The sequence below is a fragment of the Rhabdobacter roseus genome (assembly GCF_014202275.1).
Lineage (GTDB): Bacteria > Bacteroidota > Bacteroidia > Cytophagales > Spirosomataceae > Rhabdobacter > Rhabdobacter roseus.
The window spans coordinates 402,367-460,037 of the sequence record NZ_JACHGF010000002.1; the positions used below are offsets into that span (position 1 = coordinate 402,367).

General features: G+C 47.3%; 47 protein-coding genes and 1 pseudogene (2 of these 48 only partly in view). 13 read left to right on the forward strand and 35 right to left on the reverse strand.

Going from position 1 to position 57,671, the window contains the following annotated elements:
• From HNQ92_RS06730 to HNQ92_RS06750, 5 genes are all read left to right on the forward strand, one after another.
• Positions 1–918, forward strand: partial view of an aspartate aminotransferase family protein gene (locus HNQ92_RS06730; RefSeq protein ID WP_184173741.1) — the 3' portion only. Its footprint begins 294 nt before the window's first position; only the last 918 of its 1,212 coding nucleotides appear in the window; its start codon lies beyond the left edge, outside the window; it ends in the stop codon at positions 916–918.
• Between the two features lie 255 nt (positions 919–1,173).
• Positions 1,174–1,905, forward strand: coding sequence for a hypothetical protein (locus HNQ92_RS06735; protein ID WP_184172465.1), 732 nt, complete (start codon positions 1,174–1,176; stop codon positions 1,903–1,905).
• Positions 1,838–2,593 carry a TlpA family protein disulfide reductase gene (locus HNQ92_RS06740; RefSeq protein WP_184172467.1) on the forward strand — a complete coding sequence of 252 codons (756 nt, stop codon included), beginning with the start codon at positions 1,838–1,840 and terminating at the stop codon, positions 2,591–2,593. Before HNQ92_RS06735 ends, HNQ92_RS06740 begins: the two co-directional genes overlap by 68 nt.
• Before the next feature lie 1,045 nt (positions 2,594–3,638).
• On the forward strand, positions 3,639–4,424 hold the full coding sequence (locus HNQ92_RS29260; protein ID WP_484573248.1) for a hypothetical protein: 786 nt from the start codon (positions 3,639–3,641) through the stop codon (positions 4,422–4,424).
• Positions 4,425–4,483: 59 nt separating this feature from the next.
• Positions 4,484–5,017 (forward strand): hypothetical protein, encoded by a 534-nt coding sequence (locus tag HNQ92_RS06750; RefSeq protein ID WP_184172471.1) that lies wholly within the window; start codon positions 4,484–4,486, stop codon positions 5,015–5,017.
• 8 nt (positions 5,018–5,025) lie between these two features.
• On the opposite strand, the gene wecB is transcribed toward HNQ92_RS06750, so the two are convergent.
• The 31 genes and pseudogenes from wecB to HNQ92_RS06905 form a co-directional block, all read right to left on the reverse strand.
• Positions 5,026–6,186 (reverse strand): non-hydrolyzing UDP-N-acetylglucosamine 2-epimerase, encoded by a 1,161-nt coding sequence (gene wecB, locus HNQ92_RS06755; RefSeq protein ID WP_184172473.1) that lies wholly within the window; start codon positions 6,184–6,186, stop codon positions 5,026–5,028.
• 7 nt (positions 6,187–6,193) lie between these two features.
• Complete coding sequence (locus HNQ92_RS06760) at positions 6,194–6,580, reverse strand: VanZ family protein (RefSeq protein ID WP_184172475.1); 387 nt, start codon at positions 6,578–6,580, stop codon at positions 6,194–6,196.
• A gap of 65 nt (positions 6,581–6,645) precedes the next feature.
• Positions 6,646–7,401 carry a polysaccharide deacetylase family protein gene (locus HNQ92_RS06765; protein ID WP_184172477.1) on the reverse strand — a complete coding sequence of 252 codons (756 nt, stop codon included), beginning with the start codon at positions 7,399–7,401 and terminating at the stop codon, positions 6,646–6,648.
• Between the two features lies 1 nt (position 7,402).
• Positions 7,403–8,455, reverse strand: a complete 1,053-nt coding sequence (locus HNQ92_RS06770; protein ID WP_184172479.1) for a DUF354 domain-containing protein — start codon at positions 8,453–8,455, stop codon at positions 7,403–7,405.
• 10 nt (positions 8,456–8,465) lie between these two features.
• Positions 8,466–8,927 (reverse strand): annotated as a pseudogene (locus tag HNQ92_RS28905) (acyltransferase); the annotation flags it as partial.
• A gap of 37 nt (positions 8,928–8,964) precedes the next feature.
• Positions 8,965–10,281 carry a phenylacetate--CoA ligase family protein gene (locus HNQ92_RS06780; protein WP_184172483.1) on the reverse strand — a complete coding sequence of 439 codons (1,317 nt, stop codon included), beginning with the start codon at positions 10,279–10,281 and terminating at the stop codon, positions 8,965–8,967.
• A gap of 52 nt (positions 10,282–10,333) precedes the next feature.
• Entirely contained in the window at positions 10,334–11,266 is a 933-nt protein-coding gene (locus HNQ92_RS06785) for a glycosyltransferase (RefSeq protein WP_184172485.1), read from the reverse strand.
• 14 nt (positions 11,267–11,280) lie between these two features.
• Complete coding sequence (locus tag HNQ92_RS06790; RefSeq protein WP_184172487.1) at positions 11,281–12,693, reverse strand: glycosyltransferase family protein; 1,413 nt, start codon at positions 12,691–12,693, stop codon at positions 11,281–11,283.
• Entirely contained in the window at positions 12,690–13,832 is a 1,143-nt protein-coding gene (locus tag HNQ92_RS06795) for a glycosyltransferase (protein WP_184172489.1), read from the reverse strand. The genes HNQ92_RS06790 and HNQ92_RS06795 overlap by 4 nt, the downstream gene beginning before the upstream one ends.
• Complete coding sequence (locus HNQ92_RS06800) at positions 13,811–14,767, reverse strand: glycosyltransferase family 2 protein (protein WP_184172491.1); 957 nt, start codon at positions 14,765–14,767, stop codon at positions 13,811–13,813. The genes HNQ92_RS06795 and HNQ92_RS06800 overlap by 22 nt, the downstream gene beginning before the upstream one ends.
• Before the next feature lie 240 nt (positions 14,768–15,007).
• Entirely contained in the window at positions 15,008–15,961 is a 954-nt protein-coding gene (locus HNQ92_RS06805; protein WP_184172493.1) for an FkbM family methyltransferase, read from the reverse strand.
• Positions 15,962–16,052: 91 nt separating this feature from the next.
• Positions 16,053–16,853, reverse strand: coding sequence for a glycosyltransferase family 2 protein (locus HNQ92_RS06810; protein ID WP_184172495.1), 801 nt, complete (start codon positions 16,851–16,853; stop codon positions 16,053–16,055).
• Positions 16,854–16,969: 116 nt separating this feature from the next.
• Positions 16,970–17,830: a hypothetical protein gene (locus tag HNQ92_RS06815; protein WP_184172497.1), complete on the reverse strand. Its 861-nt coding sequence runs from the start codon at positions 17,828–17,830 to the stop codon at positions 16,970–16,972.
• Positions 17,831–17,833: 3 nt separating this feature from the next.
• The gene (locus HNQ92_RS06820) at positions 17,834–19,141 is read right to left on the reverse strand and encodes an MBOAT family O-acyltransferase (protein WP_343062971.1); all 1,308 of its coding nucleotides are present in this window, start codon (positions 19,139–19,141) and stop codon (positions 17,834–17,836) included.
• A 165-nt stretch (positions 19,142–19,306) separates the two neighbouring features.
• Positions 19,307–20,263, reverse strand: coding sequence for an NAD-dependent epimerase/dehydratase family protein (locus tag HNQ92_RS06825; protein ID WP_184172501.1), 957 nt, complete (start codon positions 20,261–20,263; stop codon positions 19,307–19,309).
• A gap of 52 nt (positions 20,264–20,315) precedes the next feature.
• On the reverse strand, positions 20,316–21,566 hold the full coding sequence (locus HNQ92_RS06830) for a glycosyltransferase (RefSeq protein WP_184172503.1): 1,251 nt from the start codon (positions 21,564–21,566) through the stop codon (positions 20,316–20,318).
• A 4-nt stretch (positions 21,567–21,570) separates the two neighbouring features.
• Positions 21,571–22,500 (reverse strand): hypothetical protein, encoded by a 930-nt coding sequence (locus HNQ92_RS06835; protein ID WP_184172505.1) that lies wholly within the window; start codon positions 22,498–22,500, stop codon positions 21,571–21,573.
• Between the two features lie 9 nt (positions 22,501–22,509).
• The gene (locus HNQ92_RS06840; RefSeq protein WP_184172507.1) at positions 22,510–23,319 is read right to left on the reverse strand and encodes a glycosyltransferase family 2 protein; all 810 of its coding nucleotides are present in this window, start codon (positions 23,317–23,319) and stop codon (positions 22,510–22,512) included.
• A gap of 150 nt (positions 23,320–23,469) precedes the next feature.
• Positions 23,470–24,462, reverse strand: a complete 993-nt coding sequence (locus HNQ92_RS06845) for an O-fucosyltransferase family protein (RefSeq protein WP_184172509.1) — start codon at positions 24,460–24,462, stop codon at positions 23,470–23,472.
• 42 nt (positions 24,463–24,504) lie between these two features.
• The gene (locus tag HNQ92_RS28620) at positions 24,505–25,755 is read right to left on the reverse strand and encodes an ABC transporter ATP-binding protein (protein ID WP_246439731.1); all 1,251 of its coding nucleotides are present in this window, start codon (positions 25,753–25,755) and stop codon (positions 24,505–24,507) included.
• Between the two features lie 18 nt (positions 25,756–25,773).
• Entirely contained in the window at positions 25,774–26,625 is an 852-nt protein-coding gene (locus HNQ92_RS06855; RefSeq protein ID WP_184172511.1) for an ABC transporter permease, read from the reverse strand.
• Between the two features lie 34 nt (positions 26,626–26,659).
• The gene (locus tag HNQ92_RS06860; RefSeq protein WP_281380726.1) at positions 26,660–27,667 is read right to left on the reverse strand and encodes an SDR family oxidoreductase; all 1,008 of its coding nucleotides are present in this window, start codon (positions 27,665–27,667) and stop codon (positions 26,660–26,662) included.
• Positions 27,668–28,002: 335 nt separating this feature from the next.
• The gene (locus HNQ92_RS06865) at positions 28,003–29,007 is read right to left on the reverse strand and encodes a Gfo/Idh/MocA family oxidoreductase (RefSeq protein ID WP_184172515.1); all 1,005 of its coding nucleotides are present in this window, start codon (positions 29,005–29,007) and stop codon (positions 28,003–28,005) included.
• Between the two features lie 199 nt (positions 29,008–29,206).
• Entirely contained in the window at positions 29,207–30,091 is an 885-nt protein-coding gene (locus HNQ92_RS06870) for a tetratricopeptide repeat protein (protein ID WP_184172517.1), read from the reverse strand.
• 299 nt (positions 30,092–30,390) lie between these two features.
• Complete coding sequence (locus HNQ92_RS06875) at positions 30,391–30,972, reverse strand: acyltransferase (RefSeq protein ID WP_184172519.1); 582 nt, start codon at positions 30,970–30,972, stop codon at positions 30,391–30,393.
• Complete coding sequence (locus HNQ92_RS06880) at positions 30,972–32,108, reverse strand: DegT/DnrJ/EryC1/StrS family aminotransferase (protein WP_184172521.1); 1,137 nt, start codon at positions 32,106–32,108, stop codon at positions 30,972–30,974. Before HNQ92_RS06880 ends, HNQ92_RS06875 begins: the two co-directional genes overlap by 1 nt.
• A gap of 118 nt (positions 32,109–32,226) precedes the next feature.
• Complete coding sequence (locus HNQ92_RS06885; protein WP_184172523.1) at positions 32,227–33,396, reverse strand: sugar transferase; 1,170 nt, start codon at positions 33,394–33,396, stop codon at positions 32,227–32,229.
• Entirely contained in the window at positions 33,329–34,597 is a 1,269-nt protein-coding gene (locus HNQ92_RS06890; RefSeq protein WP_184173743.1) for a nucleotide sugar dehydrogenase, read from the reverse strand. Before HNQ92_RS06890 ends, HNQ92_RS06885 begins: the two co-directional genes overlap by 68 nt.
• An 82-nt stretch (positions 34,598–34,679) precedes the next feature.
• Entirely contained in the window at positions 34,680–37,052 is a 2,373-nt protein-coding gene (locus tag HNQ92_RS06895) for a GumC family protein (protein WP_184172525.1), read from the reverse strand.
• 123 nt (positions 37,053–37,175) lie between these two features.
• Positions 37,176–38,003, reverse strand: a complete 828-nt coding sequence (locus HNQ92_RS06900; RefSeq protein ID WP_184172527.1) for a polysaccharide biosynthesis/export family protein — start codon at positions 38,001–38,003, stop codon at positions 37,176–37,178.
• Between the two features lie 697 nt (positions 38,004–38,700).
• Entirely contained in the window at positions 38,701–39,189 is a 489-nt protein-coding gene (locus HNQ92_RS06905) for a UpxY family transcription antiterminator (protein ID WP_184172529.1), read from the reverse strand.
• A gap of 457 nt (positions 39,190–39,646) precedes the next feature.
• On the opposite strand from HNQ92_RS06905, the gene HNQ92_RS06910 reads away from it, so the two are divergent.
• Entirely contained in the window at positions 39,647–41,116 is a 1,470-nt protein-coding gene (locus tag HNQ92_RS06910) for a TlpA family protein disulfide reductase (RefSeq protein ID WP_184172531.1), read from the forward strand.
• Positions 41,117–41,211: 95 nt separating this feature from the next.
• Here HNQ92_RS06910 and trxA read toward each other — a convergent pair whose 3' ends face one another.
• The 3 genes from trxA to HNQ92_RS06925 form a co-directional block, all read right to left on the reverse strand.
• On the reverse strand, positions 41,212–41,535 hold the full coding sequence (trxA, locus tag HNQ92_RS06915; RefSeq protein WP_184172533.1) for a thioredoxin: 324 nt from the start codon (positions 41,533–41,535) through the stop codon (positions 41,212–41,214).
• Between the two features lie 123 nt (positions 41,536–41,658).
• Entirely contained in the window at positions 41,659–45,321 is a 3,663-nt protein-coding gene (gene dnaE / locus HNQ92_RS06920; RefSeq protein ID WP_184172535.1) for a DNA polymerase III subunit alpha, read from the reverse strand.
• 92 nt (positions 45,322–45,413) lie between these two features.
• On the reverse strand, positions 45,414–46,094 hold the full coding sequence (locus tag HNQ92_RS06925) for a DUF2461 domain-containing protein (protein WP_184172537.1): 681 nt from the start codon (positions 46,092–46,094) through the stop codon (positions 45,414–45,416).
• Positions 46,095–46,208: 114 nt separating this feature from the next.
• Here HNQ92_RS06925 and trpS point away from each other — a divergent pair, with 114 nt between their 5' ends.
• The 7 genes from trpS to HNQ92_RS06960 all read left to right on the forward strand — a co-directional run bounded on the left by trpS (position 46,209) and on the right by HNQ92_RS06960 (position 55,286).
• On the forward strand, positions 46,209–47,186 hold the full coding sequence (gene trpS / locus HNQ92_RS06930; protein ID WP_184172539.1) for a tryptophan--tRNA ligase: 978 nt from the start codon (positions 46,209–46,211) through the stop codon (positions 47,184–47,186).
• A complete protein-coding gene (locus HNQ92_RS06935; protein ID WP_184172541.1) occupies positions 47,183–47,764 on the forward strand; it encodes a phosphatase PAP2 family protein in 582 nt (193 codons plus the stop codon). The genes trpS and HNQ92_RS06935 overlap by 4 nt, the downstream gene beginning before the upstream one ends.
• A gap of 32 nt (positions 47,765–47,796) precedes the next feature.
• Positions 47,797–48,741 (forward strand): ribose-phosphate pyrophosphokinase, encoded by a 945-nt coding sequence (locus tag HNQ92_RS06940; protein WP_184172543.1) that lies wholly within the window; start codon positions 47,797–47,799, stop codon positions 48,739–48,741.
• 34 nt (positions 48,742–48,775) lie between these two features.
• A complete protein-coding gene (locus HNQ92_RS06945; RefSeq protein ID WP_184172545.1) occupies positions 48,776–49,342 on the forward strand; it encodes a 50S ribosomal protein L25/general stress protein Ctc in 567 nt (188 codons plus the stop codon).
• A gap of 144 nt (positions 49,343–49,486) precedes the next feature.
• The gene (locus HNQ92_RS06950; RefSeq protein ID WP_184172547.1) at positions 49,487–50,251 is read left to right on the forward strand and encodes an SDR family NAD(P)-dependent oxidoreductase; all 765 of its coding nucleotides are present in this window, start codon (positions 49,487–49,489) and stop codon (positions 50,249–50,251) included.
• A gap of 328 nt (positions 50,252–50,579) precedes the next feature.
• Positions 50,580–53,750, forward strand: a complete 3,171-nt coding sequence (locus tag HNQ92_RS06955) for a SusC/RagA family TonB-linked outer membrane protein (RefSeq protein ID WP_184172549.1) — start codon at positions 50,580–50,582, stop codon at positions 53,748–53,750.
• A gap of 12 nt (positions 53,751–53,762) precedes the next feature.
• Positions 53,763–55,286 (forward strand): SusD/RagB family nutrient-binding outer membrane lipoprotein, encoded by a 1,524-nt coding sequence (locus tag HNQ92_RS06960; protein WP_184172552.1) that lies wholly within the window; start codon positions 53,763–53,765, stop codon positions 55,284–55,286.
• A 101-nt stretch (positions 55,287–55,387) separates the two neighbouring features.
• On the opposite strand, the gene HNQ92_RS06965 is transcribed toward HNQ92_RS06960, so the two are convergent.
• Positions 55,388–57,671, reverse strand: partial view of a sodium-translocating pyrophosphatase gene (locus HNQ92_RS06965; RefSeq protein WP_184172554.1) — the 3' portion only. It continues 344 nt past the right edge of the window; only the last 2,284 of its 2,628 coding nucleotides appear in the window; its start codon lies off the right edge, out of view — the gene reads right to left on this strand; its stop codon occupies positions 55,388–55,390.

The following is a 57,671-nucleotide window of genomic DNA, read 5'->3' on the forward strand; positions in this document are numbered from 1 at the left end:
GACGCCAGGTACCCCTCGCCCTACGGCACCATCAGCAACGTGTACTTTACCAACTCAGGCACCGAGGCCATCGAAGGGGCCATGAAGCTGGCCAAGCGTTTTACGGGTCGGCACGAGTTTGTGTCGTGCTACAACGCCTACCACGGGGCCACGCAGGGCGCGCTGAGCCTGGCCGGGGCCGAGTTTTTCAAGCAAAATTTTCGTCCGCTGCTGCCGGGCATTCGCCACATTCGCCACGGAGCCATCGCTGATCTGGAAAACATAACCCAACGTACCGCCGCCGTCATCATCGAGGTCATTAGCGGCGAAGCGGGCGTGCGGGTACCTGAGGCGGGGTACTTCGCGGCCCTGCGCCAGCGTTGCACCGAGGTAGGAGCGTTGCTCATCCTGGACGAAATCCAGACGGGCTTTGGCCGCACGGGTACGTTCTGGGCCTTTGAGTCCACGGGCATCTACCCCGACCTACTCGTGAGCGCCAAGGGCATGGGCGGCGGCATGCCCATTGGGGCCTTCATGGCCTCACCCGAGATCATGCAGGTATTCAAAGAAAAACCCATTCTGGGCCATATCACTACCTTCGGCGGACACCCGGTCAGCTGCGCGGCTTCGCTGGCTACCTTGCGGGTGATCCGGGAAAATCAACTACCCTCCCGCGCCCACGCGCTCGGCCAGCGGATCAAAGCCCGGCTCCAGCACCCGTCGATCAAAGAAATTCGCGGACAAGGGCTGATGCTGGCCGCCGAAATGGAAAGCTTTGGGGTACTTAAGTCCGTCATCGACCGTTGCATCGAGCGCGGCGTCATCACCGATTGGTTCCTCTTCTGCGACAACGCCATGCGCCTGGCCCCGCCGCTCATCATCTCCGAAGCCGAACTGGACGAAGCCTGCGGGATTATCCTGGGGGTACTTGGTGAGTAGGGCGCGCCGCAGAGGGCATGGGGGTAAGGGCGGAGGGCGGCCCGCGTAGGGCGGCCCGGAGGAGCGCCTACCGCGCAGGGTACTTTTTCACAAAAAAGTACCCTGCAAAACTCCCTTTCTCCGCGGGAGAAAGGGCCGGGGATAGAGGCAATTGCAGCAATGGAATTGCGAAAAACAATCCCCACGCCGCCACGAAGTACCCCTCCGCCGCGTATCTTTCCATAAATCCTTTACTACAACCTATTCCAACCCTTCATGAGAACGCCCCTCCGCACCGCCCTGTGGGGCCTGCTATTGCCGTGGCTGATCACCGCTTGCCAATCCGGACCAGGTACCCGCACCGTCAAGCTCACCATTCAAAGTACCCCGGAGTTACCGCTCCCCGTAAAGCTCGATACGCTGGATATGATTTCGATGGAAAATTTTCGGGTAGCCGAAACGTCACTGGACTCGGCCAGAAGTACCTTGCTGGAATTTGAAGTACCTCGGGCTATGTTTGCCCGCCTTCAACTGGGTAAAAACGTTGAGACGCTATACCTCACTCCCGGCGAAGAGTTGACCATTCGCTACGACACGACCAGAAACCGGCTGCGTTATGAGGGTACCTCAGCCAACGCTAATACCTACCTGAAACAAGAGGATTATCTTAGCAGGCAGTTGGAAGAGGGCCTTTATGAGGACAAAATCGACTTCGACACGTTTATAGCGCGTCTGGATTCGGTTAAAAATAAACTAGCGGAATTTAACCGTCACTACCTTGATAGCACGGCGCTGTCGGCCTCCCTAGGTGCCTTATTCAAGCAAAGGCATGAGCTTGGCCTACTTAAAGCAAAGCAATGGTTTGTTTGGAATCATTATTTCGCAGGAGATAATCCGGATGTGCCCGAAGCCATCGGCAGCGTTTGGAGCGAAGTACCCTTTGATTCTACCCTGCTACAACAAGTACCCTTCGGTCTTTCCCACTGGGGCCAGCACAGCAAAGCTTGATTCGCTCCGGAGCCGCTTTCCTTTTTTAGCCTACGAAAAAATAAAGGAAACCAAGCTGTCGCCTACTTTTCAGGAGTTCTTTAAGGCGAAGGTGCTGGATTATTCCTTGTATTACCATGGCATTACGCCTGCCATCGACTCGTTTTATACCCAATATAAGCAAACGTACCCCGCTTCGCGCTTTCGGCCTTCGGTCGAGACCAAGTACCAGCAGTGGGTCGCGCTCTCAGCAGGCCAGCCCGCTCCCGACATCCGAGGTATCACGCCCGACGGGAAAGCCTTTTCCCTGCGCGAGCTGCGCGGCAAGGTCGTGTACGTAGATGTGTGGGCCACCTGGTGTGGTCCTTGCGTAGAGCAATTCCTCCACGCCAAAAAGGTAAAAAAACAATTTGAAGGTAACGACCTGGTCGCGTTCTTGTACGTGTCGATTGACCAGAATGAAGACGAATGGAAAAAGTACCTGCGCGAAAATCCGGACCTGAAGGGCGTTCACATCATCCAAAACCCGGAAGTGGAAGGTACCTCTTCGATCAGCAAAGACTACATGGTCTGGGGCATTCCGCGCTATTTCCTCATCGACCCGCAAGGCAAGATCGTCAGCTCTGATGCCGTGCGGCCTTCGAGCGGGGAGGTGGAGAAAGAAATCCGGAAGGTACTTGCGCGGGAGCAGCCGCTGGCGGCTTTGTAGCGTTCGATAAGGCATCTATTTCGCCGAAGCCTCAAAAGTAAGTTCCTAAAAAAGGGCACGCTTTTGGGGCTTCGGTCATTGCTTTTAATGCTATTACGAATGTAGAAGTGATCTATGAAGGTATATTGAATGGTATGATACGTTTTAGCGCTTTGAGTATGAAATAAAGGAGAACCATTCAGTATAATAATATTATCCAAAAAAATTGCTGTTATTCACAAAAAATCTTAAATTTCAGACATTCGCTTCCCTTTTGTAATTTCTTTCCAAACGCAAAGGATTCAGACCTTTAATCCGGATTCTTTGCGGCTCTAATGAGGTCAGTAACGTCCATCACGAAACCCTTTCTATGCACCGCTATATCTACCCATTCCTCTTTGGTTTGTTTATTCATCCAATAACTGTTGCGCAGTCCCCACTAAAAAAAGCAACGTATAGCCTGGAAGCCGGGACGTTTCTATCTACGGCTCCAAGTACTCCTTTTTGGCTCCGTTCCAATCAGTACGGGGAGGTTCCACTCGCATCAAATTACTTTACGCTCAGAGGACAAATCGAGCAGGAATACGATAGTATAGCCCTTGCTTCTAAAAAGAAACTCACTTACGGCTACGGACTGCGAGCCGTGGCCAACCTAAGCACCACCAATCAGTTTTTACTGCCGGAGTGGTACGGAAAAGTGCGGTACGGAGCATTTGAGCTTTATGCCGGCCGTCGAAGAGAAATCATGGGGCTGGTCGATTCCACCCTCAGCGCGGGCTCCTTCATTTGGTCCGGCAATGCTTTACCACTTCCAAAATTGCAAATCAGTATTCCCGACTATACCTACCCTTTCAAAAATGGATTAATTGCGCTCAAAGGCAATTTTGCCCACGGGTGGTTTGGCTCTGGTGACTCCGTAAAAAACTACTACCTACACCAAAAAAGCCTCTATTTCCGGCTCGGAAAGCCCCAGTGGCGTTTCAAATTTCACGGGGGAATAAATCACCAGGTTCAATGGGGGGGCAGGCCTACCGTGCCTTTCTATGATGCAATTACTAAAACTACTGTGAGCAAGTTTGCTAACAGCTTAGAAGCCTATTTTAACATCGTGGCCGGACTGCCGGTCAGCTACGAAGACAGACGATTTGTAACCGGAGGGCAAGTATACGGAGAAGGTAACCGCATCGGTAACAACCTCGGCTCGGTGGATATTGCTTTAGAATACGAGGGTACCGGGGGTCATTGGTTGGTATACCGCCAATCCGTATACGAAGACGGTTCGCTCTATTACCTCAGTAATATTTCCGACGGCTTAAGTGGTATTTCCTGGCAAAATAAAAAAGGCAGGCAGGGTATCCGGAAGATAGTAGTCGAATACTTACAAACCTCCAATCAGGGAGGGCCTTACAGCGCCCGGATCGGCCTAAACTACCTACGGGGGCAAGACAACTACTTCAACAACGGCGTATACGAAGACGGCTGGGTATACCGAAGGCAGACCATGGGCACCCCGTTTGTAATGCCTTTACGATACTCAACGGGGCTGCCTTTGAATGAAGAGCCTCTCCAGTCGCTGAATCCCTACTACATATTCAACAATCGCGTGCAAGCCTTTACGGTAAGCGTACAAAGCCAAATCCAGCGAGTAAGCCTTACTACCCGCGTTTCCAACAGCCGGAATTTTGGGAATTATCGGGTCGATTATCCGCTTTCGGTTAAACAGTTATCGCTCCAGCAGCAAGTCGTTTTTCCCATCCGGCAGTACACGGTATTGACCACCTTTGCTTACGATAACGCGGGCTTATTGGAAAAGAACCTGGGCGTGAGCCTGCTGGTCAAGCGGACCTTCTGATGCAGAAAACGAGGAAGGGAAGTAAAAAAGAAGAGACTAAAACAAAATCTTACGTATCCATGGTGAAGCCACTACTACTACTACTTTTTTTAGGCTTACTCATTCCTGCTTTGGCGCAGGATAATCCATCGGTTTCCGATACGCTGCTCGTCCGACGCCGAGCCTTTTCGTCAACGGTGTACCAAGCCGGGCAGCGGGTGGCTCCCCAGGCGGTCCGTGCGCTGTACCGAGAGCAGCCGGAGGCGCGACAACCCTACCTTTGGGGGCGCGCCCTGCAACCTTGGGGACCGCTGGTTTCGGTCTCGGGTCTGGCACTGGGCTATGTAGCGCTTAAAGGAAAATCCGCTTCCACCGAACTAAGATATAATGGCGAAATCATTACTGCCAACTACACCATCCGTAGCCGCCCGCAGCTAGCCGCCGGTTTAGCCCTCTTCGTAGGAGGCATTTGCCTGCTCGAACTCTCCAACGATCTCATCGCCCGCTCCGCCCAGCGCTATAATGTACAGCTAAAACGTTCCCCAAGGACTACGCTATCGCTTCAGGCTGGGATAACCCCCTCCGGTAATTTAGGTCTATACGCTCGCTTTTAATGTATATTCTAATGGGTTAACTCCCTACCCTCTCCCAACAGGATCTGTAGTATTTGCCCAGCGGCATCTCCGTTTCCGTAGAGTAAAGGAAAATCCGTTGGTGGCTGGGCTACTATGGCTTGGAAGGACGCAACGATTAATTCTTTATCCGCATCACAGAGCAAAGCCGCCCCGCTCGTTACTATTTCTACCCATTCCGTTTCGGCCCGCAAAATGAGGCAGGGCTTGCCAAAAAAAAAGGCCTCCTTCTGCACCCCGCCCGAATCCGTCATCACCACCGTAGCTCCTTTTTCTAAGGCGATCATTTCCAAAAAGGAAACCGGTGGCAAAAACCTTAGTCTCGTATTGTCTTCCAGCGCCTGTCTGAAAGAGACTTCCAATAAGGCCTCCAACTGCTTTCGGGTACGAGGGTGCAAAGGGATCACTACCTCTACTTCGTAGCGGTGCGAAATCTCCTGAAATGCCTCTAAAATCGCTTGCAGACGAATGGGGTCATCCGTATTAGTATTACGGTGAAGGGTGGCCAATACATACTTTCCCGATTCAAGCCCGTACGCATCCTTCAGATTTACCTGCCTATCGGCAATCATTGAAAAATATGTGCTATTATCGTACATCACATCCCCAACGTTGAAAACGCCTGGTTTATCCATGCTATAGGGTGGTTCTGTTTTTATACCAAAACCTTCCTTAACCAGATTTTCCATCCCCGCCACCGTGGGAGGAAACAGGTAAGTTGAAACATGATCGCTCAGGATGCGGTTAATTTCTTCCGGCATTGCCTTGTTAAACGAACGCAGCCCCGCTTCAATATGCACAATCGGAACCTGCATTTTGGACGCGGCCACTGCCCCCGCCAGCGTAGAGTTCGTGTCGCCGTACAAAATCAGGTAGTCGGGCTGCTCTTTTTCCAGAATTCCCTCAATACCCGCAATCATCCGGGCCGTTTGCTCGCCGTGTTTTCCTGACCCCGCCCGCAGGTTATAGTCCGGGGCCGGAATCTCCAGCTCGGCAAAAAACTGCTCCGACATGTTGGCGTCGTAGTGTTGGCCGGTATGCACAATCACTTCCTGAAACTGATCCGCAAACGACCCGCGGATCGCCCGGCTCAGTGCTGCTGCCTTAATGATCTGGGGCCGAGCCCCAATGATGGTAAGGATTTTTTTCACTAAAATTTCAACGGAAAAATGTCTTAACTACTCTTTTTTCAAATCGAACCATCAGTGCGTACAAGCCCGTACCTACTACTACTCCCAAACTATTGGCCACCAGGTCGTTGATGTTGAAGGTCCGGTAGGGAAGTATCCATTGAATATACTCGCAGGCCACCGCAAACAGGCCCGCCCCCACTCCCCACGTCCAGACATTCACGGGGCTTTTCCGCGCCACACCGTAGGCATAGCCGCCCAATACCACCCACGGAATAAATAGCAGCGCATGAAAAAAATAGTCGAATCGGATGGAAAGCACGTAGTTGTTGTTTAAGGTACCGAACACCTGATCTTTTCCGTTGAGTGGCAGGGTGACCAATAAAAAGATTAGGGCCGTATAGGCCCACGCCATTTGTACCAGTCGTTTTTTAGAAATAGGTAGTAACACTAGCAGAAGAGGTATAAGAGCAAAAAAAATTAGCGCCTCATAAAGAAATGGCGCTTGATTATATTTTTCATATTTTGAAACACGAGCTCCTTCGTCCAAAGAAACACATCGTTGGTCCAGCGCTGCGGGTGGAAGGTGAACATGATCTGATCCGGAAGTTTTCCTTCTACACTGGCCCGTACTATTTCGTTGGTATTTTGAAATTGGAAGGAAAACCCCGACGATACCTTATCCCGCACGCTCACGTTCTCGCCATTCCACCGCCGCCCGGTATCGGTCAAATACAGTACTTTTGAAAAATCGACGTCAAAGTAGGGCTCGCCCATTATCCCGAAATCCTGATAGCTATACTTTTTCCAAAGATCTTTTGAATCATACTTTGACATCGGGCTGCCATGCATGCATATCGTCTGTACCGGAGCTATTTTTCGCAGGGCGGTTAGGTTTTTGTCAAAATCCCGAATGCTTGCTTCAAGATCTCCTCCACAGGTCGTCAGGCATTCATAGTGGTAGCCGATTTCGTGGCCTAAATCCGCAATCTCCCGAATAATAGCCTCATTCCAGCTTTCTGGAACGGCCCGAAAGTAGTAGGTGCCCCGAATACCCGCCTGCCTTTGGATTTGAGCGAAAGCAAGGGAATTTTGCGGGAGCAGATCCACATCGTGTCGCAAGACGACCGTTCGGGAATTCGGTGCGGGCAGGAACTGCTGAAAGGTCTGAAAGCGGTACGACTGACTTTGAAGCGCACCCAATAGGCGCTGGTAGGAAGTGAGGGTGAAGTCCATTTCAGAAAGGCTCAGCGGACGTTTCTGGATGAAGTAAATGAGTTAAAATCTGCTGATTTATATCACCAACGTTTTTGTAGTAGACTTCCCTCTTATCCAACCATTCTTGTTTTGGGTTAGCTTGTGTAAGGAGGCTGCTTACATAATCTTGAACCTCTTTATAACTAGCACAATTCTTCAACAAACCGAATTGATTTTCCATGACAATAAAATTCGACATATCATTAGGGCCTACAAATGAATTGTACCGAACGGATGGTGTTCCGAGTAAAGCAGCCTCCGTTGCCATGGTCTGGGAATCTCCAATATACAAGCTAGCATAGTGGAGGGCAGAATGCATGGCTGATGCCGGAATTTTAATGCGATAGGCTTCCAGACTTGTCGGCAAAGCCCCTTCAGAAGAAATGAAAACTTTTCCGTAGCGACTCAGTAAATCTATGAGACTGATTTTTTCCTGATCCGAAAATCCGTACCGATTCAGATCATGGTTAGCATTCCAGGCAATAAACCGGAGTATAAAGTAGACTTCGCCTTTTTTTATAGTCAACTGGTTAAAAACTTCCTCATCAGGTCGAAACAAGGAAGGGTGCAGGTAGCAATCTTCAAAGAATCCGTTGATAAAGTGATGCTTCTGGCCAAAATGAATTGTAAAAGAACGAGGAGTAATAATCTTATCAGAATTAGGTGCGACAAACCGATTCGTCAAATTAACCACCTCGGAATCAGGAGTGATGCATGTTTTGGCCTTATGGACATAGCGAACCAGGGCCGCGTAGGGAGACGCTTTACTGACAATCCAATCGGGTCGGAAACGCATGACAATTTTAGAATAACTTAGCATGAGGTTCGGTACTGCTGTAAATTTCGCCAGTATGCTCTTACCGTGACGACCATAAATGGTGTAGTCAACTCCTTCATCTGCGAGAATTTTCAGTAGTACATCTTTGTCACGGGCAATAACCCGCACAGTGTGGCCAAGTGATTTGAGCCGATTTATCACTTCTTTGAATTGGTAATAATGCTTAGGATGAGAAAGCTCAAATAGAAAGTTCATTTATAAATGTTTTAATAACCCTGGCAGGAGCTCCCACGGCTATGCTATACGGAGGTATATCTTTAGTTACTACGGAGCCAGCTCCAACGATGGCTCCTTCGCCAATCGTAACGCCAGGCATAAGAATGGCCCCTATACCTATGTGCGCTCCATCCTTGATAATGACCTTCTTGTAGAGTAATGGACAATCCATGACTGCTTTTCCGATCCTATGAAAGGATAAATCTCTTTGATGGCATAATATCATCACCCCGGCTGTGACCCAAACATTGTGTCCAATCTCTACCAGGTCAGGTCTTGAATCATCAATTTGGACCGTCCTGTTTATTTTTGACCCCCGGCCAATTTTTACTCCCCGCATACGGTGAAGCAAGGTGGTTAAATGAGCCGGGAAGGTAAATGGGATAATAATTGATAATAGCCGTATCCAAATCCCTTTGCTAATCTGATTTAATGATCTTTTTTGAGTCATGGAAAATTAAAGCTTTTATACCACCAATTGCTGCTCACTACGCCATAAAATAATTTCTTTTTCCATTTTTATTCGGGGTAAATTCATCAACTTTTTTGATGATTATTTCACAATCCTGACCGGCATGGTTTTTAAGGGTATCCATTAATAGTTTTTTTTCCTTTTCCGTAAAGTCTTCGCCCGGCTGGTATTCTACCTGCAGCTTCAATCCATTCACCTTAGAGATTCGATAGGCTGATACATGTAACCTTCCAAACATAAGTTGGAATCCTGGCCCCGTCAATACGTGACCGTTATCCAGACGGATAATATCTGGCGATCTCCCCCATATTTTTGTAATCAGTTGTCCATTATATACCGCATCATCTTCCAATGTAGCATCATCACCCAAATCATACCTGATAAAAGGAAAGGAGTAACTTAGGAGATCGGTAACGAGTAAGGTCCCGGTATTCTCAGCGTAACAGTTAACTACTTCGGCCACTGAATTATAGCCTACATGATAACGCCCCGGAGTGATCTCATACGCCGTTATTCCACTATCGCGCGCGCCGTAACAATCCATCACATAGCCAAATGCCCTCTCCATTTCGTGTCGGTATTCTTCGGTTAGCATCTCGGCTGTTGGAAAGCATCCTTTGATACTTTCGATCTTGATTCCCCGCTGATTCATATAGCGAGCTATGAGGTATAACCCGCCCGCGTAGCCATATAAATATTTTACCTTTTTCTTCTTCAATAAAACCAAATCATTTGCAATACGCTCATCAGAAAGGTTCAAGGCATTAATTCTGACGCTATTTTTAAAGAAATGGTATAACCTGTATTTTAAAGAAATTTTTTGTGGAAACAGGGATGAACTACCAACAGAAGCAAACGTATCACCATACTTATATCCACAGGTTTCCCAGGAGTAAATCTTAATGGCTGTGGTATAGCTCCAAGAGCGAAGGTCGAGCAAATATTTCAATGTCTTGCCAGAGGAACCTCCGGTAGTGGCTTGCTTGTGTGGGATTTTTTGGATATTCGCCGGTATCAATCCATTGTAATTCTCCTTAATGATCTCTTTGGTAATCGGAGGTATTTTTACCAAATCTTCCCGGGTTTGTATGTCTGCTGGGGTTAAGCCCATCGAATCCAAAAGATTGCGATAATAAACTGTATTAGTATAGTAATGTTCCACCAGCTCTCTTACTTTCTGGTCCTGCCAGGCTTTAATTTGCTCCTTAGACCATTCATTCATCTCACGAATCTGATGATAGGTTGTATGAGCCTGTGTACCAAAACGAAAATCAGCCAGCGGCAGCCCAACCTCCAATAAAAGAAAACGTTTTACTCTACGAATATCAATCATGTAATAAAGAATAAGGTATTGACCTAACCATGATGAGCAGAATGTACAGGATTTATATTGGGGTTTGGTATAGATGAATTATTCTCTGCGCAACGTCCACCTCGTCCAGATGTAGCATTTTTAATTGGTTAACACCTTCGGTCCGTTTTTCAAATGCAAGTGCCCTCCTGACTGCCAATGTCCCTTCACCGGATGAAAATGAGTGCAGGATATAGGTTCCTTCCAGTCCATTCAGTAAGAGAGAAACATCCCCCACATTTGTACTTACAATTGGGCAACTTGCCGCCATGGCTTCTTTGATTACATTTGGAGAACCTTCCGTAAACGATGTTAGCATCAATACATCCGCTGCTAACATGTATCTTGTTACTTCCTCATGGGGCTTATTGTACACTGCTACAAGCTCCACGCCTTCCCTTTCTAGCCCCTCTACCGACGCCTTACATAAAGCAAAGTTTTTTTCCGGACGGGCCGGATCTGATACAAATAGGACTATTTTTTTCTTTTCCGGGAGGCCTAGCTCTGCTCTAAGTTCTTCTTTTGTTTGAAGTGAATGAAACTTAGTCAGGTCTACACCGTTTGGGAGTATGTGCGCTCGGTCTATTCCAATCTGTTTTTTCATGAGGGCCGATTTTACAATGACCTCCTTCCAGCGGGTTCGGCCTAAGAAACGGATCACATGGTATTTCCAGGTATTTTTCTGAAATGTTCCCATCAGGGAAACAATAATGGGAATAGCCTTGGGTACTGCCATTGTAGCTAATATGCCACAGAGCGAATAGTGGGCATGAACTAAATCATACTTGTTCTGTCGGACTTTTTTTGCTAAAGGAATAAGGTGTTCTACATATCCCTTCCACCCTTTTCCCTCTACGGTAAAATAGTCTAACTCAATCCCCTGTTTTTTAATGGATTCTCCCTGGTTATAGACAATGGGAGAGATTCCCCCTTTTTTATTGCCACTGCTGACAAATAGTACTTTCATGCCAGTGTAAATGATTATAGCCCTCCCCTACCTGCCACTTTGAAGAAATTCCAGGCCAAAATCAGGACTGATATTAGCACGAGATAAGGAGTAAAATACTGGACGTTTTTTTTATCGAGCTGAGTAATACCGAATGCGGCGAAGATCAGTAGCACGGGTAAAATGGGTAAGTGAAAACGCTCAGCCAAGGCGAACTTGCTCGTAGCTAAAACGGCCAAATACCCAAATAAAAAGGATAGTAACAGGAGGTGTTCCCGGATGATGTCACGTTTCCAAAAAATGACCAAAGAAAGCAGGACAAAAAAAGCAAAGATATTACGGGTGTAATAGCCACCGTTGAGTAGCATTTGATTCTGCTGGGTATCAATGTTGACCAGCGTAGGAAAAGGTGCCAGCAGAATGAGCGGACCAAAAACCGCCGCATTACCATAGGTCGCCAGACTGTTCCCGCTTTTGCTATTGGCCCTTGCCTGCATCGATAGTTGTTGATTGGTATCGCGATCGCCCCAGTACCGGTCAATTTCAGCGTTGATACGACCTCCCTGCAACAACAGTCCTAACCCCACCATCACCACCCCAAAACCTACTTTCTTTCCCAGCCCTATTTTTCCACGACCGCTGTATAGCAGAAGCCCGAGCAGCAAGGACGCCATTGCCACAGCACCAAGGACCGTGCGAAAAAAGAAGAGCGATAAGCTCAGCAAAAGTACTGCGGCTAATAAGGGTATAGGAATTTGGCGGGACCGAATCAACAAATCGGCCCGCTCCAGAAAGAAGATCGTTAGAAACACCATTTCGGTTTCTTTGAGGTGCAAACCGCAGTAGTAGATCAGATTGGGGGAAAGAAGTGCCAGAATCCCCGCAATTTTCCCAGTAGATTCTCCAAAATTGCGGCTTGCCAGTCTATAGATCAATAAGCAAGTATAGGCGCTTAGTACCGCTTTGATTAGCCGTACCAAGAGTATCCCATCGCCAAATACGGAATAGAGCACCGTCAGGTACGCCACATATCCCATGTCCGAATAGTTGCCCTTGCTATAGGCCAGGTATACTGGTAATTGATCGGCCTTCAGAAGACTTAACAACCAAATAGCCTCTTCATGATACCCCTTAGCATCAGCCGCTTCAAATTCAAATGGTTCACCTGTCATCTGGGTGTAGAACATATAGCTGAACAGCACGTAGCTCCCACGAAGGAGAAGGGCCATCCGGACTAGTTTTTGAGTAAAAACGGGGCTAAGCAGCGTTGCCCAATGCTTGGAAAGTAGGTTGGCAAAGTAAAAAAAACCTATGACCTCGAGCAGACCAAAGGCTACCCAATGCAGAGGCAGCATACGGTTAAACAACGCAAGGGAGCAAACAACCAACAACATCACATATAGCTGAATGGCTTTTTTTGTAAAGTATTTTGGAAAAAATGTAGTCATTTAAGTTGGGTATTCGTGAGAAGTTGCCCGTAAATATGCCTAAGTTTCGTTAGGTATTTTTCTATATTGTACCGGTCCCGAACCTGTCGAGCATGCCGCTTGGACCGTTCGCGGTAGATGTCTTGGTGGGCATAAAAGTCAAGAAATTTAGCCAGCAGATCGGCGGTATCCTTGGAAACATACAAAGTCGCCCAGGCTCCCTCGTTTGTCACCTCCCGCATCACTCCCCAATCGTTTACGAAGACGGGAATACCCGATGCAATAGCTTCAATCAGGGCAATTCCAAAGGTGTCGTGTACGGACGAATAAATAAACGCATCCAGCTGCGGCAGTATCTCTGGAACATTGGAACGGCTCCCCAGAAACAACACCTGCTCCGATAGACCATGGGCTTCGCAATAGGCAACACATTGCTCGTACAGCTCCGGCTCTACTTGCGAAGGAGCCCCGACAAACAAAAATTTGAATGGTATTCCCTGTGCTTTCAGTAGGGAAAGAAACTTACAAATCGTGAGCTGATCCCTGCCAGAGGTGAAGTTTCCTACTGAGCCTAATAGCAGCTCATGCGATACCATGCCTGATTTATCGCCTAAGTTTAAGAAATCGGGGCGGGGAAAATTCTTTTTAAAATCTATCCCATTGGGAAGTACCTTCCCCTGCCTAATGGTCTTATACCGATGTAAATAATGAAGCTGTTGGGCGTGGCTGACAAAAAGTACCTTAGTGCTCCATCGGATAGCCCAATACCGAAGTATTCGAGAGAATAAAGAATCGGTTAGCCCATGCCCATGGAGTGTAAAGACCACGGGTACCGATAAGCCCAGTGTAGCGAGGCTACTTGCCACTGCATCCAGGGCTTGATGGGTATGGATGAGCTGGATATTATTCGCCACGATCAATTTGCGTAGCTTAATAAAATAGCCCACATCAATCGGCGAAGTGGAGCATAGCTTAAAAAGGGGGATAGCTGTTTGCTGAAAAGCTTTTTTCAGCTGCCCGTCTTTTCGGTGAATCAATACTAAGTTCAATTCACCGTCATTAACGTTATTGCAGACATCCAACAGAAGTACTTCCGCCCCCCCTTGATTGAGGCTCCCCATCAAATGCGCTACCTTCACTATTTTTTTATTTTGATCCACTTCATACAGGTTTGCTTTACCAATGATCCTGCCTTTTTGCCAAAAAGATACGCAATAATTAAAAATTTAGGCATTTGATAGATACGTTGATAATAGCGAGACTGAAGAGAAAAGTCAATTTTTGCCAGCAGCGCTTGCACTTCGGCTTGGTAATCGCCACGTAAGTAGTAAGTCAATAGACTACGTACCCGCAAACCATCTAATAGGTATTTAAGGGAAGGATGTTGCTGCTCTGCTTCGTCTAAATAGTCCAAGTTAAATATAAAATGCACCTCCTTTTTCCATCGCTTCCCACCCAAAGCTCTGCCAGCTGATGCAACGTCTTGATTATAATAGGCTAAAGGCTTATTTAGATACGCTACTTTATGCGCCAAAGCGATACGTATCCATAAATCAAAATCTTCGCCAAATTTTAATTGACCATTAAAACCATTCAGTTCACTCAAAATACTCTTAACGATAACCACTGAAATGGATGTAAGAGGCATCCACCACGCATGTGTGTATGCATTGAAATAGTCAATATATCCTCGAAAATCATCGGTTTCATGATTGAGTGATTCTTTACATACGCCATTTTTTACCCAATAATATTTACTTCCATAAATTCCGGCCTCTGGAAAATCCTTAATTAAAGTAGTCATCTCACTAAGAAAACTCGGGTGCCACCAGTCATCAGCATCCAGAAAAGCGATATAGGCGTACTGCGCTGCTTTGACACCATTATTTCTGGCCTTAGCTACTCCCAAATTTTCTTGATGCAGTATTTTTAGACGGCTATCCTGAAATCCTTCAATGGCCTTAAGGCTATCATCCGTAGAACCATCGTTAATCACAATTAGTTCGAAATCTTTATACTCTTGCTCTAATACCGATTGTACAGCTTTATGTATATATTTTGCTTTATTATAAAGGGGTATTATGATTGAAAACATTCGGTCATTTTTTATTGTACAATATGCTACATAGTTATCAAATTTTAGCAGCTATATATTGCACCTATCCGCTTTGTATTAATATTTCATTTATCCAAATATTTGATCTTCTTGCTTAAATAAAGGCCCACTGAGAACCTAGTCTTTATTTTTTGAAGTGAGCTATTCTAAGATTGACTTGTCAATTGTTCCAATTTCACAGACATATTTATTACAATCTCATAGCTTTCAATGAATACATTACACACAATAGCTTTTTAAAATTTTGCTTAATTCTATATTTTTCACGGCTAAAAAATCATTCGTTTCTGGCCTGTTAGTATCTTCAAATAGCACGGTCTTTAAATATTTATTTTGCCCATAGGACTTAATCTGAAACAAGGAGTACCCGTAATTTTTCATGAGGCCATTAAATGCATTAAAATTATTACTGACCAAATTCACCTCAACAATTATTGGTGGATACCACCTCTTAATAAGTTGCTCTGCTCCTTTCAACACCTGCATTTCATGGCCTTCTACATCTATTTTTATGGCAATGGGTGGATGTGTAAGGCTTGAAAAAATGGAATCCAGAGAGTCTAACGAAATAACTTCTTTTCTATCAAGTACATTATTTTGTAAAATAGCTGTATTTAATGAGCTATTATAAGACGATTCGTCAATATAGAATTCAGCAGTCCCATTCGTATCGGAAGCTCCCATCGAAATAATTTCATAATTTGAAAAGTGATTCATTGCGCATCGTTCGGAATTGATGGCATTGAGTTCTTGATTAGGCTCAATCATATACACCATTCTTCCCTCACTAAGCGCCAATAGGGAGCGTAACCCTAGATTGGCACCAACATCTACCCAGGGAGATGTTGGTGGCGAATGCTGTATTAGTAACTTTTCAATAAAGTTTAATGAGGGAGAATGCCATTTGTAGGACAGAGCAAATTGAGAAGTTTTAATATTTGAGCCATCTATCTTTGTACATACTTTCTTTCCATTAGCCAACAAAATTTCCCAATTGTAATTACGTGCTGGGAGGTGAATGAAGCGCACCATGAGCTTAATCAGCGCATAAGGGGCGCGTTCGAAAAAGTGATTGTAAAATTTCAAGCCTATATCCTTTCTGAGCAGCATACCTACTAGTTTCCCGAGGTTATTTCCGGCACCTAGTGCAATCAATTTTATTTTTTTTCTCATATGTAAGGGTATTAGTAGGTCCAAAAAAGCGAGCTTGTTCACAACAGCCGTTTAATGTGGTTCATGGGTAATTTTTTCGACAACACCCTGATCATCTATACTTTTCCCACTTATTCAGCAACTTATCTACCCACTTAAAAAAGAACCTAGGGATTTTATAGCGATTGATCCGCCTAGCCTGATCAATATTTTTCCAATGCGCTTGATAGTCAGCCAGAATCGTGGGAGGCAGTAACTCAGATAACACCTTTTTCCGTTCCTGCTGTTCCACCACTTTGCTAGTAGAACTTATACCGGTCATGTCAAAGCGTGTAACATCTATGTTACAAAATATAACTGGAACGTTGTTAAGACCAACTACGATCAAATACCATTTCCAGTCGGAAACAATCCGAAGGGTTTCATCATAGAGGCCATAGGTATCAAATAGCGACCGTCGGATATAGGCGGGAGAGTGGTTGATGGTACCCCTAAAAAAAGTAAGCATCGTAACTTTTTGGGAAGATGGTCGCCTATCGAAGTACAATTTTCCGTTGGTCAGTTCTTTGACCATATGCCCCACAATAATTGGTTCATTTTCAATTACATTCAGCATCTGGCTTGTAGTATCCTTTGATATCAGCCAATCACCCGAATTCAGAAACTGACAGTATTCACCCTTGGCCATTTGTATTCCCTTGTTCATGGCCTGATAAATGCCTCCGTCGGGTTCGCTTACCCAATAGGCGATTTTGGAGGCATATTCTTTGATCACCCCTATACTCCCATCGGTGGAGTCTCCATCAATAATAAGGTATTCGAATTCAGTGGAGGTTTGATTAATCACACTTTCAATGGTCTTCCTGAGCCCAGCGGAATTATTCAAATTAATTGTGATGATTGATAGTCTCATAGTATACAACACGAAAAGTATGCTTATTCCACCCTCAAGCATACTTTAACATTGAAAAGTTTTTATACGTAGCCAGATCTAGAAGTCACATCTAGTATACTTATAACTATGCACATTCATAAATTATGTTTGGCTAGGTAATCCTTTAAAAAACTTGTAAAAGCGGCAGCCTCATCAGCTTTTAGGTGAATTCCATCGGTCGTTTCGAACTGCCAGTCCTTTTTCGGCAGATAGACGTAGTGAGTGGGTGAGAAGTATTCCTTTATTTTTTTTGATACAAAACGGCATCTTACACTTTGTTGAAGAGTAGGGTTCACGGGCATTTCAAAGAAAATGATCCTCGTTCCCTCTTTTTGAAGTAAAGTAAGCTCTTGTTTTAATTGTAATAAGTGTGTTTCAATAATTGCTGTATCAGGTGGAAACGAATACTCTTTAATAAAATCTTGAAACACTCTTTCCTGAAACGGCGCATGATTAACTAGAGTACGTTCAGTAAAATTTGAAGTATTCACTTTATACCCCTTAATCACTCTTTTTATTTTATCGGTTAGCAATGCAATTGGTTGCTTTTCAGAGCGAAAGGCTTGAATATACTTTTTTAGCAAAAGATTAACTGGGTTAAGAACCGACTCCAGAAAGTCGGTTGAGCCATTCTTGAAATAAAAATTGGTTTCGAGTAAAAGTACTTTGGGCCGGTGCAAACTGTGGTTAATTATCTGCAATCCATCCTGTAAGCCCATCCCCCCAAAAGACAGGTTATAACAACTAGGCAGGCTATCCATGACGAGGCGGGCGGAGAGTGACGTTCCAACAATCGTAATGGATTGTGCCTGATGCTCCTCAAAAAGGTAACGTTCAGCCTTTACAAAATTATCTTGATTTTGGTTTTGTGATATGCTCCATTTGGGATTTAAGTGCAGCAGAAGTTCGTATAAACCAAAAAGTAGTAGAAATAGTATGATTACTTTTTTAATCATACTTTAAAACTGAAAATAGATAAAGGTACCTGCTGTTCCGCTGTTAAAAAATATTAGGAACAGTAGTAAAGCAAATAGACCGTATTCAAATTTTCTCCAATAAACCTGGCTTCTTCTCCCCTTCCCCCATGTCCCATACACATGATAGATAAGAATGGGACTTGAGTAAGCGAGAATATGCAGGAACAAATGGGAATCAAAAGCAAGGGAGGTTTTTGAAAACATGGTTTGTAAGTATAGCAAAACGTGGGCGAAGGGCAATCGAAAGAGCAACCACGCAAACGTAACCACCAGAAAAACGAAGCCTGAATAGGCCAAACTGCTATAACGGCCATGGTCTATACGCAATGTTTGGAAGAAGAACCGTTCGGTACTAAGAAAAATACCATGCATAAAGCCCCATACTAAATAACTCCATGCCGCCCCGTGCCAAAGGCCGCCCAGTGCCATGACAATAAACAGGTTTAAATAAGTGCGGACCCTTCCTTTATGGCTACCACCCAATGGGAAATACAAATATTCCATTAGAAAAGAAGACAGGGAAATATGCCATCGTTTCCAAAAGTCTTTGAAAGAGGAAGCTGCATATGGGAAGTTGAAATTAATATGCAGTTTATATCCAAATAGTCCTGCAAGCCCTATAGCAATGGAAGAGTAGCCCGCAAAATCAGCAAAAATCTGGCAGGAGTACCCTACCAGTAAAAAAAACAAATCAAGGGGTTTGTAAGACAGGAAATAAGGGTATTCAATCCAAAAGGTAAATTCTTTGAGGTTGTCGGCCACAACCATCTTCAAGAAGTAGCCAATAACTAGATTGCGAAAACAAAATTCCCAGTCAATCTTAGAAAATAACTTAGTGCGGATTTGTGGCATGAATTCCTGTGCTTTTACAATAGGCCCGGCAATAAGTTGAGGAAAAAAGGCAATATATAGATAGGTACGAGTCAGGTGTTCTCTGAAAGTGGGGGCCACGATTGGACTTTCAAGGCGTTGCGGATCCTTGAAGACATCTATCATAAGGCTGATGCCCTGAAAAGTATAAAAAGAAATACCTAAAGGAAGCGGAATTGAAATTAAATAATCTACAATTGGTTGATCAAATTCAAAAAATGACCGAGCAAAGAGCGGGCTATATTTAAAAAATAGAAGAATAACGAGATTAGCGATTACACCTAGCGTTGCGTACAGGCGTCTATATTCTGTTGCCTGGTAGTTGACCCTAAAGCTTGTAGTGGCATTGATGGAGATGGAAAAAGCCAGCAACGCCAGTAGGGTGATATCGTGAAAGGCATAAAAAACTGAACTGGCCACTATTAACGTACTTTTCTGGTACCCACAAGATGGTGCCAGATAATAAATTACAAACGTAATTGCCAGGAATGCAATAAAGATGTAACTGGTAAAAAGCACTTAAGTGAGGCAGTTTGATATTTTCAAAAATTTGTAATAAGCAATAATATCAACGACCACTTCATTTCAATCATTCCAGGACTTTTCTTCAATTATACATTTTTCCCACTTGTATGTTTTTCGGATTCCTTCTCGAAGCCCTGTTAGCTGAAGATTCGTAATCAGGGATCTTAGTAAATTGGTATCTAAAAAAATATTCTGTACATCACTAGTTACTGTTTCTATATATCTAATTTCAAACTCTTTTTCAATCTCCTTAATTAGGGTAATTATCACATTAATTGAAACACTTTGACCGCTACCAATATTAAGAGTTATATTTTTGTGGCCATGAATCAGAAGTTTGTGCATGATTTTTACGGCATCTTTTACGTAAAGATAATCTTTTTCCTGATGCCCATCTCCCCACACTTCCAGCGTTTCCTGATGGATTGCTTTACGGATGGCTATATTAATTAACCCCTGCACATCTGACCGATGGTAATCGCCGTAAACATTTGAAAGTCTGGGGATTAGATATTCAATACCATGATGCCTGTGAAACAGCTTGATGTATTGCTCAATGCTCCATTTTAAAATACCGTAGGAACTGATCGGGTCGCATACTTCTGATTCTTTCTTAGCAAGAGATAACGGAGCGTTACCATACAAGGCTCCAGCCGAAGAAACATACATAATAAAAGTACATTTGTAGTTTCGCATCGTTTCCAGCAAGATAATAGTAGAACCTAAATCGTTATTGATGTCATCAAATATAGTTTGATTGGAAATGACAGGAACAGTAGAACTTGCCAGATGGAATACTTTTGAAAATTTATGCTCCCTAAAAAGTGAATCAAGCAAAGCTGTATCCCTATAGTCGCCATCTATGTACTCTAATTCTGGGTGCTGAATTACAAATAGGGGAGCATGACGACTCACAATTACCAAATGAAATTCATCTAAGTAGCCTTCCTCACAGAGATGTTTAACGAAGTTTGTTCCTATAAAACCAGTACCGCCAATAAGTAAAATATTTTGCATAGAAATTCTTTATATTTTTGAACAACTAGCGCAATATGTTTCAAAATTCATTTCAACAATTATCAATTAAAGAGGCAAGCTCTTTCTTGTAAACCTCTACTCCACCATATAATTCTAAAGCCAGGTTACGGCAATTTTGAGCTATAATTATGGCTTCTTCAGGGCTAAGGCTCATCATAAATTCAATACCTCTGGCCAAATCACGCGCATCGCCATAAATAGCTCGATAACCCGTTTTCCCAGTATGCACAAGATCCCTACCCAAACCAGTTTCAAAGGCAACTACTGGTGTACCGCACATTATAGCCTGATTGGTCATGGTGGGCCCTGAGTCCTCCAGCGTGGGGCAAATAAACATATCAGCCGCTTGGTAGGCTTTGATAAGTAGCTCTTCATTAAGATTACCTACCAGCTTCATATTCGGAAAGTTCAATGGCAGAATAGTTGAGCCTGCAACAAGTAGCGTAATTTTTTCCTGATTGACTAACGCTAACGCTTCAAGAAACAGGTGCATCCCTTTGCGTTTGTCTTCCAGTGAAGTTGCTCCAAAAAACAACACGCGGTTTTCCGAAGGAATAGAAAATTCTGATTTGGCTGATTTTTTATCTCCAGGGCAGAATTTCTTCTCATCTACAAAGTATCCCGGTAATTTGACAATTCTTTTATCCCTGAACAATACTGAAGCCTCAGCCCGCTCGTAATCATTCTGTGAGAATACACATATAGTCGCCTTAGGAGTAATATATTTTTTTTTAAAGGCGAGATTCTCACGGGCCTTCCACTTTTTATCAGGATTGAGGATAGCAGGACAAGCATCGCAGGTGATTGCAAAATTTTTGCAATCCCATGGAAAATGGCATCCCCCGGTTATAGGAGCATTATCCAACATGAGCCAAACGATAAGTGCTCCGGTAAGCTGGTGAAGTTCATTTACTAATTTAGTATTGATAAAACTATTTACCCAGTGAATAAATATAACATCAGGCTTGTTAGGCATTAACGCGAGAATTGTTTTGGCTGATACCGTCGAAAATTGTTCGTAAATACCGTAATAATATCGATTTATGTCTAAATCTACCTTGGACCATTCCCTTTTAACAACGCGACGTGAAATTTTGGCCCACGTTTTTTCAGTCTTTTTTGAAGGGTATCTAATTATTTTGGGGTCTTGAGTACGTACATCCTTGACAATAAGGGAGGATTCATATCCCATATCAAGTAACATATTATTAAAATTTACAGCGAACTTACCAGCACCGCCATAATCCATTGCTGACAAATTCAAAATAACTTGGCTATTCATTCTTTTAAAGTAGTCTACTAGACTGTAAGATTTTAATTGTTTTTAAAGTAGCTTTTTTCAGGAATGATCTTTTTCGTCGATTTAGTGTTCGTTCGAATAGATAACGGTCAAAGAACCGATCAATCCCGAAGGATTTGTGCCGTAAGGGTAGATTTAAATTGAAAGTAGGCATATTGGCCTTGGAATCTCGCACGTTGAAGGTATGCGTGGCGTTTTCATCAAAACCTATATTGGAGATAAGATTGCGGGCGGGAATGATGCCGTAGCTACCATGGTACAAGCAACAAAAATACCATTGAAAATCCCAAACATCTTGTCTGACCTCTACAAAATAGTCGTCAAACTCACGAGCAAAATGGTAGAAGTACAAATCATTGTTAAGTGCCTTCCTTACTCTTTCTTTTCCTTCGCTGGTATGCCACCCGCTAGCCTGGTAGTCAAACTTATCCCAAGCCCGCCGCCAAGTAGCCCAACCCCAGGTATTAGGCAAAACTGAAAATAGGTACGATCGGCTTTTGTCTCTCCATATAAGTACTGGGTTTGTACCACTCACAATGGCGACCCGGGGATCGTGCTTATAGGTATTGAGTACTTCGGCACAATATCCAAAAAAACTGGGGTCGGGCAAACAATCATCTTCCAGTATTATTCCCTGCTCAACGTGTTTGAAAAACCAGGTAATAGCCTCAGCGGGGCCGTAGCCACAGCCCCGGTTCTCCTGCCGAAAATACGTTTTTACCTCACAGGGCCAGTCGATCTGGTTAATGACCGCCCGGGTATCCGCACAATTCTGCACGTCATCGGGGCGGTCGGGCCGTGGGCCATCGGCTGCTATGAACAGTTGCTTTGGTTTAACTTTTCTGATCTCATCAAGGGTTCTCTGTGCCGTATGAGGACGATTAAATATAATGAGTAATACGGGTGTTTCAAACATCTAGGACAACTAATTAAACAACACTTTCCTAATTTTTTTAATCAGCTTGTACACAAGTACTAATATACCGTACATCGTTTTACGGCTTCTGTACCATTCCATGATCACCATATCTCTCTCCCGTTGCTTCCAATATTCATAATCAACGATCACACGATCGGGCAAATATCTGCTAAGTATCGAATCTATTTCACGCTGTGAGCTTTCTGTGGGTTTTGAACTCCGGCCACTCATATCATAATAACAAAGCGGCCAGTTCACGTACCGGGTAGTACAGTTTCCAACGATGATGGCTTTGATCCAGAATTCATAATCGGAGTGGATGCGGTTTTCTTCGTTATATAGTCCATACTTTTCGAACAAACTTTGCCTGATGAGCGTGGATTGGTGTCCGATTGTTCTTTTGTAAAAACTTTTCATGGATAATTCGGGAGAGTACTTTACTTCCTCAAAGCGTGTATTTAAGTAGCTCAGGCAGGTATTGAAATAGATGATATCTTCGCCGGTACATTCAGTCAGGGCTTTACAGAGGCTGTTCTCTGTTAACCTGTCTCCTGAGTTAAGGAACAGGAAATACTCACCCTCAGCCATCCTTATACCTTTGTTCATATCGGCATAGATTCCTGTCTTTGGTTCGGAAATCCAATTACTTAACCCAGTCTGGTACTCCTTTATTATATCAAGGCTTCCATCCAGGGACTGCCCATCTACGACCAGGTACTCGCATTCGTCAGTGAGTTGAGGGATGACACTTCCGATAGTTTGCCGCAGCCCTTCGGCATTGTTCCAATTGATGGTAATGATGGAGATTTTTTTCAAGGAATTTCTATTCTTTTTTAAGCAAAAGGACCTAATAGTTGCTTAGTAAGACTTTTAAATTTTACATAATTTTTGAAACCTATAATTACAATCATTAACATTAATAATTACAATCAGTAACATTAAACCTCTATATCATTAAAGTATAGTTTATTTTATATTCTCAACTTCTTTACCATACCAGACCTGCCAGGGTACATCTACGCTTATCGCTTTTCCATGACCCATATACATGCCCAGAAACATACTGGGGTTCGCACTGAAAGTACCAATAAAAAGTTCTGAATTTTTCAGCACCTCAATGTTAGCGATAAGTTTTACAGTATCATTGTAAATTTCTGTCCGATTTTTGGAAAAAAAATCGGTATGCGCGTATCCTCGTTCTTTCGGTTGGCACAATGTATGTATAGTCCAACTTGAATATTTGTTTCTAATTTCTTCTATGACAGTAAAATCGTCAGTTAGAACAAAGGCATCTCTTAAATCCGAATTTTCGGCGGCTTTTCGAAGGTAGATACCAGTGTTCTTAAAATCAATTTCCTGATGCTTATCACCTCGCCGAATCTGAAATCCAAGGTATTTTTCCGGCAGATATAAGCTTCCGGTGTATTTATCAACGATTTGTTGGGTACCGCTATTAAGTTTCCAAACCATTCTAGCAACTATCCGGCAAGCATCCTGCAAATCACCGTCTATACCTAATTCAGGTATATTGAATTGGACGTGCTCCAATTTACGATTTAGAATTTCGTCTAATAGGTCAAAAGTAATAAAATCGACGCCTAGCTTCTTTTTAAGCAGATAAAGCGTAAGCTCATATTTTGCTAATCTGTACAGCCTTCTGGGCTTAGTAATACTAAAATCGTAATTTATTTTTTCCCTTCTGTCAATCCGGTCTAGTACCTGTCCTTTGGTTTCTAGGCAGAAAGGCTCAAAATAATCTTCCCACCCATGTACAAAGCGAAAGTTGGCACTACTGGAATGCAGTACAAACCTAATCCGGTTCTGCAGACAGTATAACACGGCCAGAATCAAAAGATTAATTTCAGAAAAGAAACCAGCGTGGAGTCCAACTCCATATGACAGGCTTTTGGCGTATGAATTGTTAAGCAGCTTGTATTCTTTTTTCAAATCTGAATCCATTGAACTACGACCTGTAGGCCGGGGGGGGCAAGCATTTACCATCTACTTAAGAAAGATTAACCCTTCAGTTTCGTATACGAACTCTCTTCCGGTTTTTGAAATAATTCCTTTTGTATTGATTTGTAAAGCTTTAGGGTAACTAGCCCAAATTTGAATGTTGGGGAGTGCAAAATCAAATGTCAGGTAGAACTCCCCTGACGTCAGTCCTTCGGGCAAGGTTATAGTTTCCCTCATTTGAAAAGCCCCCTTTTCGTAAAGGCGGGTGGTACCGTAGTAGTGACCGGGACTATAAAAGGCCACCTGTCGCTCGTGTTTGTCGAAAAAACGTACCTCTAGAGCTATTTGCTCGGATACCTGAATCTCACCGCTGACGTCTACCTGAAGAAAGTTATCAGCGAGCAGGAGCTGGTTTCCGGCACTGCCGTTTACAGCTATGCTATTAATCCTTATGTGGGGATGGGAATAAGTCTGGGCGTCGATGATCAGGCCGTTAACTGGTAATTCATCAGCGGCCAGGTATTTTTTAAGTCCATCCTGCACGGAACCTGTAAAATACGTTGTTCCATTCTTTAATACGAGTACTCTGCTGCATAAACTCTCAATAGCCGACATATTGTGGCTTACAAAAAGTACAGTTCGTCCGTCGTTCCGGCTTACGTCTTGCATCTTCCCAATGGCTTTCTTTTGAAACTCGGCGTCACCTACCGCCAGTACTTCGTCAACCACTAGGATTTCAGGTTCGAGGTGGGCCGCTACAGCAAAGCCCAGCCGGACTGTCATACCGGAAGAATACCGCTTAACCGGCGTGTCGATGTAGCGTTCGCAGCCAGAAAAATCTATTATTTCGTCAAGTTTGGAACGGATCTCTGCCTTGGTCATACCAAGAATAGCTCCATTCAGAAAAATATTTTCCCGGCCGGTAAGCTCCGGATGAAAACCAGTACCTACTTCCAGCAGGCTGCCGATGCGACCATCGTAGTCAATGCGCCCATTTGTTGGACCCGTAACCTTAGATAGTATCTTAAGTAGAGTAGATTTTCCTGCGCCGTTTTTTCCAATTACTCCCAGTACTTCACCGGCCATTACCTCAAAGTTAATGTCTCTAAGTGCCCATACGTATTCGCTGGATCCTTTGATGCTTCGGTCATTGGCTTCACCAATTTTAAGAAAAGGATCCTCCTTTCCCCGGATCTCATACATCCAGCGTTTAAAATCATTTCGAAGGGTGCCGGTTCCGATTGTACCTAATCGATACTGTTTGGAGAGGTTTTGTACTTTAATAATTGGTTTCATATTTCCATTGAATATCCGCTATACGGTATCCATAAAATTTTTCTCTGTTTTATTAAATACCACCAGGCCTATAAGAAAGGCCAGCAGGGTAAATAGGGTAGAATAAGCCAGTAGTTCCCAGGAAAGCGTACCTGTCCCAAAAAATCCATACTTGAATGTTTCGATAATGCCGCTCATGGGGTTAGCCAGCATTATTGGTTTGTACTTATCGGGTACCGCAGACAGGGGTAATATGACTGGTGTAGCGTACATGAGCAACTGTACACCAAAGTCTACGAGGTACTGTAAATCGCGGTACTTTACTGTCATGGCGGAAACCAGCATTCCGAGTCCTAATCCCATAAAGCCCATTAGTACGATCAATAATGGCAAAAGCAGGAGGGCACTGGTAGGTTTCAGATCATACCCGGTTAGCGCATAATAGGCATAGATAAACAGAAACAGAAAAAGCCCGATACCAAACTGAATAAGGTTACTGATGATTATGGATAAAGGAGTTACCGCCCTGGGAAAGTAGACTTTCCCAAAGAGTGTTGCGTTGGCGGTAAAAGTTGTGGAGGTTGTTTTAAGGCAATTGGCGAAGTAGTTCCAGGCTGTTACCCCTGCCAGATAAAAAAGGATGGGGGGCACGCCATCGGTTGAAAGTTTGGCCATACCCCCAAATACAATCGCCAGCACGGCAGTCTGGAACATAGGCTGAATTAAAAACCAAAGAGGGCCCAGTACCGTCTGTTTGTACTTGGCTACAAAGTCTCTCCGTACAAAAAGCATTAGCAGATCACGATAACGCCAGATTTCCTGCAGCCGCAGGTCAAACAGGCTATCTTTGGGTAGTATAGAATTAGCGTATTCCGTTGATTGTGTACTCATTCCTGTGTTTACGTGTTTACTGAGGTACTATAAGCTACGCCACTACCCGATCCTCAACGGGCAATAGGGCCAGGTTTTTCCAATACCAGTCAACGGCTTGTTTAAGGCCTTCATCCAGACTGTACTGTGGCGCGTACCCCAGGTGTTTGACCGCCTTATCAATAGAAGCAAAAGAATGGGGAATATCTCCTGCCCGTGCCGGACCGTACGTAATAGCTATGTCGGCCACTTGCTCATCAAATACAGCCAGGTACTTTTTCAGACAGTCGACCAGCTCATTCAGTGTGGCTCGTCCCCCGTAGGCTACATTATAGATGGTATTCAGGGCATTTGTATTTTGGGTACTCAGTGCCAGTATATTGGCCTGAATTACATTTTCGATGTACGTAAAATCCCGCGAATATTCCCCGTCTCCGTTGATCACCGGCGACTCATGCCGCATCAATTGCATCACAAACTTCGGAATCACCGCCGCGTAGGCTCCGTTGGGGTCCTGACGGCGGCCAAATACGTTGAAATAACGGAGTCCAATGGATTCGAGACCGTAGGTTTTATAAAACACATCCGCGTAGAGCTCATTAACGTACTTGGTAACCGCGTAGGGTGACAGGGGCTTGCCGATTTTATCTTCGACCTTCGGCATGGAAGTGGAATCTCCGTAGGTAGAAGAGCTGCAGGCATAGACAAAGCGTTTTACTCCTGCGTCTTTGGCCGCAACGAGCATATTCAGAAAACCGGATATATTGACGGCATTCGTGGCGATAGGATCCGCGATAGACCGGGGAACCGACCCCAACGCGGCCTGATGCAATACATAATCAACTCCGTCCACGGCGCTCTGACAGTCAGCCAATGATCTAATGTCTCCTTCCAGCAGTTGAAAAGCCGGATTAGCAAGGTGATGTGCTACATTTTCCCTTTTCCCCGTTGAGAAATTATCTAGACACCGAACTTCATTATGGGAAGCCAAAAGTGCTTCGCATAGGTTGGACCCAATGAAACCTGCTCCGCCTGTAACCAAAATTCGTTTAGTATGAATCATTTGCTCTGTTTTCTTACTAGAAATATTCTTTTTATTCATTTAAGCTAATAATGCGGGCAGCAAAGCAAAAAAAAGCAACTGATTCCCAGTCAGTTGCCATAAATAATGATTATTAATACTGATAAGCATATATTGATAATAAATGGTGTGAATGGATGTACGGGTCCGACTTGTAGAACTATTTTACTATTACGTGCTTTACTATGTGCCCTTTTCCCTCGCCTTTTTCTACCGGGCGGAGCCGCCGTTTCGGGAAATCTTCACGAACTTATTCACGTTAAAATAATCATTTTTGGCCTTGAATTAATAAAGTACAAGACCAAATACCCGTGCTTTCAAAAATCATTGGCCACTACCATTTCCAAGGGCAAAGTACCCTCAAAGGGGTGTTTACCTACTGGTAGCTTCACCATAGGATGGTAGTCGCCCAGCAAGGGCGCTATAGCCGCATTCCGTATATGGTGTACAATTTCAATCGACTGGCGCGCCTCCTCTACCCCAAAGCCTTCGCCCAGCAGGATGTGCTGATAACTGGATGTATGCAAGTCGGTAAACCCATTACTGAATTCAATTGCTTCACCATCCATGGTAATGGAGCGGAAGGTACTTTGGCCTTTCATTTTAATACCCTCAGGCAAGGTATCGTGATTGATGGAAAGGAACCAGCGCACGCGCGCTTTTTCAAAAACCAGATAGCCTGCTGCGCGATCATAGGTATGAAGGTGCACAATGTTTTCTTTCACTTCACCAAATACCCAGGAGAGCATGTCATAAAAATGGACTCCGATATTAGAGGCAATACCGCCCGATTTACTGACATCCCCCTTCCATGAAGTGTAATACCAATGCCCCCTGGAAGTAAGGTAAGTAAGATCGACATCGTACATTTTTTCGGGGGGGGCGTTCTGTATCTTTTCTTTTAAGGCAATGATACTCGGATGCAAGCGGAGCTGTAGAATGGTATAGATGCGATTACGCGTTTCGCGTTCGATGTCGGATAGAGCATCCAAATTCCAGGGATTTAGCACCAAGGGTTTCTCGCAAATGGCATCTGCTCCCCGCCGAAGGGCCATCCGGATGTGAGAATCGTGGAGGTAGTTAGGGGTGCAAATGCTAACAAAATCCAGATTAATTCCTTTTTCCCGCTTAAGCTTTTCAAGGTGGCGATCAAACCGCTCGAATTCCACAAAGAAATCGGAATTGGGAAAGTAGCTGTCCATAATGCCTACACTGTCGAACTTATCCAAAGCGGCCAACAAATTATGACCTGTTTCCTTTATAGCTTTCAGGTGCTTGGGGGCAATATAACCAGCCGCTCCCAGAAGGGCAAAGTTTTTCATCGTATGAACAAGATTGATTGGGATATTAAGGGGAGCATTGCCTATTAAACAATACCTTTCTTAAGGCAAGAATTACACCTATTAAGGTATCTAACATTCTAATATTCTTAATGAAATAGTCCAAACAGTAACTAGTAAATCTATCATTGCTTAAATCGAGGTCTTGGGCTATCTTCAAACAGAAAATTCTTGATTTAGCTCATTTCCCCTTCAACCTTCTGTCTAAAGCATTGAGTGGCTTGTCAAGAAATTTTTGAGGGAAATTATGTAAGCGATTTGCGTAGGGTAATGCATCGTCATAACGACCGGCTTGTACTAATGCTTGTGCGCACCTAAGCGTAAAAAGTGGGTTTTGAGGATATTTGTCAGCAAGCGGTTTGAAGCAGGAGACAGCTTGTGCAGGCTGATTCTCACGGTTTAAATAAATTTGACCTAAATAAAGAGCGGTTTCTGTCCTAGTGAAATTTCCCTGACGTATTGCTACTTCCATCTGCCTAATACCCAGCACCATATCCCCACTTTCAAAAAAATACAATAATGGTTTTGATAAGGGATATTCCATTTTATATTTTTCTATACAGTAATTATACATACCGGTTGAAAAATAGAACTCTGGTTTTATCTCAAGAATTTTAGTTCCTTTATTTAGATAGCTATACGCATTTTTCGCTTCTCCGATTGCTTCTGTCGTCTTTCGATCGTAATAGTACTTCATGGCTAAATAGCTGTGGGCTGCCAATGAAAAAAAAATACCTTCCGAATCATTTTCATTGCGGTCCAGCATTTTTTTCGATAAAAGAATAACTTGGTTCATATAGTTCACATACTGCGTAGATGCGTATGGGTTTTTTTTAAGAGGCATGTATTGCCAATAGGTTTGCATGGCTTTAAGGAATGGCACTGCCGGGTGTTGAGGATATTTACTATTTACATGATGAATATATTTTTCAGCCTCAATAAATTCATAATTATAAATTTTATCCGTTGCTTTTAATAGAACTTGCTCAAGACTGAGAGTCTTGAGCACTTGCGACCATGAGGGTATTGGAGAGAATAGACAAAGAATGATGCAGAGTTTTTTCATGGGCTTAAGGGCATATAATGCAGTTATTATTGTTGCTATTTAATGTTATTGAAATAGGGGTGGTGTTATAAATCTTATCCCGCATCGGTAGACATACCGTAGTAGTAGGAACTATGGGAGCGGGCGCCGGACGGGTGTTCTGCTTAGAAATATCAATATTTACACTGTAGTCCTTACTAACTTAATTATTTATTATAATTGGGCTATTTATAGATCCGTGAATCAGGCTATAAAGCCCGATAAGCGATAAAATTTCGTCATTTGCTTCGAGAGTACAGAAAGCTATATGGTGGTTTGCCTTATTCACTCATAACCTTCCAGATCTCACCGTCCTTTAGCTCATACTTTTCTCCACTCTCCGGGCAAATAGCTAAGCCCTGGTCGTCAAAAAACAAGCGGTGGCCATACTCCCCTACCCAACCCATTTGCCTACCGGGATTTCCCACAACTAGAGCGTAAGGAGGAATTGACTTGGTAACCACCGTACCCGCCCCAACAAGGGCGTAAGACCCAATATTGTTTCCACATACAATGGTGGCATTGGCCCCGATACTTGCGCCTCTACCGACCTGGGTTTTTTCGTACTTTCCCCGACGGTTAATCGCCGATCGGGGATTACTAATGTTCGTAAAAACGACCGAGGGGCCCAGAAAAACATCATCCGCGCAGGTAACTCCTGTATAGATGGATACGTTGTTTTGTACTTTCACGTTATTTCCCAGTACCACGCCGGGGGATACTACCACATTTTGGCCAATGTTACAGCGCTCCCCCAATATACAGTGGGGCATAATATGGGAAAAGTGCCAAATTTTAGTTCCTGAACCAATGGTACAACCTTCGTCTACTATCGCCGTAGGGTGAATAAAAATCGTTTCCATTATTTGAGCTTTCTAAAATAATCAAGGATCGATTCGCAGATGTACTCAATTTGGACATTTGATAGCTCTGTATGCATGGGCAGTGAGATGACGCGCTGGCATAAATCTTCAGTCACGGCCAGGTCGCCTACGACCCTTCCTATACTTCGGTAGGCCGGCTGTCGGTGCAGGGGTTGGGGATAATAGATCATACTTGGAATCTTTTTTCGGCTTAGGAATTCCCGCAACCCCTCCCGCTGCCCCAGCGGCACTTTCAGGGTATATTGGTTAAATACGTGGGTAGAAGCAGGCGAACGGTAGGGTATTTCTAATTCCTCAATGGGTCCGAAGGCCTGATCGTATCGAGCCGCTACCTCCTGGCGCGCCCGCTGGTATTCATCTAGCTTTTTGAGCTTTTCGAGTAGGATAGCAGCCTGTAGCGTGTCCAGCCGGGAATTGATTCCTACGGTTTCGTGAAAATACTTTCGGGCTTGTCCGTGATTGGCCATCATCTTTACCCGCGCTGCCAGCCGGTCATCATGGGTGTATACAGCGCCTCCATCCCCAAAGCACCCCAGGTTCTTGGAGGGAAAAAAGGAGGTAGTACCCAAATTACCCATGGTGCCTGCCGCTGCTTTTTCGCCCTGGCTGAAGGTATACCAAGCCCCGATGGCCTGCGCGGTATCCTCAAGAACGGAAATTGAATACGCCCGGCACAAGTCCAAAATTCCCTGCATGTCAGCACATTGACCAAACAGATGGACCGGAACCACGAGCCGGGTCCGGGGGCTGAGGGCCTCTTCTACCAAAGCCCGGTTGAGCATAAACGTCCGGGGATCCACGTCAACGATAACCGGGCTAAGCCCAAGCAAAGCAATTACTTCGACCGCTGCCACGTAGGTAAAGGCGGGGACGATGACCTCATCGCCGGCCTTTACATCCAGCGCCATCATGGCTAACTGGAGGGCATCGGTCCCGTTGGCACAGGAAATCACATTTTTGACGCCTAGATAGCTGGCTAACTGATTCTCGAAGGTAGTCACCTGCGGTCCACGAATAAAAGAGGCGGCATCAATGCATTCCTGTAGGGCCTTGTCCACCGCAGGTTTGATCTTTTGATATTGTTTTTTAAGATCTACCATTTCAATGGCCTCCATGGTCGTTGATACGGCCCCATCAGGTATGTGAACCTTTTCCAATTTACTTAAAAATAAGTGTGTGTATAGTAGGTGTGTGCATAGTATATTGCAAACAAGAAAATTAAGAAATCGCCCCTTACTTACTCCGGGCTTTATAAATCAATATATTTTTGAGAATTCTTAGAGCATACCTTAAGTCGGTTCGGAACGGCTCTCGTTCGTACGCTTCCAAGTAGTCCAGCTCCGACTGTACAATAGCCTCAAAGGTTTTGGGCAAATCGGCGTAAAAAGGCGGCAATAAACCGGGCCGGTGCTTCATCCGGATTTGTCGGGCTTGTTCAGGATATAAGCTCAGGTAATGCTCACTGAGTGGCCTAACCCCTATGAGTTTAAGGTCGCCCCGCAACACATTGTAGAGCATCGGTATTTCGTCGATCCAGTAGCGGCGCAGGACCCTCCCCCCGGTACTTACCCGGAAATCATTTTTGAATTTTCCGTCCTCGTCAAGCCCATTCAACTGGTGTAGGTATTCCTGCACGTACTCCGCGTAGGGATGCATGGAGCGGAATTTATAAACATCAATTTTCCGAGCTCCTTGTCCTATCCGTTGCGTCTTAAACAGAAATCCCTCACTGGGAGTAGGACTCACCTTACTAGGTACCTTAACGAGATTTTTAGTGGTGAGAATTGTTGTTTCGTGCTTATTTTCAAGAATGGTCACTATAGTAAAGCCCGCATACAACAAACGACCCATGATTTCCGCTTTAGAAATATCCACAGGCACATTCAGTAGGCGGGATATTTTCCGAAACCCTTTCAATTTAGGTAGTACGCGTCGACCTAAAAAATGAATGGGGTAGTAGGTGTAAAAGAACGGTTGGGGGTACTTTTCCTTTAGCTCTGTTTTAATATTTTCGGCGGTGCGAATCCTGAAGGCAAACAAACAGTCGTCAGGAAGTATATTTCGAACATGCTCAAAAAGGAGGTTCGGATTATGAGATTTAAGCAGCAGCGCATCCAGATACAAATGGCTTATGTCCTTTACCTCCCCCCGTAGAATCTCATCTAGGTGACAACAAGTCCAGGATTCCTGATGGGCAAAAGGTAGTAACGAAGCAGGTAGGTTGGTTGTACACTTCTTGCTCGAAATGACATCAACGCGGTACATGTCCTCTTTCTCAGCCCACCAGCCGGTAAACAGCTGTAATTTCAACATAAGGGTGGATAAAATCCGGTCACTAGAGCCGAAGATCAACGCGATTTTTATCAAAAATTGATTTAATATCAAAAATGACCGAGCTTCCATTCTTTTTGTAGCGGTCCAGATCTAACACTTTGAATTGATCATGCGCCACGGCCACGATAATTCCATCGTACTGATACGGATCGGGTTGGCATAGCAAAGCGACGCCGTGCTCCTGAAATACCTCTTTTTCGGAAGCCCAGGGATCATGAATATCTACTTCTAGCCCAAAGTCAACTAGCTCCCGGTAAATGTCTATTACCTTGGTATTACGGGTGTCAGGGCAGTTTTCCTTAAACGTGAAGCCCAAAATAAGAATCCGGCTTTGCTGAAGAACCAGGTCGTTAGCAATGAGCCTTTTAAGTAATTTTTTAGCCACAAAAGCGCCCATGCGATCGTTCACCAAGCGCCCCGAGGCAATGACCTGGGGGTAGTAGCCTAGGCTTTGTGCTTTGTGAACCAGGTAGTATGGGTCAACGCCTATGCAATGTCCCCCCACCAGGCCGGGCGTGAATTTCAGGAAATTCCACTTGGTACCCGCCGCTTCCAGTACCTCGTGGGTGTCGATCCCCATCCGGTCGAACATGAGGGCTAGTTCGTTTATAAAGGAAATGTTAATGTCCCTTTGGGCGTTTTCGATGGCTTTGGCGGCCTCAGCGACTTTAATGGAGGGAGCCATGTATGTTCCGGCCTCGATGATGGAACCGTACAACTGATCGACAAATTCAGCAGTCTCAGGAGTCGAACCAGAGGTAACCTTCCGGATTTTGGTTAGTGTCCGTTCTTTATCTCCAGGGTTGATGCGTTCGGGGGAATAGCCGCAGAAAAAATCCTGGTTGAAGGCCAGGTGGCTGTGCTTTTCCAGCAGCGGTACGCAGTCTTCTTCGGTACATCCCGGATAAACCGTTGATTCGTAGATGACCAAATCGCCTTTTTTAAGCATCTTTCCTACGGTGACGGTTGCTCTTAGTAAGGGTGCCAGATCCGGCAACTTAAAATGATCAATGGGGGTGGGAACGGTGATGATGTAGACGGTACATGCCTCCAGATCTTCGGCCTGATGGGTAAAGGTTAAATGTATAGCGGACTGAATATCCTCTTTTTCGGTTTCCCTGGTAAAATCGACTCCCATGGAAAGCTGGCCAATTCTATCTCGATTGATATCAAAACCAACGACCTGGTATTTCTTACCAAATTCCACCGCCAAGGGTAACCCGACATAACCCAACCCAACAACTCCTATTTTGATAGTATCCTCCTGCATTGAAAGTTGCATGCTAAAATAAACCTAGATAAAGTGTGCGTATAGTGATAAATGGTAATCAACTCATTAAATGCTTATTCCCTCAGCTTCTGGTAATAACCCGAGCCAACCAATTTTTAGGCTTTTCCTTACTCCCGTAGTAACCCTCTTTGCCGTAGCCATAACCATATCCGTATCCATAGCCATAATCGGAAAGATTTTTGTAATTGACCGCGTTGAAGATGAGTGCCATGGACTTGAATATTTTCTTTTTATGAAGCTCAGAAATGGTAGAGAGGTACAGCTTGGGGGTAAACTGGTGTCGAATGATATAAAGGCCCACTTCCGCGTATGGAGCCAACAGGTAGGCATCGGTTACTAATCCATAAGGCGCAGTATCAATCAAAATGTAATCAAAGGAATGTCGCGTATTCTCGATAAATTCCTTGATCCGCCCATTAGCCAATAACTCTGATGGATTGGGAGGAATAGGGCCACTGGGGACCATGTACACACCATCGATCGCAGTCCGCTGTATAACCTCCTCTTCAGTGGCTTTACCGATAAGGTAGGTTGACATCCCCAGTCGATTCTTTATACCTACGTATTCGTGAATGGTGGGCTTTCGTAGATCCAAGCCCAGAATCAAAACTTTTTTGTCCAGGTAAGAGAGTGCGGCGGCAATGTTCAGTGTAACGAACGTTTTACCCTCGCCACCCGTGGAGGAAGTCAGCAGGATGGTACGGGCGTAGCCGGTTCCTTTTTCGGCCAGCAAATACTGCAAATTAGAACGGATCATCCGTATTTGTTCACTGACGTGGGAGCGGTTAGCCAAATTAATAATTTCTCCCAGGTTTTCTTTGGGTTTTAGTCCAATTTCGCCAAACACGGATAAACCCGTTTTTTCTTCAATTTCTTTTTTAGACTGTACCGTATGCGTAAGTGCTTCCTTAATAAAAAGAAAAGCAATGGGAATCGCTAGTCCAATTAAAAGAGCCATCGTGTAGATGCTTTTTCGATCGGGTTTGATGGGGCCACCCGTAGAATAGGGTTCGTTAATCACTCGGCTGTCAGTAACCGTCGAGGCGTAGGATAGGGCCGTTTCCTCGCGCTTACTGAATAACAGAAGGTACAAATTCTCTTTAATACCCGCTTGCCGCTTGATACCCACAAATTCCCTTTCTTTGCGAGGCAGGGCGGATATAGCTCCTTCCAATCGGTTGTTTTGCGCCTCAAGACTATTTTTGGCTACCTTTAGACCAGCCCTTTGATTGTCCAGGTTCTCGCGCATGGCCTGCTTCACGTTTCGCATCTGAGTGAGTACCGTTTCCAGGTAGGGATTGCCAGGTTGCACCGTTTGGATCAACTTGGTTCGCTCTTGCTCAAGCTGCGAAAATTGATTGAGGTAAGTAGTTAACACGGGGTCGTTGACCATCAAAGTTGCGGGGGCGATATTGCCTACTTCGCTGCTGTACAAGTAGCGTTCGACCCCTTCCAGCACCTTGAGCTGGATATCGAGTTCATTAAGCTTGGCATCGTTATCACCCACCTTTCCCAAAAACAAATTCGCTTCGGCGCTGAGATCAGTGATGCCCCTGGATCGTCGGTACTCTTCCACATTCTGCTCTACGTCCCCCAGTTCGGACGTAATGAGTGCCAGCCTTTCCTCAATAAAACGCAGAGTATTGGCTGCCTCCCGGTTTTTATCCTCGAGCGAGGAGAACGCGTATTCTTCGAGGAGTTTTGTAAGGATACTTCGGCCTTTTTCTCTTAAAGCGCTTTCAATACTTATGGCAAGCAAAGTACTCTTTGGATTGAGTCGATCAATCTGTATCGAGCCGATCAGGCCGTTGATAATCCCATCCCGCTGGTGAAAAAGCACTTTGATTGGGGTACTTTCTACGCGCCTGCTGCTATCGCGCCTGAATACCCTAAACTTACCGTGTTCGTTATTGACAAGTTGGCTAAATACATAGGTACCCAGCAACGTCTGCTCCTGATTGAAAAGCTCAAACCGCTCATCTTTCCGTAGCCGGACGTAAAGGGGCTGTCCATACCCTACACTGGTAAGTTCGGAGGTTTTGATGATAATTGGACTGCTGTCGTACAGCTCACTGTTGCGAAACTTCCCTTCTTTCCAGTAGCTAACGGTTAAATTAAGTTCATCGACTACCTTAGCAATAAGAGCCCGAGATTTCAGGATTTCCATTTCGTTCTCAATCGTTTTACTATCCCCAATCTGCAGCTCTTCTAATTTTTCAATGTAGCCTTTTTTGGAACGTCCATCTTTAATAAGTAGGGTAGCATTCGATTTATAAATGGGAGTAAAACTCCTAAGATAAAGATAGGCTCCAACTCTACTTATTCCGATGGCAAGCACAAACCAGTACCAGTACCGGAGGTACTTGAAGAGAAAGCCACGGAGATTCCAACTATCTTCCTCGTCCGTAAAATGAGCATTTTGATTATCTGACATAATAGAGTGAGTTATGAATCAACACACGTAAATAGTATAGTATCTCCTACTTCTATCAAAGAGGAGAGGGGATGTGCAGATGTAATACTGCACATTATCATTATAGGGATTCTGCAAAGCGATTTACCGAAAAAAGAAGTTGGAGATTACTAGCAGGGTAGTAACAAGGCTTATTCCAATCTGTAAGCGCCTCATCCGTTGCTCCGTTGTAGTTGACATATTATCCCGATAAGGCGCTACATAAATTACGTCGCCATTTTTTACATAGAAATAGGGGGAGGCAAATACGTCTTGATTCAGTAAATTAACGGTTCCTATTTCACGAAGTCCGTTTTTATATCGGATGATGGTTAAGCTGTCTCGGCGGGCATTATCGGTCAAATCCCCCGCTATTGACAAGGCTTCAATCAGGGTGGTACGATCGTCCACCAAGCTGAAGATACCCACTCGATTGGCCTCGCCCAAAACCGTAAACTTATGGTTCATGAATCGGATACTAACCGCGGGGTCCTTAAGTACCTTTTCTATGGCTAGACGGATTTTTTCCTCCGCCATTGGAAGCGTCAAGCCCATAACGTACTGTTTACCAATAAATGGCATGGAAATAGTTCCGAGGCTATCCACAGCATAGCCAATCGGTTGACTGCCACCTCCCCCTCCTCCGGCGGTAGTAGCCATGGCTAAAGAGTTGACATTAGAGAAATTGAGGATCTCATTGGACTCCTTGTTGAGACTACTGACGGTAATGGCTAGAAGATCGTCCTGACTAATGCGGGAAACTTCGGGTTTCGAAGTCTCGATGGAGCGAGGGTATATAGGGCTTTTTGTCTGAAAATAGGCAATTCGTTGGGTACTTGGGGTTTTGGAAGTACATGCGCAAGTATACATCAATAGAAAGAGGCTCCCAAGAAGAAAGAGAACCTTACATAGTCTAGAATAAAAATCAGGCATAAATAATAATAAGGTTAAAAACTAGCAATTAGCAACTCAATAAATTCGTTCTATCAATATACTACGATTATACATTAAATCTAAATCGCCGAGTGAGGAGAGCAGCTTGCTTTTGTAAATTAACTTTAAGTATTTTTCAAGGAATTCAAATTGACTAATTGGTCAAATTGAATTCCTTGAAAAATGAAGCTATGGAGATTGCACCTAAAGTTTCAATGAAGAATAACCATTAACTTGAATCGTAAACACTAAGTTTGGCCTATTTGATTAGACCACAACCCTGGATTGTCGTTCAAAAAAAAGGATAGCTAACTTTGGCAATGGATACTATTATCCGAATGAGAGAAGAAAACGCGGAAAAGTAATAGGCAGTCAATAAAGGACTGCAAGACTACTTATTAGTAATGATTTATTTAATCGTAGTTCTAAAAGTAGCAATAAGGATAGTTTAATCTGGTAAATGGTAAAAAGCTCCGCTCTTTCAGTCCCATCTTATTAGGATAAGCCTACTTACTACGCGTCTTTAATATTTACTATTTTAGAGAACGCATAAATATACATATGTATATTTACTTTATACTAATATTAGTATCGTAATTTTGTGTAAAATTTAATATCTTAATGTAACTGGTTGGATTTCAATAAACTAATTTTTAGGCCCAAATACCTTTAGGCCCGGCAGTAAAAAGTTGTTAGACTAACCTATTTTTTCTAGCTTATTTTTCCTCGGGTCGATGGAAATGCATAATCCAATTGAATCAATTTTTACAATCAGTAGCTTTCCATGTTGATCCACCACCTCTCCTTCAAGGTCCATCATGACCCCGGAGTTGATTCGCAAACGATCCGCTACCTTAAGGTCAATCACTTCGATCAAATCATGGTCAAAATTATTTAGCATGTATTTGATCGTATCAATTTCTACTTGTCGCACAATGGCTGGCTTTTTTAGCCAAAACAAGTACCTCACTACCCCGGGGACGCCGAAGGCCAAATGCCTGTCTTTTTCTTCCAATTTGACAAAACAGTACGATCTAAACAGGGGCTCTTCAATAATTTTAATACGATCAGACCATTTTCTTTTCACTTTTCTAAGTGGGCAATACACTTCAATCCCCTTCTGCTGAAGGGAATCAGCAACCATCTTTTCCGATCTAGATCGGGTGTAGAGTACAAACCAAAGCATTTTGTTATGGAGGTGGTGTATAATTATTTTTATCTTTTTTATTTAAATAGCAATATACTACTAAAATAATACTTTCAATGAAAATGATGATAAAATTTATCAAGCGGTATTTTTAAGCTATCATTTCCCCATCAAAAACGCATTCGGTAGTGCTAAGACACAAATGAAGGAGGCCCTCTTACACTTTTGAAGCACGTATCATATTGATTATGAGACGTGAATCTTGTTCTTATCCAAAGAGTTAACAACTCTTATTTCTACTATTCAATATCAAGAATTTATTTTAGCCGAGAGTTTTGCAGTGAAATACCGCTCAATTTTGAGCCATTCGTGGGAAGCCGCAATGGAATTGAGGCAATTCCATTGCGGCAAAAATAATTTCCCAAACTGCCACAAAGTACCCCTCCGCCACGTATCTTTCCATAAAATCCTTTGTTTCAACCTATTCCTACCCTTTATGAGAACGACCCTCCGCACCGCCCTGTGGGGCCTGCTCCTGCCGTGGCTGTTTGCCACCTGCCAATCCGGACCAGGTACCCGTACCGTCAAACTCACCATTCAAAGTACCCCGCAGCTACCGCTCCCCGTAAAGCTCGATACGCTGGATATGATCTCCACGGCGAGTTTAATTCCGACCGAAACGGCGCTAGACTCCGCCGGAAGGATTGTCCTGGAATTGGAGCTACCTCGACCTATGTTTGCAACCCTTGAACTGGGCGAAAGATTTCAGACGCTTTACCTCACGCCCGGCGATGAGCTGACTATTCACTACGACACCACCGGGCACCGGTTCCGCTTTGAGGGTACCTCGGCCATTGCCAACACCTACCTGTATCAAGAAGGCTACCTTTCGCGACAATTGGACGCCGGTATGTATCAGAGAGACATTGATCTTGACACATTTATAGCACGTCTGGATTCGGCCAAAAATATACTAGCCGAATTTCACCAGCACTACCTGGATAGTACAGGGCTGTCAGCCTCACTAGGTACCTTGTTCAAGCAAAGACGAGAACTAGGCTACTTGTGGGATAAACAATGGTTTTTTCGGAGTCATTATTACGCAGAAGACAATCCGGATGTACCCGAAGTTATCGCTAATGTTTGGAGCGAAATTCCTTTTGATTCTACGCTATTACAAACGGCCATGTATTCCTATTCACTCGTATTGGATTATTACCTTGACCTGCACATGTACCCTTCGGTCTATCCTGAAGATGCCAGCGACGCTGAATACGATTCGCTAGAAACGCTATTCCCTTTTTTAGCTTACGAAAAAATAAAGCAAACCCATCCATCGCCCGCTTTTCAAGAATATTTTCAAGCTAAAGTACTCAGCTACTCCTTGCGTATTTATGGCATTACGCCCGTTATCGACTCGTTTTATACCCAGTTTAAGCAAACGTACCCCGCTTCGCGCTTTCGGCCTTCGGTCGAGACCAAGTACCAGCAGTGGGTCGCGCTCTCACCGGGCCAGCCCGCTCCCGACATCCGAGGTATCACGCCCGACGGGAAAGCCTTTTCCCTGCGCGAGCTGCGCGACAAAGTTGTGTACGTAGACGTGTGGGCTACCTGGTGTGGCCCCTGCGTAGAGCAATTCTCCCACGCCAAAAAGGTAAAAAAACAATTTGAAGGCAATGACCAGGTCGCATTTCTGTACGTATCCGTCGATCAAAATACAGAAGCTTGGAAAAAGTACCTGCGCAAAAACCCGGACCTGACGGGCGTCCACATCAACCAAAACCCAGATGCGGAAGGTACTTCTTCAGTCTATGAAGACTACTTGATCAATGGGATTCCCCGTTTCATACTCATCGATCCACAGGGCAAGATCGTCAACGTGAAGGCGGTGGCACCTTCTAACGGAGAATTGGAGAAGGAAATCCGGAAGGTACTTGGGCGGCAGCAGCCGGTGGCCTCATTATAAGACAACAAGTACCCTTGAAGCTACCAAACCCCAAAAGACAACCGCTTGGGTTATTCTTTTGGGGTTTGGTTTTATGGCTAACGGATTGAAGTACCTTAGGCCAATTGCTCGTTTAGCTTGTCTTCCAGAACGGACTTGGGTACCGCACCTACGACTTTATCGACGAGTTGTCCGCCTTTGAAGATCATCAGCGTCGGGATGCTGCGGATACCGAATTTAGCGGGTATCTGGGCGTTCATGTCGACGTCCATTTTGGCTACTACGGCCTTGCCTTCGTATTCGCCGGCCAGTTGTTCTACTACCGGACCGATCATCTTACAAGGTCCGCACCATTCGGCCCAGAAATCAACCAGAACGGGCTTATCCCCTTGGATCAATTCTTCAAAGGTACTATCAGTCACTTCGAGTGCTTTTCCCATGATTTTGTTAAAGCTAATTTTGAATAATGTAGTTACTGATAGGAGAATCAAAAAACCATACCAAAAGTTCCTCACGAATTTCCATTTGGAAAAGCAGGTACCTGTTGGCCCCGGCGGCCCGCGCTAATTGAGCGAAAACCGCACGCCGTCCCAGCCCTGAAAGACGTGCAGCAGCTCGTTGGTAACGGCCACGCGGTACACCCGCGACAGCATCTGTACCTCCAGGCGGGTTTCGGGATCGACCACGGTCATGTTCAGGGCGCAGTTGCCGGGGTATTTTTGGATGGTTTCGCTCAGCGAAGCGATCATCGCTCCGTTGATCTGATCGAGGGGTACCTGTACTTTCAGCTCTTTGCACTTTTTCTCCCGGATTTCGGGCAGCAGCTGAATGTTGATGGGCTTAAACTCAAACTGATCTTCTTGCTTCCAGCGGTTCTGCACCTTGCCCGTTATGTACAGAAAACGCCCCGGCTGGATGTAGTTGCCCAGCCGTACGTACTCATCGCCCCCGAGCAGCATCTCCATGGAGCCGTTGTAATCTTCCATTTTAAAAATCAAAAATGGATTTCCGTTTTTCGATATACGCTCCTGTGCGCTGGTGACAATACCCGCCACGTTGATTTCTTTTCCGAAAGTCATGGGCGACCGCTCGCCTTCGGGAATTTCCATCACTTTGTCGAGGGTACAATTGCAGAAGTTGTCCAGGTCCACCCGGAAGGTATCCAGCGGGTGGCCCGAGATGTAAAAACCAACCACGTCTTTCTCGTAGCGGAGCTTTTCGAGGTCGGTCCAGGGTTCAATACCCGGCGGCTTGGGCTTCACCATGAGGGCGTCGTTGCCCCCAAAGGCTCCAAACAACGACGACTGGGCCGAGACTTTCTCGGCGTGGTAGTTGTTGGCGTACTTGATGAGACGCTCAATAAAATTCGTGTTTTCGCCGGCTTCCGACACAAAGAACTGCGCGCGGTGGTACTCCTCGAAACAGTCGAAGGCCCCGGCGTAGGCCAGGCTTTCCAGGGTTTTCTTGTTGACCGTCCGCAGGTTTACGCGCGTAATGAAGTCGAAAATATCCGTGAAGGGCCCGCCCGCGTTGCGCTCTTCGATGAGCGACTCCACGGCGGCGTCGCCGGTACCTTTGATGCCCCCCAGCCCGAAGCGAATCTCGCCCCGGCTATTGACGTTGAACTGCCGGTCGGACTCGTTGATGTCGGGCCCTAGCACCGGAATGCCAATGCTCTTGCATTCTTCCAGAAAAAAGGTGATTTTCTCGATGGTACCCAGCGAGCTCGTCAATACCGCCGACATGTACTCGGCCCGGTAGTGGGCCTTGAGGTAGGCGGTTTGGTAGGCCACGAAGGCGTAGCAGGTGGAGTGCGATTTGTTAAAGGCGTAAGACGCAAAGGCTTCCCAGTCGGTCCAGATCTTCTCCAGCTTTTTGGCGTTGAGGCCGCGCTCGGTACCGCCCTTCATGAAGTCGCCCTTGAGCTTGTTCAGGGTTTCGATCTGCTTTTTTCCCATGGCCTTCCGCAGCGTATCGGCCTGGCCTTTGGTAAAGCCCGCCAGCTTCTGCGACAGGAGCATCACCTGCTCCTGGTACACCGTAATGCCGTAGGTGTCGGCCAGGTACTCTTCCAGCTCGGGCAGGTCGTAGGTGATTTCTTCCAGGCCGTGCTTACGCCGAATGAAGTTGGGAATGTACGCCAGCGGACCGGGCCGGTAGAGGGCGTTCATGGCGATGAGGTCCTCGAAGCGGTCGGGCTTGAGGTCGCGCATGTACTTTTTCATGCCGTCGGATTCAAACTGGAAAATGGCGTTGGTTTCGCCCCGCTGGAAAAGCTCAAATACCTTCGGATCGTCCAGCGGTATTTCGTCAATTTCAATCACGACGCCGTGGTTTTGCTTAATGAGCCGCAGCGCTTCCTTAATAATGGTGAGGTTGCGCAGCCCCAGAAAGTCCATCTTGATAACGCCCGCGTCCTCGATGATCTTCCCCTGGTACTGCGTGATCAGAAACTCCGATTCCTTCGAGGTACATACGGGGATGGTCTCGGTGAGGTCCGTGGGCGCGATGATGATCCCCGCCGCGTGGATGCCCGTGTTGCGCACGGTACCTTCCAGGCGTTGCGCCTCCTGAAGTACCTTGGCCTGCAGGTCGTTTCCCTTGGCGATGATCCGCATCTTTTTGACGTTCTCAAGCTCCTCGGGCGAGATCCCCTCCTTTTTCATCAAACTACCCTCCCCTTCCAGCGGTGCCGTAAAGATCCGGTTCAGGGTCATGTTGTAGGTAGGTTTGTCGGGCACGAGCTTCACCAGGGCGTTGGCATCAGACAAGTGCAAATCCATAACCCGCGCTACGTCCTTGATCGACGACTTGGCGGCCATGGTACCGTAGGTCACGATCTGCGCCACCTGGTTGTAGCCGTACTTCTTCACCACGTAGTCGATCACCTTCTGGCGGCCTTCGTCGTCGAAGTCCGTGTCAATATCGGGCATCGAGATCCGGTCGGGATTCAGGAAACGCTCAAAGAGCAGGTCGTACTTGATGGGGTCGATGTTGGTCACGCCGATGCAGTAAGCCACCGCCGAGCCCGCCGCCGAGCCCCGGCCCGGCCCGATGAACACGCCCAGCTCGCGCCCGGCTTTGATAAAATCGGCCACGATGAGGAAGTACCCCGGGAAACCCATGTTTTTGATGATACCCAGCTCGAAATTGAGGCGGTCTTCTACCTCGGGCGTGATTTCCTTGTACTTCTGGCGGGCTCCCTCGAAGGTCCAGTGCTTGAGGTACTCCCACTGGTTGAGCACATCGGGCGTGAGCTCTTTCAATTTGCCGTTGAAGTCGATCATCTGGGCCACCTGGTGGATCTGGAACTCCTTGGGTATCGGGAAGTTGGGCAACATGATGTCGCGCTTAAGCTCCAGCCGGTCTATCTTGTCGACGATTTCCTGGGTGTTGTCCAGCGACTCAGGAATGTCGCTGAACGTTTTCAGCATTTCGTCCTTGGTCTTAAAAAAGAATTCATCGTTAAAAAACGCAAAGCGATTGCCTTTGGGAATTCCGTTTTCGTCGTCGAATTCCTTGGCCGAAGGGGTGGATTGTTTGTCGCCGGTATTGATACACAGCAAAATATCGTGAGCGTTGGAGTCGTCACGGTCAACGTAGTGGCTGTCGTTGGAGCAGATCACTTTCACGTTGTGCTTACGGGCGTACTTCAGAAGTACCTCGTTGACGATGGCCTGCTCGCGAATACCGTGCCGCTGCAACTCCACGTAGTAGTCGTCGCCAAAGAGATCCAGCCACCACTTAAACTCCCGCTCGCCCTCTTCTTCGCCCTTCTTAATGATGGTCCTAGGTACCTGGGCCCCGATGCAGCAGGTAGTAGCGATGAGGCCCTTGTGGTACTTCACGAGCAGTTCTTTGTCGATCCGGGGGTACTTGCCGTACATGCCTTCCATGAAGCCCAGCGAGCAGAGCTTCACCAGGTTTTTGTAGCCTTCGGCGTTCTTGGCGAGCAGCAGCTGGTGAAAGCGCACGTCCTTTTGTTCCTTGGTAAATTGCCGCTTGTGGCGGTCTTCTACCACGTAAAACTCGCAGCCCACGACGGGCTTGATGCCCTGCTTGTTTCCTTCGGCCACAAACTCAAATACCCCGAACATGTTACCGTGGTCGGTGATGGCCACGGCGGGCATGTTGTCCGCTTTGGCTTTCTTGAATAGCTTCTTAATATCGGCGGCGCCGTCGAGCAGCGAAAACTGCGTGTGGCAGTGCAAATGGGAAAATTGCATGTACTTTAATAAAGAATTTTGTATAAAATCGTGTTCCGCACCATCAGGGCCAAGCGTACCTTCCGCTCAGGGTACTTGGGGTAAAGTACCTTTTAGGTGGCTTCCTCTTCCGTTTCTTCGAAGAATATATAGTTCAGAAAATCGCAGAAGGGCTTTACCAAGGCCACTCCTTCCAGAATGCTGGCCGCAAAGGTCGGTGAAAGTACCTCTTTGTCCGTAAAGCGATGCATAAAAAACAATTGCTTGCGCCGGAGTAGTTCAATCTCGGGGTGATCTTTCGCGTAGCCTTTGGGGGCGGTTTTGGTACTTTCGCCCCAAATCTCGGGGTAGTAGGCGCGGAAGCGCGGCTCGTGGATGATTTTTTTCAGCTCGGCGGCGTTATAGTCGATCTCCTGGCGGTACTTGGCCAGCTGCGCGGGCGTGGCGCTCCACATGCCCGCGCCCAAAAACGACTCTCCGCCGGGCTGCAGCTGCAGGTAGTAGTCGATCCGGCCCGAATGCCGACCACCCGGCCCGATGGCCGCGCTCAGCCAGCTTTTGTAGGGCTTTTTGTCCTTGGAAAAACGTACGTCGCGGTTGATCCGGAAAATACAATCTTTCACCTGTGTGTTGCCCAGCTCTTGCAGGGTACCTACGTCCCGGAGCAGTACTTCAATCAGTTTTTCGAGATCTTGCTTGGCGGCTTCGTAGCGTTTGCGGTTGGCCTGGAACCATTCGCGGTTGTTATTTTCCCGGAGTTCCTCCAGAAAGGCCAGCGTGGGGGGGTGAATCATGTCAAATAAAGGTACTTTGCGCTTAATAATAAGAGAGCGTGTTTCGAATATTGGATCAATTTAGCGAATTTTGCGCGCTCAATCATCATCCCAACGCAGTAAAATCTTTTCTTCATGGCAAGAATTCTGACCGGAATTCAAAGCAGCGGCCGGCCCCACCTGGGTAACATCCTGGGTGCCATCCAGCCCGCTATCGAACTCTCCCGGGAGCCTCAGAACGAATCGTTCTTTTTCATTGCTGATCTTCACTCGCTGATTTCCATCAAAAACAGGGCGGAGCGCGACGAGTACGTCCGGGCCATTGCGGCTACCTGGCTTGCCTTCGGCTTCGACACCGACCGCCACGTGTTCTGGCGGCAGTCGCGCGTGCAGGAGCACACCGAGCTGGCCTGGTACCTCAACTGCTTCACGCCCTACCCCATGCTGGCCAACGCGCATTCGTTCAAGGACAAGTCGGAGCGGCTGGCCGATGTCAACGCCGGGCTGTTTACCTACCCGGTACTTCAGGCGGCGGATATTGTACTCTACGACGCCCAGATCGTGCCCGTGGGGAAGGACCAAAAGCAGCACCTGGAGATGTCACGCGATATTGCTACGGCGCTGAACACCCAGGCCGGCCAGCCGGTACTGGTACTTCCCGAAGCCCGTATCGACGAGCGCCTGATGGTGATTCCGGGCATCGATGGCCAGAAAATGAGCAAGTCGTACCACAACTACATCGACATTTTTGTGCCCGAAAAAGAGCTACGCAAAACGATCATGAAGATCGTGACCGACTCCACGCCCCTGGAAGAGCCCAAGAATCCCGACACGGATATTACCTTCCAGCTGTATTCGTTGCTGGGTACTTCGGAGCAAGTGGAGCTCATGCGCACCAGTTACCTGGCTGGTGGCTACGGCTACGGCCACGCCAAGCAAGCGCTCTTTGAGCTCATCCTGGAAAAATTTGCCGAGCCGCGCCGCATTTTTAACTACTACCTGGAAAACCAGGCCGAGTTGGAACAAAAACTGCTGGAGGGCGAAGCCAAAGCCCGGCAGGTAGCCCGCCAAACCATTAGCCGGGTGCGGCAAGCCCTGGGCTTTGGGTCATGAGCTTTGGCTGGGAAACATTTACGGAACTCGACCGGCAGCTTTTTGTAATCCTGAACGGCTGGCACGCCCCTTGGGCAGATGTGCTCATGAATACGATTACGTTTAAGTACACCTGGGTACCCTTGTATGTGATCCTGATCGGGCTGGCGGTGCGTCGGCACCGGGCGCGGGCCTATCCCATGCTGCTTACCGCCATCCTGGCGGTGGGCCTGGCCGACTGGCTGGCTTCGGGACTACTGAAACCCTGGGTAGCCCGCCCGCGTCCCTGCCACGACCCGGCTTTGGCCGGCCTCCTCCACCTGGTGGATGGCTGCGGTGGTCCGTTTGGATTTGTGTCGTCGCACGCGTCTACCTCTTTTGCACTCGCGCTGGTGCTGAGCCAGCTGTTGAAAAGTACCCTGCCCGGCATCCCGTGGCTCTACGCCTGGGCGGTGCTGTATTCGTACAGCCGCATCTACGTGGGGGTACACTTGCCCGGCGACATCCTGGGCGGAGCCCTCGTGGGGCTACTGTCAGGTACCTTGCTGCTGCTGCTCTACAAAATGTTTTATAGGAAAAAGTACGGTAATATATTATAATTCACTATTTTTGCGCAAATTTTCCGCTATTCATGGGTTCCTTTAACACAGTTAAAATATTCTCCGGTAGTCAGTCTGAATACTTAGCCAAAGACATTGCCCGCTTCTTTGGGAAAGATCTGGGAGGGTACACCTTACGGAAGTTCAGTGATGGAGAACTTTCTCCTAGTTTTGAGGAATCGGTCCGGGGTTGTGACGTTTTTTTAATTCAGTCTACGTTTCCTCCCGCCGATAATTTGCTGGAGCTCCTGCTGATGGTGGACGCCGCCCGCCGGGCCTCGGCGCACTACGTTACGGTGGTTATTCCTTATTTCGGCTTTGCCCGGCAAGACCGTAAAGACAAGCCCCGCGTGGCCATTGCGGCCAAGCTGGTGGCCAATTTGCTTTCGGCCTCGGGGGTGGATCGCCTCATGACCATCGACCTGCACGCGGGTCAGATCCAGGGCTTTTTTGATTTTCCGGTGGATCACCTGGAAGGTACCACGGTTTTTGTGCCCTACATCAAATCACTGAAGCTGGAGAATTTATTGATTGCTTCGCCGGACGTTGGCGGGGCCGCCCGCGCCCGGAACTTCGCCAAGTTCCTCAACGTTGACATGGTTCTGTGCGATAAGCACCGCAAGCGGGCCAACGAGATCGCCTCCATGCAGGTGATCGGAGACGTGGAAGGAGCGGACGTGGTACTGGTTGATGACCTGATCGACACGGGAGGTACCATCTGCAAAGCCGCCGAAATTATTCTGGACAAGGGGGCCCGAACGGTACGGGCTATTTGTACGCATCCGGTGATGTCGGGCAAAGCCCACGACAACATTGCCAACTCCGTGCTGGAGGAACTCATCGTGACCGATACCATTCCTTTGCAACGTGAGAATCCCAAAATTAAGGTACTTTCGGTGGCGGAGCTTTTCGCCAAAGCCATCGGACGTATCCGCGACCACGAGTCTATTAGCTCTCTTTTTATAAATAATCAGTAGTTTTTAATTTTTTTTAACTTTATTTAGTGCAATTATGAAAAAACATGAGATTGTAGGGTATCAAAGAGCGAATCTCGGCAAGTCGGAAGCCCAGAGCCTGCGCGCTCAAGGCTACGTTCCGTCGGTTCTGTATGGTGGTGAGCAGCAAGTTCATTTCTACGCTCCGGCCATGCTGTTCCGTGAATTGCTTTATACGCCGGATGTATTTGAGGTAACGCTCAACATTGAAGGTGATCTTTATCAGGCTATTTTGCAGGAAACGCAGTTCCATCCGGTTAATGATATGCTGTTGCACGCCGACTTCCTGGCCATCCGGGAAGGCAGCGAAATCAAGGTAGATGTACCCGTTAAATTGGTAGGTACTTCAACCGGTGTAATTAAAGGTGGGAAACTTAACCAAAAATTACGTAAATTGCGGGTGAAGGGTTTGGCGAAGAACATTCCTGACTATATTGAAGTTAACGTAACGGATTTGGATCTGGGTAAATCGGTTAAAGTGGGAGCCATCAAAGCTGAAGGTTATACCATCCTAAGCCCTACCAGCAACCCCGTTGCTTCCGTCGATATCCCCCGCGCACTGCGTGGCCAAATGGGCAAGTAATAAAAAATTTTTCATGGCTAATAGATGCAAACGTGCCGACCTCTGGTCGGCATTTTTGTTTTACTCCTGGTACGGTTTTGATGCAAAAGCCCTTATTCCTTTTTACGTATATATTCCCAAATAAGCTCAAAAACTACCTATTCCATGATTCGCGAAAAACTGGATTTACACGGTAAAACGGCCTTGGTCACGGGTTCGAGCCAGGGCATTGGCCGGGCCATAGCGCTGGCCCTGGCCGAATTTGGGGCCGATGTGATTGTGCATCACCACCAGAGCCCGGCCGAGGCCAAAGAAGTACTGGCAGCGGCTAAAAAACTAGGGGCCCAAGGCTTTGCCGTAGGAGCCGACCTGGGCAAGAAAGGCGCAGCCCGGCGGCTGTTTCAGGAGGTACATAAGAAAACCAGGCAGGTAGATATTTTGGTACTTAATGCCTCCGTACAAGTACCTGCGCTCTGGCAGGACGTGACCGACGAGCAGACCGACCAGCAGCTACACGTGAACGTAAAATCATCGTTGCAGCTCATGCAGGCCTTTGCCCCCCCTATGGTCGAGCGCGGCTGGGGACGCATCCTGACCCTGGGAAGTACCCAGCAACTGAAGCCCCACCCGGCTATGGTGGTGTACGCCGCTACCAAGTCGGCCGTGGAAAACATGGTCAAAAACATGGCCATGCAATTAGCTAACCAGGGCGTGACCGTCAATAACCTGGCACCGGGTGTCATCGACACGCCCCGGATCGACGAGCCAGTTCCTGAAATAGACGAGCGCATTGCCCAGCGAATGAGCATTCCCGAGGGAAACCCGGCTCAGCCGGAAGAATGCGCCGGGCTGGCGCTGTTTCTCTGCTCTGACGCCGGTCGTTACGTGACCGGGCAAACCATATACGTCGACGGTGGCATGAGCCTTTAACTACCCGCTTTTTTCTGAGCTTCAACCGCAGGAAGGTACTTTATACCCTTCCTGTTTTTTTATGCCCAGTGGCATTTACCATACGGCGGTGAGCTCCTCATTCTTCTTTGATGAATGATATATTAAAGTTTTTTGATCCAAAATGTGATTTTTATTATTCCAACATAATGTTTAACTAATACAATTTTACCATATACTTCCTCCCCATTGACATAGCGCTATCTTACTGACTACCAGTTACTAAAAATATTTTAAATTTTCCAAATTTCACCATTAGAACTACAAGGACAATCCCTTATGGATGTAATTCACTTAATCTTCCTATGATATGAAAAAAAGACGTTTACAAACTGGTCTGGGGGTGTTGCTCATGCTTCTCCTCTGGACAAATGGCTGGGCCCAAACTTCGCGCCTGACGGGCCGGGTCTTGAGTAGTAAGGACAATCAACCTTTGCCCGGGGTATCGATCCTGATCAAGGGTACTACTACCGGTACCACCTCCGATGCTAACGGCGAGTATGCCCTGAATGTACCCGCCTCGGGCGTGCTGGTGGTGAGTTTTATTGGTTACCAGGGCCAGGAGGTACCCATCAACAACCGCTCGGTGCTGGACATTACGCTGCTAGAGGGCGCCACCAGCCTGGAGGAGGTCGTGGTGACGGCCCTGGGCATTCGAAAAGAGTCCAAAAAGCTGGGCTACGCCACCGCGACCGTGGCTCCGGAGCAAATCACGGTGAACCGCACAGCCAACTTCATGAACGCCTTGCAGGGAAAGATTGCCGGCGTGAACATCAGCAGCCTGGGTACCGGTCCGGGAGGTACTTCCAAGGTACGTATCCGGGGCCAATCGTCGTTCTCCGGGCAAAACTCCCCGCTTATCGTCGTGAACGGGGTACCTATTGATAATACCAACTTTGGTACCAAGCCCGGCAATGCCTCTTCCGACAATTCCGTAGGAACGAGAGGCGGCGGAAATACTTCCGATGGCGGCGATGGTCTCAGTAGCATTAACCCGGACGACATCGAGAGTATGACCGTGTTGAAAGGGGCCACGGCCGCGGCGCTCTACGGCTCCCGAGCCAAGGATGGCGTCATCATGATCACCACTAAAACCCGGGGTGAGGGGCGCGGTATCGGTGTTTCGTACAATTCCAATTTTACGGTAGATACCCCCCTGGACTTCACCGACTACCAGTACGAGTACGGCCAGGGTGAGAGCGGCGTGCGCCCCACGGCCCCCAACCCTACCTCGGGGCAGTGGTCGTTTGGCGAGCGTTTCCAGCCGGGGATGACGCAGGTACTTTTCGACGGTGTGACCCTTCCCTACGAACCGGTCTATAACCGCATTCGCTCTTTTTTCCGGAACGGCACCAACTTTACCAATACCATTTCGTTGTCGTCAGCAACGGAAAAAGGCGGTTTCAACCTGTCCCTCGCCAACATGGACAACCGGGGAATTATTTCGAATAATACCTTCAACCGGAAAACCATCAACCTGGGCTTTGGCTACGATCTTTCGACCAAACTAAAAGTGACGGGCAACATCAACTACTCCAACGAGTACAACAAGAATCCGCCCGTGATCGCTGACCAAGATAACTCCATTCCAACGAGTATCTACAACCTCGCCAACTCCATGCCGCTCAGCCTGCTCGAGGAGAAAAAAGTAGATGCCAATGGGGATGAGTTTGTGTACTCGCGCTTCCGCAACCGGACCAACCCTTACTTCACCCTATCCAAGCAATTTCAGAATATCCGCCGCGATCGCCTCTTCGGCAACCTGGCCCTGCGGTACAACGTGCTGCCCTGGCTGTACGTTCAGGGGCGCGTGGGCCAGGATTATTGGTCGCGCGATCAGGACTACAACAACTTCCCCACCGGCCATGCCTCGCGCCCACCCGCACCAGAGGGCTTCGTGAACGGGATGTACACCCAGGAGGCCCGTCGTTTTCGGGAGATCAATGCCGACTTTCTGGTCGGGGCCAATCGGCAATTTGGCGACTTTGGCTTTGACCTCACCCTCGGGGGTAACCACATGTACCGGCGCTCTGACCTCAACAGCGTGCAGGTGACCGACTTCGTGGTGCGGGATTTGTATACGGTCATGAATGGCCGGGTCAAAGACCCCATCTACGAGCTTTCCGAACGCTCCGTCAACTCCATCTACGGGGCCGCCGAGCTTTCCTTCAGGGACTTCCTGTACCTGAATGTAACGACCCGCAACGACTGGTTTTCGACCCTTTCTGCCGCCAACCGAAGCATTCTGTACCCTTCCGTATCGGGTAGTTTTGTGTTCTCTCAGGCCTTCGGTCAACTACCCAACTGGCTCAATTTTGGTAAAATACGGGTAGCCTACGCCGAGGTGGGGAGCGATACCGACGTTTCGCCCTACTCCAACAGCCTTTTTTACGGCATTTCGGCCAACCTTTTTCCCGGACCGACGGGAGCCTTACAACCCGTGGGTGTCATCAACGGCAATACGGTGCCTAACGCCAACCTGCGTCCGATGAGCACCGCCGAAACGGAAGTAGGTTTTGAATTAAAATTGTTTGACAACCGGGTGGGGATTGACTTTGCCGCCTACCAGAAAATCACGCAGGACCAGATCGTTTCGGCCCAGATTTCCGATGGCTCGGGTTTTACGAATACCCTCATCAACAGCGGGCGGGGCCGTAACCGGGGACTCGAACTGCTGCTCAATCTGGTGCCACTGCGTACCGATCAGTTTCAGTGGGAGATCAACCTGAATGGCTCCTACAACCAAACCAAGGTACTTAGCTTGCTCACGGATAACCCCGGTGAGCGCATTACCGTCGGGACGCACGTTTTCAACGGCGAGCTTCGCCAAGTGGTGGGTGAACCCATGGCCCAGTTGTACGGATTTGGGTACCGTCTGGACAACCAAGGCCGCCGGATATACGGAGCCAACGGCATTCCGCTCCGTACGCCGGATATGATCCCCTTTGGCTCCGCGATCCCAGTCTGGGTAGGTGGGATTACGAACACCTTCAATTACAAAGGCATCAACCTTTCCTTCCTGGTTGATTTCAAATTGGGTAACAAAATGATTTCGGGTACCAACTTCAACGCCGTGCGCCACGGCCTACATAAAATGACCCTGGAAGGCCGCGAGGGCGGCGTAGTGGGCGTGGGCGTGAACGAGCAGGGCGAAGTCAACACCGCGCGTGCTCCCGTGCAGGCGTACTGGGAGGTTGTTCGCTCGCTCGCGCTGGTGGAGCCCATCGTGTATAACGCGGGCTTCTGGAAATTACGCCAAATTACGGCGGGCTACGACGTTAGTCGGCTACTTCCCGCCAATTCCCCCATCAAGGGAGCTCGTGTAAGCTTTGTGGCCAACAACGTGTTCCTCCTGAAAAAATGGGTACCTAACATCGACCCCGAATCCTTCGGCTATGCGTCTGACAACATTAGTGGCCTGGAAGCGACCGGCTTACCCACCACGCGTTCCATGGGTTTTAATCTCAACCTGAAATTTTAAGCAGCCATTCTTATGAAAAAAATATTCATTCTACTAACAGGAATCCTCCTTACGGGGTTGATTAGTTCCTGCGACAAAGGTTACGACGAGCTCAATACCAACAAAATAGCCGTCACCACACTCAATCCCGCTTTCCTGCTCAACGACGCTATTATCCAAGCCTCCTTTCCGGCCGGTACTATGGTGTACGAAATGGGGATCGTGCAACATCTGGTCACTCCTAACTCGGGGGTACTGGCGGGCGCAAACTTCAATCAGGACAACCGAAGTGTAACGCAGGAGATTTGGCAAAGGTACTTCCGGACCGTAGTGCGTAACACCGCAGCCATCATCGAAGCCACGGCCAATGACCCGTCTCGCAGCAACCTGTTGCAGATGGCCCGCATCTGGCGGGCTCATGCCTTCATGGTACTGACCGACACCTACGGCGATGTACCCTACACCGATGCCGGAAAAGGGTTTATTGACCAGGTTGTTTCGCCCCGGTACGATGCCCAGGAGGTAATTTATAAGGATATTATCAAGGAGCTGACGGAGGCCTCGGCCGCGCTGGATGCCGCCAAAACGCGCGAGAACACCGACGTGCTCTATGGTGGAGACGTGGTAAAATGGCAACGACTGGGCTACTCCTTACTGCTTCGGGCGGGTATGCGCCTAACAAAGATAGATCCAGGACTAGCCCAGCAGACCGCGCAACGGGCTTTTCAGGGCGGACTGATGCAAGCCAACGCCGACAACGCCGTGGTGCGCCACAACGCCAACTACGTGAATGGCCTGGGCAATACGCTCAACGCCACCGAGGCCAACAATATTTACCTATCGGCCCCTTTCGTGAATCATCTTAAGAATACCAACGACCCGCGGCTGCGCTCCATTGCGGTGCGCTACGTGGGAGCCAGCTCGGGCCCGCAGCAGGTAGCGGCCCGTGCAAACACCGATCCGGCTGTACAAATCGGGATGCCACTGGGTTACGATAACGGTAGCATCAGTGGTCCTGTACAAGCCAGTGGCCTGGCCAGTTTTTATGACTATAGCCAGCTGGACCGGACACGCCTTGCCAAGCTCCAAAGCCCGATGTTCCTGGTTACCTACGCCCAGACGCAGCTTCTACTGGCCGAAGCCGTGCATCGGGGATGGATACAGGGATCGGCGGCTACCTCGTATGCCAACGGCATCCGGGCGCATATGGAGCAGATGGCCCTCTACGATGCCAACAGCGCCATCGGCAGTGCGGCCATCGAAGCCTATGTAGCCGCCAACCCGCTCGACGCCAGCAAAGCATTGGAACAGATAAATACGCAGTATTGGATTGCGTCGCTCATGAATGGCCCCGAAACTTTTGCCAACTTCCGGCGCAGTGGCTATCCGGCCCTGACGCCCAATCCTTTTCCCGGCAAGGCCATCAAGGGCGCCTTTATTCGTCGACTCACCTACCCCAACTCGGAACTGTCGGTCAACAAGGCTAACTTCGACGAAGCCGTAGCCCGCATGGGAGCCGACGACCTCGACACCCGCGTGTGGTGGGATCGTCCCTGAGACCAGGTTGCATTTATTCACTAAAAAAAATCCCCACGACGACTCGTGGGGATTTTTTTAGTGAAGTATAGTTTCTTTCCTGAACGGAAGATCCGTAGGTTTTACCGCTCCGTCACCTGAATGGCCATGCGGCGATCAGAATTTCCCAAGGCAGTCGTCTCACGCGAGGCAACCAGGTACTGATCCCCAAACCCTTCGGTTTCGATTCGTTCTTCGGCAATTCCCAGGGCAACCAGAATTTGCTTGACCCGCTCGGCCCGCGCTACCGACAGCTGTAAAGCCTGGGCTGCGTCGCCGGTATTATCGGCGTAGCCGCCCAGTTTAATTTTAGCCGTTGGGTAGGCTTTCAGTATTTCCGCCAGGTTTTCCATCTGCTCTTTGGAATCTGCTTTTACAAACGCCTGGCCGGGTTCAAAATATAGCCGATCGAAATCAAAAGTACCTGCTTGACCAAGGGCCTTGTCTGAATTCAGAAAAGCCACCAAATCCGCTTCCAGGGCATTGCCGGTGACGGCCATAGAAAGTTCGAGGCCGTTGGGCAATTTCATGACGGTCGTCTCGGGCACATCTACCCCCACCACCTGCGCTATGGGCGTCCCTTCTACCAGGCTGGCGGCTTCGGGGGAAGTGACGCTGATGTGAGGCGCAATGACCAGCGATACAATGGACATGAGCTTGATCAGGATGTTCATGGAAGGACCGGAGGTATCTTTGAACGGATCACCCACGGTATCGCCGGTTACGGCCGCTTTGTGCGGCTCAGAGCCTTTAAAATACGTCTGTCCGTTAATATCCACGCCTTTTTCGAAAGATTTCTTGGCGTTGTCCCAGGCCCCACCGGCGTTGTTTTGGAAAATACCCATCAGTACGCCGGAAACCGTTACTCCCGCCAAAGTACCTCCCAGTACTTCGGGACCAAAGATAAAGCCCACAATGACCGGCACCAACAGGGCAATGAGGCCGGGAGCGATCATCTCGCGGATGGAAGCCTGCGTAGAAATGGCCACGCATTTTTCGTACTCGGGCCGGGCGGTACCTTCCATAATGCCCGGAATTTCGCGGAACTGACGACGTACTTCTTCAACCATTTTCATGGCGGCGCGCCCTACGGCAGCAATGGCCAGGGAAGAGAAAATAAAGGGGATCATGGCTCCTACGAAGAGGCCCGCCAGTACGTTGGCTTTGTAAATATCAATGGCCGAAATACCCGCTACCCCGCAAAAAGCGGCAAACAGCGCTAGGGACGTGAGCGCCGCCGAGGCAATGGCAAAGCCTTTGCCCGTAGCGGCCGTGGTGTTTCCTACGGCATCCAGGATGTCCGTGCGCCCGCGTACATCGGCGGGGAGGTGGCTCATTTCGGCTATTCCTCCGGCGTTATCCGCAATGGGTCCAAAGGCGTCGATGGCCAGCTGCATGGCCGTGGTGGCCATCATACCGGCCGCCGCGATGGCTACTCCGTACAAACCGGCAAATTCGTAGCTCAGGAAGATACCCGCCGCCAGTACCAGCACCGGAATGACGGTGGATTCCATCCCTACCGACAAACCCCCGATGATGTTGGTGGCGTGGCCCGTGGATGACTGGTTCACGATGGACTGCACCGGGCGCTTGCCCATGGCAGTATAGTATTCCGTTACGGATGACATGATGGCTCCCACAACCGAGCCCAGCAGAATGGCGTACACAACGTCCATGGCGTTGAAGTCTACGCCCCGGATCGTTAAAGTACCCGCAGGCAGCATCCAGAGGGTAAGTGGTATAGCGACGAGGAGCGTAATGATGATTGAGCCCCAGTTGCCCCGGTTGAGGGCCGACTGTACATTGCCCGAGTCACCGCTGATCCGGACGAAGAGCATACTAATGATGGAGGCGATCAAGCCCAGGCCCGCAATGAGCATCGGCAGCAAAATGGGGGCAATACCGCCGAAATCATCCTGCGAAACAATTTCCCGGCCCAGTACCATGGTAGCCAGAATGGTGGCTACGTACGAGCCAAAGAGGTCGGCACCCATACCCGCCACGTCGCCCACGTTGTCGCCCACGTTGTCGGCGATGGTAGCGGGGTTGCGCGGATCGTCTTCCGGGATACCGGCTTCAACTTTACCAACCAGGTCAGCCCCTACGTCGGCCGCTTTGGTATAAATACCACCGCCAACCCTGGCAAACAGCGCGATGGATTCGGCCCCCAGCGAAAAACCCGCCAGTACTTCCAGTACCTTCTCCATCGGAACGCCGTTAATATCAGCTCCTTCTCCCACAAACATGTGGTAAAAAACAATGAACAAACTACCTAGCCCCAGCACGGCCAGGCTGGCTACGCCAATCCCCATCACGGAGCCGCCGGTAAAGGATACATCCAGCGCCTTACTCAAACTGGTACGGGCC

Excerpts from the sequence above, each read along its gene's own strand:
- HNQ92_RS06810 (WP_184172495.1), bottom strand. The coding sequence starts at position 16,853 with ATGAGACTATCAATCATCACAATTAATTTGAATAATTCCGCTGGGCTC.
- HNQ92_RS06770 (WP_184172479.1), bottom strand. The coding sequence starts at position 8,455 with ATGAACTTTCTATTTGAGCTTTCTCATCCTAAGCATTATTACCAATTC.
- HNQ92_RS06760 (WP_184172475.1), bottom strand. The coding sequence starts at position 6,580 with ATGGCGTGGGCCTATACGGCCCTAATCTTTTTATTGGTCACCCTGCCA.
- HNQ92_RS28620 (WP_246439731.1), bottom strand. The coding sequence starts at position 25,755 with ATGAAACCAATTATTAAAGTACAAAACCTCTCCAAACAGTATCGATTA.
- HNQ92_RS06960 (WP_184172552.1), top strand. The coding sequence starts at position 53,763 with ATGAAAAAAATATTCATTCTACTAACAGGAATCCTCCTTACGGGGTTG.
- HNQ92_RS06825 (WP_184172501.1), bottom strand. The coding sequence starts at position 20,263 with ATGCAAAATATTTTACTTATTGGCGGTACTGGTTTTATAGGAACAAAC.
- HNQ92_RS06765 (WP_184172477.1), bottom strand. The coding sequence starts at position 7,401 with ATGGACTTCACCCTCACTTCCTACCAGCGCCTATTGGGTGCGCTTCAA.
- HNQ92_RS06935 (WP_184172541.1), top strand. The coding sequence starts at position 47,183 with ATGAGCTTTGGCTGGGAAACATTTACGGAACTCGACCGGCAGCTTTTT.
- HNQ92_RS06945 (WP_184172545.1), top strand. The coding sequence starts at position 48,776 with ATGAAAAAACATGAGATTGTAGGGTATCAAAGAGCGAATCTCGGCAAG.
- HNQ92_RS06880 (WP_184172521.1), bottom strand. The coding sequence starts at position 32,108 with ATGGAGGCCATTGAAATGGTAGATCTTAAAAAACAATATCAAAAGATC.
- HNQ92_RS06815 (WP_184172497.1), bottom strand. The coding sequence starts at position 17,830 with ATGATTAAAAAAGTAATCATACTATTTCTACTACTTTTTGGTTTATAC.
- trxA (WP_184172533.1), bottom strand. The coding sequence starts at position 41,535 with ATGGGAAAAGCACTCGAAGTGACTGATAGTACCTTTGAAGAATTGATC.
- HNQ92_RS06875 (WP_184172519.1), bottom strand. The coding sequence starts at position 30,972 with ATGGAAACGATTTTTATTCACCCTACGGCGATAGTAGACGAAGGTTGT.
- HNQ92_RS06925 (WP_184172537.1), bottom strand. The coding sequence starts at position 46,094 with ATGATTCACCCCCCCACGCTGGCCTTTCTGGAGGAACTCCGGGAAAAT.
- HNQ92_RS06940 (WP_184172543.1), top strand. The coding sequence starts at position 47,797 with ATGGGTTCCTTTAACACAGTTAAAATATTCTCCGGTAGTCAGTCTGAA.
- HNQ92_RS06955 (WP_184172549.1), top strand. The coding sequence starts at position 50,580 with ATGAAAAAAAGACGTTTACAAACTGGTCTGGGGGTGTTGCTCATGCTT.
- trpS (WP_184172539.1), top strand. The coding sequence starts at position 46,209 with ATGGCAAGAATTCTGACCGGAATTCAAAGCAGCGGCCGGCCCCACCTG.
- dnaE (WP_184172535.1), bottom strand. The coding sequence starts at position 45,321 with ATGCAATTTTCCCATTTGCACTGCCACACGCAGTTTTCGCTGCTCGAC.
- HNQ92_RS06890 (WP_184173743.1), bottom strand. The coding sequence starts at position 34,597 with ATGCAGGAGGATACTATCAAAATAGGAGTTGTTGGGTTGGGTTATGTC.
- HNQ92_RS06860 (WP_281380726.1), bottom strand. The coding sequence starts at position 27,667 with ATGATTCATACTAAACGAATTTTGGTTACAGGCGGAGCAGGTTTCATT.
- HNQ92_RS06800 (WP_184172491.1), bottom strand. The coding sequence starts at position 14,767 with ATGTTTTCAATCATAATACCCCTTTATAATAAAGCAAAATATATACAT.
- HNQ92_RS06830 (WP_184172503.1), bottom strand. The coding sequence starts at position 21,566 with ATGAATAGCCAAGTTATTTTGAATTTGTCAGCAATGGATTATGGCGGT.
- HNQ92_RS06750 (WP_184172471.1), top strand. The coding sequence starts at position 4,484 with ATGGTGAAGCCACTACTACTACTACTTTTTTTAGGCTTACTCATTCCT.
- HNQ92_RS06870 (WP_184172517.1), bottom strand. The coding sequence starts at position 30,091 with ATGAAAAAACTCTGCATCATTCTTTGTCTATTCTCTCCAATACCCTCA.
- HNQ92_RS06905 (WP_184172529.1), bottom strand. The coding sequence starts at position 39,189 with ATGCTTTGGTTTGTACTCTACACCCGATCTAGATCGGAAAAGATGGTT.
- HNQ92_RS06865 (WP_184172515.1), bottom strand. The coding sequence starts at position 29,007 with ATGAAAAACTTTGCCCTTCTGGGAGCGGCTGGTTATATTGCCCCCAAG.
- HNQ92_RS06900 (WP_184172527.1), bottom strand. The coding sequence starts at position 38,003 with ATGCCTGATTTTTATTCTAGACTATGTAAGGTTCTCTTTCTTCTTGGG.
- HNQ92_RS06885 (WP_184172523.1), bottom strand. The coding sequence starts at position 33,396 with ATGGAAGCTCGGTCATTTTTGATATTAAATCAATTTTTGATAAAAATC.
- HNQ92_RS06805 (WP_184172493.1), bottom strand. The coding sequence starts at position 15,961 with ATGAGAAAAAAAATAAAATTGATTGCACTAGGTGCCGGAAATAACCTC.
- HNQ92_RS06855 (WP_184172511.1), bottom strand. The coding sequence starts at position 26,625 with ATGAGTACACAATCAACGGAATACGCTAATTCTATACTACCCAAAGAT.
- HNQ92_RS06780 (WP_184172483.1), bottom strand. The coding sequence starts at position 10,281 with ATGATTGATATTCGTAGAGTAAAACGTTTTCTTTTATTGGAGGTTGGG.
- HNQ92_RS06785 (WP_184172485.1), bottom strand. The coding sequence starts at position 11,266 with ATGAAAGTACTATTTGTCAGCAGTGGCAATAAAAAAGGGGGAATCTCT.
- HNQ92_RS06835 (WP_184172505.1), bottom strand. The coding sequence starts at position 22,500 with ATGTTTGAAACACCCGTATTACTCATTATATTTAATCGTCCTCATACG.
- HNQ92_RS06845 (WP_184172509.1), bottom strand. The coding sequence starts at position 24,462 with ATGGATTCAGATTTGAAAAAAGAATACAAGCTGCTTAACAATTCATAC.
- HNQ92_RS06950 (WP_184172547.1), top strand. The coding sequence starts at position 49,487 with ATGATTCGCGAAAAACTGGATTTACACGGTAAAACGGCCTTGGTCACG.
- HNQ92_RS06735 (WP_184172465.1), top strand. The coding sequence starts at position 1,174 with ATGAGAACGCCCCTCCGCACCGCCCTGTGGGGCCTGCTATTGCCGTGG.
- HNQ92_RS06790 (WP_184172487.1), bottom strand. The coding sequence starts at position 12,693 with ATGACTACATTTTTTCCAAAATACTTTACAAAAAAAGCCATTCAGCTA.
- HNQ92_RS06910 (WP_184172531.1), top strand. The coding sequence starts at position 39,647 with ATGAGAACGACCCTCCGCACCGCCCTGTGGGGCCTGCTCCTGCCGTGG.
- HNQ92_RS06895 (WP_184172525.1), bottom strand. The coding sequence starts at position 37,052 with ATGTCAGATAATCAAAATGCTCATTTTACGGACGAGGAAGATAGTTGG.